51 protein-coding genes and 1 other RNA gene (1 of these 52 running past the window's edge) are annotated in these 57,671 nt (G+C 53.1%); 28 read left to right on the top strand and 24 right to left on the bottom strand.

The genetic code is table 11. The features are described 5' to 3' along the window. Nucleotides 1-83: 83 nt before the first annotated feature. Complete coding sequence (locus tag CG67_RS09775) at nucleotides 84-518, top strand: hypothetical protein (RefSeq protein WP_051170921.1); 435 nt, start codon at nucleotides 84-86, stop codon at nucleotides 516-518. Nucleotides 519-792: 274 nt separating this feature from the next. On the opposite strand, the gene CG67_RS09770 is transcribed toward CG67_RS09775, so the two are convergent. Continuing rightward, entirely contained in the window at nucleotides 793-1,698 is a 906-nt protein-coding gene (locus CG67_RS09770; protein ID WP_025902766.1) for a pyridoxal-phosphate dependent enzyme, read from the bottom strand. Between the two features lie 1,834 nt (nucleotides 1,699-3,532). Continuing rightward, nucleotides 3,533-5,167: an alpha,alpha-trehalase TreF gene (treF, locus tag CG67_RS09755; RefSeq protein WP_029991476.1), complete on the bottom strand. Its 1,635-nt coding sequence runs from the start codon at nucleotides 5,165-5,167 to the stop codon at nucleotides 3,533-3,535. 477 nt (nucleotides 5,168-5,644) lie between these two features. Between treF and CG67_RS09750 the strand changes: the two genes are divergently transcribed. Both CG67_RS09750 and CG67_RS09745 read left to right on the top strand, forming a co-directional pair. Then, the gene (locus CG67_RS09750) at nucleotides 5,645-6,439 is read left to right on the top strand and encodes a siderophore-interacting protein (RefSeq protein WP_038024768.1); all 795 of its coding nucleotides are present in this window, start codon (nucleotides 5,645-5,647) and stop codon (nucleotides 6,437-6,439) included. Nucleotides 6,440-6,487: 48 nt separating this feature from the next. Continuing rightward, nucleotides 6,488-6,988: a PadR family transcriptional regulator gene (locus CG67_RS09745; RefSeq protein ID WP_025902761.1), complete on the top strand. Its 501-nt coding sequence runs from the start codon at nucleotides 6,488-6,490 to the stop codon at nucleotides 6,986-6,988. A gap of 13 nt (nucleotides 6,989-7,001) precedes the next feature. On the opposite strand, the gene CG67_RS09740 is transcribed toward CG67_RS09745, so the two are convergent. The 3 genes from CG67_RS09740 to CG67_RS17480 all read right to left on the bottom strand — a co-directional run bounded on the left by CG67_RS09740 (nucleotide 7,002) and on the right by CG67_RS17480 (nucleotide 8,722). Beyond that, nucleotides 7,002-7,298 carry a SelT/SelW/SelH family protein gene (locus tag CG67_RS09740; RefSeq protein ID WP_025902760.1) on the bottom strand — a complete coding sequence of 99 codons (297 nt, stop codon included), beginning with the start codon at nucleotides 7,296-7,298 and terminating at the stop codon, nucleotides 7,002-7,004. Between the two features lie 31 nt (nucleotides 7,299-7,329). Beyond that, complete coding sequence (locus tag CG67_RS09735) at nucleotides 7,330-8,334, bottom strand: MDR family oxidoreductase (protein WP_025902759.1); 1,005 nt, start codon at nucleotides 8,332-8,334, stop codon at nucleotides 7,330-7,332. A 223-nt stretch (nucleotides 8,335-8,557) separates the two neighbouring features. Further along, nucleotides 8,558-8,722, bottom strand: a complete 165-nt coding sequence (locus CG67_RS17480; RefSeq protein WP_071780150.1) for a DUF1127 domain-containing protein — start codon at nucleotides 8,720-8,722, stop codon at nucleotides 8,558-8,560. A 178-nt stretch (nucleotides 8,723-8,900) separates the two neighbouring features. Between CG67_RS17480 and CG67_RS09730 the strand changes: the two genes are divergently transcribed. Further along, a complete protein-coding gene (locus CG67_RS09730) occupies nucleotides 8,901-10,313 on the top strand; it encodes a PLP-dependent aminotransferase family protein (RefSeq protein WP_025902758.1) in 1,413 nt (470 codons plus the stop codon). 577 nt (nucleotides 10,314-10,890) lie between these two features. Then, nucleotides 10,891-13,041, top strand: coding sequence for an ornithine decarboxylase (locus CG67_RS09725; RefSeq protein ID WP_025902757.1), 2,151 nt, complete (start codon nucleotides 10,891-10,893; stop codon nucleotides 13,039-13,041). Between the two features lie 48 nt (nucleotides 13,042-13,089). Here CG67_RS09725 and mltC read toward each other — a convergent pair whose 3' ends face one another. The 3 genes from mltC to mutY are packed head-to-tail and all read right to left on the bottom strand — an operon-like array spanning nucleotide 13,090 to nucleotide 15,576. Then, a complete protein-coding gene (gene mltC, locus CG67_RS09720) occupies nucleotides 13,090-14,166 on the bottom strand; it encodes a membrane-bound lytic murein transglycosylase MltC (RefSeq protein WP_025902756.1) in 1,077 nt (358 codons plus the stop codon). A 52-nt stretch (nucleotides 14,167-14,218) separates the two neighbouring features. Continuing rightward, the gene (locus tag CG67_RS09715; RefSeq protein ID WP_025902755.1) at nucleotides 14,219-14,491 is read right to left on the bottom strand and encodes an oxidative damage protection protein; all 273 of its coding nucleotides are present in this window, start codon (nucleotides 14,489-14,491) and stop codon (nucleotides 14,219-14,221) included. Beyond that, nucleotides 14,488-15,576: an A/G-specific adenine glycosylase gene (mutY, locus tag CG67_RS09710; RefSeq protein WP_025902754.1), complete on the bottom strand. Its 1,089-nt coding sequence runs from the start codon at nucleotides 15,574-15,576 to the stop codon at nucleotides 14,488-14,490. The genes CG67_RS09715 and mutY overlap by 4 nt, the downstream gene beginning before the upstream one ends. Before the next feature lie 159 nt (nucleotides 15,577-15,735). Here mutY and trmB point away from each other — a divergent pair, with 159 nt between their 5' ends. The 3 genes from trmB (at nucleotide 15,736) to CG67_RS09695 (ending at nucleotide 17,594) form a co-directional block, all read left to right on the top strand. After that, nucleotides 15,736-16,455 carry a tRNA (guanosine(46)-N7)-methyltransferase TrmB gene (gene trmB / locus CG67_RS09705; RefSeq protein ID WP_025902753.1) on the top strand — a complete coding sequence of 240 codons (720 nt, stop codon included), beginning with the start codon at nucleotides 15,736-15,738 and terminating at the stop codon, nucleotides 16,453-16,455. After that, nucleotides 16,455-16,799, top strand: a complete 345-nt coding sequence (locus tag CG67_RS09700; RefSeq protein ID WP_025902752.1) for a YggL family protein — start codon at nucleotides 16,455-16,457, stop codon at nucleotides 16,797-16,799. The genes trmB and CG67_RS09700 overlap by 1 nt, the downstream gene beginning before the upstream one ends. 69 nt (nucleotides 16,800-16,868) lie before the next feature. Then, nucleotides 16,869-17,594 (top strand): DUF2884 family protein, encoded by a 726-nt coding sequence (locus CG67_RS09695; protein ID WP_025902751.1) that lies wholly within the window; start codon nucleotides 16,869-16,871, stop codon nucleotides 17,592-17,594. 51 nt (nucleotides 17,595-17,645) lie between these two features. Here the strand turns inward: CG67_RS09695 and hemW are convergent, their stop codons facing one another. Genes hemW through CG67_RS09675 form a run of 4 tightly spaced genes read right to left on the bottom strand, consistent with a single transcriptional unit; the run spans nucleotide 17,646 to nucleotide 20,664 of the window. Beyond that, entirely contained in the window at nucleotides 17,646-18,785 is a 1,140-nt protein-coding gene (gene hemW, locus CG67_RS09690; protein WP_025902750.1) for a radical SAM family heme chaperone HemW, read from the bottom strand. Beyond that, on the bottom strand, nucleotides 18,778-19,371 hold the full coding sequence (gene rdgB, locus CG67_RS09685; protein ID WP_025902749.1) for an RdgB/HAM1 family non-canonical purine NTP pyrophosphatase: 594 nt from the start codon (nucleotides 19,369-19,371) through the stop codon (nucleotides 18,778-18,780). The genes hemW and rdgB overlap by 8 nt, the downstream gene beginning before the upstream one ends. A 21-nt stretch (nucleotides 19,372-19,392) precedes the next feature. Continuing rightward, the gene (locus CG67_RS09680; RefSeq protein ID WP_025902748.1) at nucleotides 19,393-19,947 is read right to left on the bottom strand and encodes a YggT family protein; all 555 of its coding nucleotides are present in this window, start codon (nucleotides 19,945-19,947) and stop codon (nucleotides 19,393-19,395) included. A 12-nt stretch (nucleotides 19,948-19,959) separates the two neighbouring features. After that, the gene (locus CG67_RS09675; protein WP_025902747.1) at nucleotides 19,960-20,664 is read right to left on the bottom strand and encodes a YggS family pyridoxal phosphate-dependent enzyme; all 705 of its coding nucleotides are present in this window, start codon (nucleotides 20,662-20,664) and stop codon (nucleotides 19,960-19,962) included. 13 nt (nucleotides 20,665-20,677) lie between these two features. Between CG67_RS09675 and CG67_RS09670 the strand changes: the two genes are divergently transcribed. Next, nucleotides 20,678-21,676, top strand: coding sequence for a type IV pilus twitching motility protein PilT (locus CG67_RS09670; protein WP_025902746.1), 999 nt, complete (start codon nucleotides 20,678-20,680; stop codon nucleotides 21,674-21,676). 53 nt (nucleotides 21,677-21,729) lie between these two features. On the opposite strand, the gene CG67_RS09665 is transcribed toward CG67_RS09670, so the two are convergent. The 8 genes from CG67_RS09665 to metK form a co-directional block, all read right to left on the bottom strand. Beyond that, on the bottom strand, nucleotides 21,730-22,113 hold the full coding sequence (locus tag CG67_RS09665; RefSeq protein WP_051170918.1) for a protease inhibitor I42 family protein: 384 nt from the start codon (nucleotides 22,111-22,113) through the stop codon (nucleotides 21,730-21,732). A gap of 124 nt (nucleotides 22,114-22,237) precedes the next feature. Then, nucleotides 22,238-22,657, bottom strand: a complete 420-nt coding sequence (gene ruvX / locus CG67_RS09660; protein WP_025902744.1) for a Holliday junction resolvase RuvX — start codon at nucleotides 22,655-22,657, stop codon at nucleotides 22,238-22,240. Continuing rightward, nucleotides 22,657-23,220, bottom strand: coding sequence for a YqgE/AlgH family protein (locus tag CG67_RS09655; RefSeq protein WP_025902743.1), 564 nt, complete (start codon nucleotides 23,218-23,220; stop codon nucleotides 22,657-22,659). The genes ruvX and CG67_RS09655 overlap by 1 nt, the downstream gene beginning before the upstream one ends. Nucleotides 23,221-23,291: 71 nt before the next feature. Further along, a complete protein-coding gene (gshB, locus tag CG67_RS09650; RefSeq protein WP_025902742.1) occupies nucleotides 23,292-24,239 on the bottom strand; it encodes a glutathione synthase in 948 nt (315 codons plus the stop codon). A 101-nt stretch (nucleotides 24,240-24,340) separates the two neighbouring features. Then, a complete protein-coding gene (gene rsmE, locus CG67_RS09645) occupies nucleotides 24,341-25,072 on the bottom strand; it encodes a 16S rRNA (uracil(1498)-N(3))-methyltransferase (protein ID WP_025902741.1) in 732 nt (243 codons plus the stop codon). A 181-nt stretch (nucleotides 25,073-25,253) separates the two neighbouring features. After that, complete coding sequence (locus CG67_RS09640; protein WP_025902740.1) at nucleotides 25,254-25,760, bottom strand: SprT family zinc-dependent metalloprotease; 507 nt, start codon at nucleotides 25,758-25,760, stop codon at nucleotides 25,254-25,256. A gap of 103 nt (nucleotides 25,761-25,863) precedes the next feature. Further along, nucleotides 25,864-27,261 (bottom strand): sugar porter family MFS transporter, encoded by a 1,398-nt coding sequence (locus CG67_RS09635; RefSeq protein ID WP_025902739.1) that lies wholly within the window; start codon nucleotides 27,259-27,261, stop codon nucleotides 25,864-25,866. Between the two features lie 437 nt (nucleotides 27,262-27,698). Further along, nucleotides 27,699-28,850: a methionine adenosyltransferase gene (metK, locus tag CG67_RS09630; RefSeq protein ID WP_025902738.1), complete on the bottom strand. Its 1,152-nt coding sequence runs from the start codon at nucleotides 28,848-28,850 to the stop codon at nucleotides 27,699-27,701. Between the two features lie 822 nt (nucleotides 28,851-29,672). Between metK and speA the strand changes: the two genes are divergently transcribed. From speA to CG67_RS09580, 10 genes are all read left to right on the top strand, one after another. After that, nucleotides 29,673-31,649 carry a biosynthetic arginine decarboxylase gene (gene speA / locus CG67_RS09625; RefSeq protein WP_038011803.1) on the top strand — a complete coding sequence of 659 codons (1,977 nt, stop codon included), beginning with the start codon at nucleotides 29,673-29,675 and terminating at the stop codon, nucleotides 31,647-31,649. A gap of 196 nt (nucleotides 31,650-31,845) precedes the next feature. Then, entirely contained in the window at nucleotides 31,846-32,766 is a 921-nt protein-coding gene (speB, locus tag CG67_RS09620) for an agmatinase (RefSeq protein WP_025902736.1), read from the top strand. Between the two features lie 63 nt (nucleotides 32,767-32,829). Continuing rightward, nucleotides 32,830-33,237, top strand: a complete 408-nt coding sequence (locus CG67_RS09615) for a YidB family protein (RefSeq protein ID WP_025902735.1) — start codon at nucleotides 32,830-32,832, stop codon at nucleotides 33,235-33,237. 362 nt (nucleotides 33,238-33,599) lie between these two features. Beyond that, on the top strand, nucleotides 33,600-35,591 hold the full coding sequence (gene tkt / locus CG67_RS09610) for a transketolase (RefSeq protein ID WP_025902734.1): 1,992 nt from the start codon (nucleotides 33,600-33,602) through the stop codon (nucleotides 35,589-35,591). 323 nt (nucleotides 35,592-35,914) lie between these two features. After that, entirely contained in the window at nucleotides 35,915-36,934 is a 1,020-nt protein-coding gene (epd, locus tag CG67_RS09605) for an erythrose-4-phosphate dehydrogenase (RefSeq protein WP_025902733.1), read from the top strand. A gap of 49 nt (nucleotides 36,935-36,983) precedes the next feature. Further along, nucleotides 36,984-38,147 carry a phosphoglycerate kinase gene (gene pgk, locus CG67_RS09600; RefSeq protein ID WP_025902732.1) on the top strand — a complete coding sequence of 388 codons (1,164 nt, stop codon included), beginning with the start codon at nucleotides 36,984-36,986 and terminating at the stop codon, nucleotides 38,145-38,147. Nucleotides 38,148-38,239: 92 nt separating this feature from the next. Continuing rightward, nucleotides 38,240-39,319: a class II fructose-bisphosphate aldolase gene (gene fbaA, locus CG67_RS09595; RefSeq protein ID WP_025902731.1), complete on the top strand. Its 1,080-nt coding sequence runs from the start codon at nucleotides 38,240-38,242 to the stop codon at nucleotides 39,317-39,319. A gap of 1,647 nt (nucleotides 39,320-40,966) precedes the next feature. After that, nucleotides 40,967-41,836 carry a small-conductance mechanosensitive channel MscS gene (gene mscS / locus CG67_RS09590; protein WP_025902730.1) on the top strand — a complete coding sequence of 290 codons (870 nt, stop codon included), beginning with the start codon at nucleotides 40,967-40,969 and terminating at the stop codon, nucleotides 41,834-41,836. A 148-nt stretch (nucleotides 41,837-41,984) separates the two neighbouring features. After that, a complete protein-coding gene (locus CG67_RS09585; RefSeq protein ID WP_025902729.1) occupies nucleotides 41,985-42,614 on the top strand; it encodes a LysE family transporter in 630 nt (209 codons plus the stop codon). Between the two features lie 93 nt (nucleotides 42,615-42,707). Beyond that, the gene (locus tag CG67_RS09580; protein WP_025902728.1) at nucleotides 42,708-43,475 is read left to right on the top strand and encodes an oxidative stress defense protein; all 768 of its coding nucleotides are present in this window, start codon (nucleotides 42,708-42,710) and stop codon (nucleotides 43,473-43,475) included. A gap of 13 nt (nucleotides 43,476-43,488) precedes the next feature. Here CG67_RS09580 and CG67_RS09575 read toward each other — a convergent pair whose 3' ends face one another. After that, nucleotides 43,489-44,409, bottom strand: a complete 921-nt coding sequence (locus CG67_RS09575) for a LysR family transcriptional regulator ArgP (protein WP_025902727.1) — start codon at nucleotides 44,407-44,409, stop codon at nucleotides 43,489-43,491. Between the two features lie 188 nt (nucleotides 44,410-44,597). On the opposite strand from CG67_RS09575, the gene rpiA reads away from it, so the two are divergent. After that, on the top strand, nucleotides 44,598-45,263 hold the full coding sequence (rpiA, locus tag CG67_RS09570; RefSeq protein WP_025902726.1) for a ribose-5-phosphate isomerase RpiA: 666 nt from the start codon (nucleotides 44,598-44,600) through the stop codon (nucleotides 45,261-45,263). Between the two features lie 236 nt (nucleotides 45,264-45,499). Continuing rightward, a complete protein-coding gene (gene serA, locus CG67_RS09565) occupies nucleotides 45,500-46,738 on the top strand; it encodes a phosphoglycerate dehydrogenase (RefSeq protein WP_025902725.1) in 1,239 nt (412 codons plus the stop codon). Between the two features lie 2,541 nt (nucleotides 46,739-49,279). Here serA and CG67_RS09560 read toward each other — a convergent pair. From CG67_RS09560 to zapA, 3 genes are all read right to left on the bottom strand, one after another. Continuing rightward, a complete protein-coding gene (locus CG67_RS09560; RefSeq protein WP_025902724.1) occupies nucleotides 49,280-49,867 on the bottom strand; it encodes a 5-formyltetrahydrofolate cyclo-ligase in 588 nt (195 codons plus the stop codon). A gap of 119 nt (nucleotides 49,868-49,986) precedes the next feature. Continuing rightward, a non-coding RNA gene (gene ssrS / locus CG67_RS17475) (6S RNA) lies at nucleotides 49,987-50,170 on the bottom strand. Nucleotides 50,171-50,209: 39 nt separating this feature from the next. Then, the gene (gene zapA, locus CG67_RS09550) at nucleotides 50,210-50,539 is read right to left on the bottom strand and encodes a cell division protein ZapA (protein WP_025902723.1); all 330 of its coding nucleotides are present in this window, start codon (nucleotides 50,537-50,539) and stop codon (nucleotides 50,210-50,212) included. Nucleotides 50,540-50,703: 164 nt separating this feature from the next. Between zapA and CG67_RS09545 the strand changes: the two genes are divergently transcribed. The 7 genes from CG67_RS09545 to gcvT all read left to right on the top strand — a co-directional run. Next, entirely contained in the window at nucleotides 50,704-51,282 is a 579-nt protein-coding gene (locus CG67_RS09545) for a YecA family protein (protein WP_025902722.1), read from the top strand. Between the two features lie 52 nt (nucleotides 51,283-51,334). Next, a complete protein-coding gene (gene pepP / locus CG67_RS09540; protein ID WP_025902721.1) occupies nucleotides 51,335-52,663 on the top strand; it encodes a Xaa-Pro aminopeptidase in 1,329 nt (442 codons plus the stop codon). 18 nt (nucleotides 52,664-52,681) lie between these two features. Continuing rightward, the gene (ubiH, locus tag CG67_RS09535) at nucleotides 52,682-53,860 is read left to right on the top strand and encodes a 2-octaprenyl-6-methoxyphenyl hydroxylase (protein ID WP_025902720.1); all 1,179 of its coding nucleotides are present in this window, start codon (nucleotides 52,682-52,684) and stop codon (nucleotides 53,858-53,860) included. A 13-nt stretch (nucleotides 53,861-53,873) separates the two neighbouring features. After that, nucleotides 53,874-55,082 carry an FAD-dependent 2-octaprenylphenol hydroxylase gene (ubiI, locus tag CG67_RS09530; protein WP_025902719.1) on the top strand — a complete coding sequence of 403 codons (1,209 nt, stop codon included), beginning with the start codon at nucleotides 53,874-53,876 and terminating at the stop codon, nucleotides 55,080-55,082. Nucleotides 55,083-55,326: 244 nt separating this feature from the next. After that, entirely contained in the window at nucleotides 55,327-55,983 is a 657-nt protein-coding gene (pncA, locus tag CG67_RS09525; protein ID WP_025902718.1) for a bifunctional nicotinamidase/pyrazinamidase, read from the top strand. Between the two features lie 128 nt (nucleotides 55,984-56,111). Next, nucleotides 56,112-56,552 (top strand): GNAT family N-acetyltransferase, encoded by a 441-nt coding sequence (locus CG67_RS09520; RefSeq protein WP_025902717.1) that lies wholly within the window; start codon nucleotides 56,112-56,114, stop codon nucleotides 56,550-56,552. A gap of 610 nt (nucleotides 56,553-57,162) precedes the next feature. Further along, nucleotides 57,163-57,671 carry the beginning of a glycine cleavage system aminomethyltransferase GcvT gene (gene gcvT / locus CG67_RS09515; RefSeq protein ID WP_025902716.1) on the top strand. Its footprint extends 586 nt past the window's final position, so only the first 509 of its 1,095 coding nucleotides appear in the window; its start codon is at nucleotides 57,163-57,165; its stop codon lies off the right edge, out of view.

Genomic DNA, 57,671 nt, shown 5'->3' with positions numbered 1-57,671 from the left:
ATTCTGTATTCTCAGGGCATTACTTGTAAGAATAAAGATTGGCTGCTAGGTTTTTTACATAGCCTAAAAAAAGGGAAATGAAGATGAAAAAGACATTAACTGCTGTTGCTATTTCTATGACGTTCTTTACTGCGCATGTTTTTGCAGAAACGACTTCACAGCAGATTCAGGAACAGACTCAGCAGCTTAAAAATAGTGCATCAGAGACGACTGAGCAGGCTAAAGACCGCAGCGCGGAAATTGCTAACAAAACCAAACACCGTCTGCAGGAAAAAAATGAGCAGACAGTCAACAAGCTGAAAAACGGTGGTCACACCACTACTACTGACGCAGCGAAAGAGAAATCACAGAAAGCCTGGAACCGTACTAAAGAAGGTACTGAGAAAGGCTGGAACAAGACGAAAGAAACCACCCACAAAGCGGTGAATGGTACTCAGGAAGGTGCAACCAAACTTTGGAATAAAACCAAAGATGCGGCATCCGATACTAAAAGTGCTATCTCTGAAAAAGTAAACTGATAATCCGGGCCGTCAGGCACCCAAATCAGATTTTCAGCTAAAGGCCCTCTGCAGTTGCAGGGGGCTTTTTTATTGCCGGAGAAGAGTTATTGCACGGTGGAGTCCCGAGTCCCGGGGTATCCGTCGGAAGGCCGGTAAACGTTTAGCCACCACGAATGCGCGCAGTTCTTAATGCTTCCCGGAGAGATGATTCCGGATCTGTACCGGGGGTTGTGGAAGCCATGTCTGACGCCACCATCAACACACCGGTATCAGCGTTTATCAGATGACGTGACTATTCAGCAAGTATTGCGCTGGCAGTCACCGATGCACCGCCGCAGACGATCACCAGTACATTATCATCGGCGGAAAACTGAATTTTCCGGTCATACAACAGTGACAGCGAAACACCGCAGGCAGGTTCTGTCAGTACGCGGTGGTCATCAAGAAAAGTCCGGCAGGCACTCACCGCTTCTTCATCGGAGACCAGCATACTGTGAACGTTGTGACGGGTTGCAACATCGAATGCATTTCTGCACACCTGGCTTGCGGCGAGTGTTGTGGCTATGCCACTGACAACCGGTAATCTGACGAGTTCGCCGGCATTCACCGAGGCATTCAGTGATGCCGTACCATAAGTTTCGCCGGCATAAACAGGGATATGCCCTAACTGGTGCCTGAGCAGTCCCTGAACGACACCTGAAAGTAAACTGCCCCCTCCGACAGACAGAACAACCGCATCAGGGGTTACTCCTTCTTCTATGACTTCATCAATGATTGAGCTGATCCCCTCCCACAGATGCGGGTCATCGAATGGATGAATATAAACCGTGTTACCGCTGGTGAGCGATAATGCGTGATCGTTAGCCTCGCTCCAGACTTTTCCGTGAACAATCAGTTGTGCACCTTCGCGGAGAATAAGTTGCCTTGCCATTAACGAGGTGGTTTCCGGTACTACGACCGTTACCGGCAGTCCCAGCTTTCTGCCACTGTGTGCCACAGAGATCCCGGCGTTCCCCCCGGAGGAACTGACAAAGCCGGTGGCTCCTTGCTCTGCATAATACCGGCATGCATTGGCTGCGCTGCGGAGTTTAAATGAACCGGTGGGCTGAGCCGATTCCATTTTTAGCCAGACATTGGTTTCTAAGCATTCACTCAGAGGAAGCGAATTTATAAGCGGGGTTTTGATACTTATTCTCATTCGTGGGTGCCTGTATTAGTAAATAAGGAAATTTATACGAAGAAAAAGGGGTGATAATATTTCAGAAAGTCTGCTTCTCTAACTTGTCACACCAGGGCAGTGACGGTAAAGAGATATTATTCCGGCACTGCGCCCTTTGCCCGGTCGCCCACGGCGGGATGCAGGCAGCAAGCCTTAATGCAAGGCGAACGGAATATTCACCGGTCTGACATAAAGAATGCATCCGTTTTCCCGCGTATCCGCTCTGAGCAGGTTCCGTCCGTTATACGTGAAGTAGTTTCAGTTGCCGCATGGCGGCGGCCGGGTTAAGGCCCGAAGGCGCGGGCCTTAACAATCCCCGCCCGGCGCAGGTCCTCGCTGTCCCCTCACTTATCGCTCCGGCCTGACGGCCCGCACGGATTCGCCGTCCTGGCTCAGCCGTGCTTTCGCCGGCGTCCATGCCGGCTCTGCCTGGCCGTCACTCTGCGCTCGGCGCTGCGGATAGCGCCCCAAAACCTGCTCTCCGGGCAGTAGTCCCCGTGTTTAGTCTTTTAAAATACGGAAAATGTCTTCTTGTCTGATGCTTGCACCGTGGGTCGGGCGAGAGGTCATGCTGAGCAGGAGCGAATCATGACCGGTCCGTAAAGAATATATGAGTGAGTGAAGGTACCGCGCAGCGGCGGGCAGGCTTGTCGCAAGGCAGGGAGTGCAGAGGGCGCGGCCATGCGCCCTTTGCCCGGTCGCCCGCAGCGGGGTGCAGGCAGCAAGCCTTAATGCAAGGCGAACGGAATATTCACCGGTCTGACATAAAGAATGCATCCGTTTTCCCGCGTATCCGCTCTGAGCAGGTTCCGCCCGTCATACGTGCAGTAGTTTCAGTTGCCGCGTGGCGGCGGCCGGGTTAAGGCCCGAAGGCGCGGGCCTTAACAATCCGCGCCTGGCGCAGGTCCTCGCTGTCCCCTCACTTATCGCTCCGGCCTGACGGTCCGCCCGGATTCGCCGTCCTGGCTCAACCGTGCTTTCGCCGGCGTCCATGCCGGCTCTGCCTGGCCGTCACTCTGCGCTCGGCGCTGCGGATAGCGCCCCAAAACCTGCTCTCCGGGCAGTGGTCCCCGTGTTTAGTCTTTTAAAATACGAAAAATGTCTTCTTATCTGATGTCTGCACTGTTGGTCGGGCGACATCGCACCGCTGAGCGAGGGAATGTGTCCAGGGCGAGCCGCAGGGACGCGGCGAGAGGTCATGCTGAGCAGGAGCGAATCATGACCGGTCCGTAAAGGACACATGAATGAGTGAAGGCACCGCGGAGCGGCGGGCAGGCCTGTCGCAAGGCCGGGAGTGCAGAGGGCGCGGCCATGCGCCCTTTGCCCGGTCGCCCGCAGCGGGGTGCAGGCAGCAAGCCTTAATGCAAGGCGAACGGAATATTCACCGGCCTGAGATAAAAATAACAGATGAGTTTAAAACCTGAAGACCGGCTAACGAAAAATCCCCAGGTTTTCCCGGGCTACCCACCCAGCGTATTACCGCGACATCGCACCGCTGAGCGAGTGAATGTGGCCAGGACGAGCCGCAGGGACGCGGCGAGAGGTCATGCTGAGCAGGAGCGAATCATGACCGGTCCGTAAAGGACACATGAATGAGTGAAGGCACCGCGGAGCGGCGGGCAGGCCTGTCGCAAGGCCGGGAGTGCAGAGGGCGCGGGCATGCGCCCTTTGCCCGGTCGCCCGCAGCGGGGCCCGGGCAGCATGCCTTATTACAAAGCGAACGGAATATTCACCGGTCTGAGATAAAAATAACAGATGAGTTTAAAACCTGAAGACCGGCTAACGAAAACTCTCCCGATTGCCCCCGCCCCCCTTACCCCTTTGGCAGAAAACGCCCATACATCGTCATCAGTTTACGTGTTACACCGTTCGTCCAGCCAAAACCATCCTGCAACGGATATTCACCACCCCCTCCGGGCTGTGAATGCTCACTGCTGATATCATATTTTTCAACCAGCTTATGATGCAGCGAATAGAAACGGGTAACGGTTTTCAGCCAGTTCACCGCAATTTCGCGGGCGAGTGCAGTTTCACCATAAGCATTCAGTCCTTCAATCGCCATCCATTGCAGCGGTGCCCAGCCATTGGGTTTATCCCATTGCTCGCCGCTATTTACCATCGATGAAACCAGTCCTCCCTCAGTCAGCAATAATCTGCGTAGCTCAGCCGACACCCGTTTCGCCTGAACCGGACTGGCTATACCCGTGAACAACGGTACAACAGCCGCGGCTGAAAAGGAGCCAAACGTACTCCGCCGCCAGTCATAGTCGCGATAAACCCCATCCACGTCATCCCACAGATAGTGATCCATCGCTTTACGTCGGGCATCGGCTTTTAACTGCCATGTCCGTGAGGTGAGTGTTTCGCCTTCATTTTCCGCCAGACGGACGATTGTCGTTTCGAGTTTATACAGTAATGCATTCAAATCGACGGGAATAAACTGTGTGGTACGGATACTTGCCAGCCGGTCAGGGTCTCTGAGCCAGCGTGATGAGTAATCCCAGCCGGAAGCCGCACCGGCTCGTAAATCCCGGTACACCTCACCAGGCGGACGACCTGAATATTTTGCTGTGGCTATATCTTCCCGCCAGGCCTCATCCCGAGGTGTATCCCTGTCGTCCCAGTAACGGTTCAGTAGCGAACCGTCGGGCATCCGTACCACATGCCGGTAAGCCTGCTGTGGCAGAAGGGAGCCGGCACCGTCCATCCAGTATTCATGCTCGCGAATTAAATGCTGCAGATAGTGACTACTGCCGGGCAGTCCTGCTTCTTCAAATAATTCGACCATTAGCGAAAATACCGGCGGATGTGAGCGGCTCAGATAATAAGTCCGGTTCCCGTTAGGGATATGACCATAATGCTCAATCAGCCAGGCGAAGTTATCGGCCATATCCCTGAGCAGATCGGTTCTGCCGCTTTCGGGTAAACCCAGCATTGTAAAATAGGAATCCCAGTAATAAACCTCACCAAAACGTCCGCCGGGAACAAGATAAGGTTTGGGTAAAGGCAGTAACGATGAAAATGGCTGATGCTGACGGGGTTCCCTGACCAGTACCGGCCAGAGGTCGTCTATATGCTGACAGATAGGCTTATCCGCCTGCTGGTGGTGATAAACACCATGGTCGGGGGGAGGGGTAAAATGCTTTGCAACAAAATCCGCAAGTTCAAACTTTTTCCCGCTCCGGCGCAGCTTGCGATACAGGATGAGAATATCCAGCGGGTCACCTTTCGGAGAGCAGTCGGCAAAGGTCTTACTGTCCGGAAATATATGTGCATTTTGCACATGCTCAAATAGCTCCAGATAACGATCTGAAGGTGTCAGGGCATCGGCGGCAGGCAGACCTTCGATGATCCCGGGTTCGGGTTCATAATCATCCATCCCCTCCAGCCACAGCTCATAAGGATCGCCATGAATTCCGATGTCCCCGTCTTCCGGGAGTTCCGCCATCGTTTGCTGATGTTTATTTAATGAAGTGATAATTGCCTCCTCGCCAGCACCCGGGAAAACTGGTCAATTCATAAACACTAAGTATAGACAATCCTGCGAAGGCACAGCCCGGGGTGCGGAAAAGTACGAAAATAATGATGGAAGGCAGGCAGTCAGCGATTCAGTAATAGTTCGCGCGTAAGGGGGGGCTAAGTGTTTGACTATTGTCATAGCACCGCCTGCCCGGCTGCAGCCATACTCAGCGAGACAGACAAAAAATGCTACCGTTATTGCGGGTGTTGTTTTAATTAACTTATTGATTTTTAATTTTTTAATTACAGTTCTGGCACCAGGGAGGTGCATTTTTCCTGGCAGAAACCCTGTTTTCCTCTTGAAGTAAAGATATATCATAGATAGATTGCAATCTGGTAAATGAGAATCATTCCATGATAAAACCCTTCCTGAAGGGAAGGCTGAAGACTAATGCGGGAGAATTTTATGTCAGATACATTATCCTCGGGACGTGCGTTGCCTGAACGGGTAAAAAATGAATTACGTTTTCGTCAGATTACCGTCAGCAATAAACAATTGATTGCCGGAAAATTCTGGCGGATTGAATTTACCGGCGAAGAGCTTGCGGGTTATCACTCTCCGGGGTTTGATGACCATAGTAAGATTTTCTTCCCTGACCCGCAGACCGGCCGGTTGCGTTTGCCGGAAATCACGGAAGAAGGGATAGTCTGGCCAGGCGGAGAGCGTCCGGCAGCCAGAGACTACACCCCATTGTTTTTCGACGGGAAATCGCGGCTGACACTGGATTTTTATCGCCATGAAAAAGGCGTTGCCAGCGACTGGGCAGAAAACGCGAAAGCGGGGGATAGGCTGGCGGTCGGCGGGCCTCGTGGCTCACTGATTGTGCCGGCAGATTACCGGGTCCAATTGTTCGTCTTTGACGAAACCGGTCTGCCCGCTTTGCAACGCAGGCTGGCAGAAACCCACGCTGAGAAGCTGATCCTGCTGGCTTTTACCGATGAATCCCTGGTAAAAAATTATCTGCCGTCGCTACCGGACAATGCTGAGCTGACGTGCTACGGAGCGGGCTCGATGAATACCGATGGGGTCCGGCACAGCCTGCAACAACTGGCTTCACTGGAGTTACCGCAGGATGACTATTTCATCTGGCTGACCGGGGAAGGGGAATCTGTCAAAATGTTAAGTGATTACTTTACCGGCCAGCGTGACTGCCATCCCGCCCTGGTGCGGGGCGTAGCTTACTGGCACCGAAAAGGATAATAACTCTGCCCGCCGGGGGGTTCCGGCACAGAGAAAAGGAACGAGATTATGAATATTTCCCAACCCGGATCACATCAACGCCGTCGTCGTGAGAAAATGCTGGATGCTGCAGAAATCAGGTTACTGATCTTAAGCTTTCTGCAGCAGCAACCCGCGCATGGTTATGAGCTGATTAAGTCGATAGAAACCCTGGCACAGGGAGAGTACAGCCCAAGCCCGGGGATTATTTATCCTGCGCTGATGCTGCTGGAAGAGATGGATGCTATTGTGCCGCAAAACCCGGGGTCCGGGCGCAAGAGCTACCAGCTGACGGGGTACGGGGAACAATTTCTGAAAGATGGTGAGCAGCAATTACAGGAAATTACGGCCCGGCTGAAGACGCTGGCCGTGGCCGGGAAAAATCGCCGTATCCCGCAGATTGAAAGGGCGGTACATAACCTGAGGACGGCACTGAATACCCGTCTGGCGGAACCGGAAATCTCGCAGGAAACGCTGTACGCCATTATCGATGCATTGGACGACGCTGCAAAGCGGATTGAACGGGGCTAAGGGTAAGGGCGGCTCAGTTGCCGGGTTTCCCCGGATTATCAATATGCCCCAGCGCTTTTTCCGGGAAACAATAGTCCCTGACCCGTTTTTTCAGACTGACCGCATCCGGAAAACCACCGTCACGTTTTCTTTCCCATAACAGATGGTCGTCGGCATGAATTTCAAAGATCCCGCCGCGACCGGGTTTCAGTGTAACGGCGGCCAGATCATCGGCAAAGGTACTTAATAATTCCTGGGCCATCCAGGAAGAACGAAGCAGCCACTGGCACTGGCTGCAATAATGTATGGTGATCACCGGGCGAGTCTTCATCTTTTTTCCTGAGCAATGGCTCTGCGGATCGTCAGACCGACGGTTCCGCAGAAGAGTAACAATCCACCACCAGTCTGCCACGAACCTGCCCGCGAAGTAAGTCATCAGCATGACTGATGGCGGATGCCAGCGGTATCGTTTTGGTCATTCTTCTCAGATGTTCACTGTCGCAGAGTGAAGCCAGCCTTTCCCAGGCTTGCTGGCGGCGGTGCATCGGGCACATCACACTGTCGACCCCGGCCAGAGTCACGGCACGTAAGATAAAGGGTGCCACACTGGCGGGCAGGTCCAGTCCCTGAGCCATGCCACAGGCAGCGACCACGCCATAACGGGCAGTGCCTGCCAGTACATTACTCAGCGTATGGCCGCCGACAGTATCTATGGCAGCAGCCCATTGTTCTTTCGCCAGCGGTTTCGCAGGCTTATTCAGCGTTTCACGCGGAATAATACGTGATGCGCCAAGGGTATTCAGCAGATACTCACTGTCATCGGGCCTTCCTGTGCTGGCAATGACGCGGTAACCCGCTTTTGCCAGCAGCCAGACGGCAAAGCTCCCGACGCCTCCGCTGGCACCGGTCACCAGAACCTCCCCCTGCTGCGGGGTGATCCCTTGCTTTTCCAGGGTCATCAGGCACAGCATTGCGGTCAGCCCGGCAGTCCCGATGGCCATTGCGTCCGCAGGCGTTAGCGCTTCAGGAAGCGCGACCAGCCAGTCGCCGTCTGCGGAGGCTTTTCCTGCCAGACCGCCCCAGTGACTTTCACCGACCCCGTAACCGGTCAGAATAGCCAGGTCGCCGGGACGCCATCGTGGATGGCGGCTCGAGGTAACCCGGCCGACAAAATCGATCCCCGGTACCATCGGAAACTGACGGATAATCGGTGCCTTATTCTCTATTGCCAGCGCATCTTTATAATTCAGCCCGGAAAACAACACATCGAGTGATACCGATGCCGGAGGTAACTGCGCATCGTCTATCCGGCTTAATGTGGTTCTGTAACCCTGTTTGTCATTTTCAATCAATATGGCCTGAAACATGAATAACTCCCGGATAAATAATGCGCGTTACAAGGCGGTGCGGTTATACACAGCAATTCAGCATATCAGGGCGGATATCTAAAATAAAACAGCGTAATAACGTAAAGGAGTTGCAGGTATCCCGACAGAAGACGATCGGCGATACCCACGGTTGTGGCAGTATAAACTCCCGCACATCCGAAATGCCTCGCAGTGCCTGGCGAGCCAGGGGGATCTGCTGCGGTTAATCCGAATCATTCTGTCGCTTTCCAGCCGTTTTCGGTGGCTCATTATTCACCTGCTGAAGATCCCGCCGGTTTCTTCTGTGCAGCCATACTCGTTTCAGTGATCTGGCCAGTAAGACGTAGCCAATAAATGGCTGATTTGCTCTGTTTTCATGAAATTCCATTCTGCTACCCCCGCGTGTTATCAGAGGCTTTATCTTCACCGATCCCTGCATAAACAATACAGACACAAAAAATACTTTTATTCAGCATACAGATTAGCTAAAAATGTGACTGTTTCGCAGGTTATTCACTTATCTGTACTGGTTAATTAATCTGTATGGTGAAAATTAAGGATACAGCATGACGCGTTACCAGCATCTGGCTAATCTTCTGGCGCAGCGTATTGAGCAGGGATTCTACCGGGAAGGCGAAAAACTACCTTCAGTACGCCGCCTGAGCCAGGAACATGGTGTCAGCATCAGTACCGTTCAGCAAAGCTATCAGTTGCTTGAACAACAACGACTGATCACTGCACAACCCCGCTCCGGATACTTTGTGGCTCCGCAACAGCTACAGGCTCCGGTTCCCCAGATGTCTCGTCCGATCCAACGCCCGGTGGAGATTACCCAATGGGAACAGGTGCTGAGCATGCTGAATGTGCGTGATGATAAAGACGTCATTACCTTTGGCGGCGGTTCACCGGATATGGAGCAGCCCGGTCTGAAACCGCTGTGGCGTGAGTTCAGCAAAGTGATCCGCCATGATAGCGGAGATATTCTGAAATATGATGCTCTGACCGGGCAGAGGGAGTTGCGGGAGCAGATCGCACGCCTGATGCTGGGTGCCGGTTCGAGGGTCACAGCGGATGACGTGGTGATCACCAGTGGTTGTCATAATGCATTATCGCTGGCTTTGCTGGCCGTGTGCGAGCCCGGGGATATTATCGCGGTTGAATCACCAACCTATTACGGCACAATGCAGTTATTGCGCGGCTTAGGCTTTAAAGCTATTGAGATCCCAACCGATCCTGTTAACGGGATAAGTGTTGAAGCACTGGAACTGGCTCTGGAACAGTGGCCGGTCAAAGGGGTGATCCTGGTACCGAACTGCAATAACCCGCTAGGGTTTATCATGCCCGATAAGCGTAAACGAGCGGTACTGGCACTGGCCCAGAGTCATGACATTGTGATTTTCGAAGATGATATTTATGGTGATCTGGCCACCGATTATCCACGGCCACAGACCATCCATTCCATGGATATTGACGGTCGGGTGATGCTGTGCAGCTCATTTACTAAAACCATCGCTCCCGGCCTGCGTATTGGCTGGATTATCCCCGGGCGGAATTACGATCGTCTGTTGCAGAAAAAATATGCTGTCAGCGGCACTAATGTCCCGTCAACCCAGATGGCGGTTTCTGCTTTCATTCGTGAAGGGTATTATCACCGCCATGTGCGCCGTATGCGGCAAATTTATCAGCGCAATATGGAAATTTACACCGGTTGGCTGCGGGAATACTTTCCCTGTGGCATCTGCGTGACCCGGCCGAAAGGGGGCTTTATGTTGTGGGTTGAGTTGCCAGCGCAGGTCGATATGGTTTGTGTTTCCCGCCAGTTATGTCGTCTGAAAATTCACGTCGCACCTGGCTCATTATTTTCAGCTTCCGGTAAATACAGAAATTGCCTGAGGATCAATTGTGCTCTGCCACCGATTGAAAAACACCGGCAGGTGATGGTGAAGCTGGGTGAGGCCGTCAAAATGGCGATGGAATAATGGGGTGGTTGCACAGGATCCGATGCTCAACCGGGGGGCAGGCAGGATAGTGTTTTCACAACAATGAGCAGGGACGGGCTGTGTTACGTTTCGTAATGAATATAAAATCAGTAAATACGTTTATTCATTCCTGATGTTTTTTATTTCTCATTAATAAACAATAAGTTAATTTGATTTTTGGCGTAAATGGTTTGATTAATTATTGCTTGCCTGTCCCTGTCAAAGGTGACATTATGAGCGCCGTTTATTTTCTGACGTTATTCACTGCCCTGAGAGGTTATTACGGTGCAAAAGATGCGTTGCTCTGCTCGTAATGTTTTACCCCGGCTGCGGATCCTTAACCTGCGGTTGACGGGCACCTGCCGGAAAATCCACTCAGTCACCATGCGGTGAAGCCAGCCATTGGCTCATTGTTGGGCATGAGTAAAAACAGAAACTGTTCTGATTTTACTGATGTCTATCATCCTGAACCCTGATCCGGTTCACAGCCAGATATCTGACATTATTCGCCGGGGAACTATCCTCATTGCCGTGCCTATGTGCACCCACTCATCCTTGACCTTTGGGGATTTGTGTCATGACACCATTAAAAATTGCGGCCAGTGCCGCACTGATCCCGCAGATCACTTCACCGCGAGCGCTGGTATCACTGGAACATACCGATTTTACCGATATTGCTGCCGTCGTACTGACCCATGCGGATGCATCGATGGGGATGCTGTCTCTGCTGAACCACAGTGGCTTCAATTTACCGGTATTTGTTGCCGGTGGCCCGTTGTCCCCGGATCTTCAGCAGAAGGGTGTTCGCGGCATTTATCAGCCGGATGATGCCGGCCATCAGGCACTGGAAGAGGCTGCCTGTGAATATCAGCAAACATTGCTCCCCCCGTTTTTCGATACGCTGACCCGCTATGTGTCGATGAAAAACAGCACCTTCGCCTGTCCGGGTCATCAGGGAGGAGAGTTCTTCCGTAAGCATCCGGCCGGCCGGCAGTTTTATGACTTTTATGGTGAGAATGTTTTCCGTTCTGACATGTGTAATGCAGATGTCCGGCTGGGGGATCTGCTTATCCATGAAGGTTCGGCCAAAGATGCCCAGAAATTTGCTGCCCGTGTCTTCAACGCAGATAAAACCTACTTTGTCCTTAACGGCACCTCCAGCGCGAATAAAGTTGTGACCAATGCCCTGCTGACCCCGGGCGATCTGGTATTATTTGACCGTAATAACCACAAGTCTAACCACCATGGCGCCTTAATTCAGGCCGGCGCCACACCGGTGTATCTGGAAGCGGCGCGGAATCCGTTCGGGTTTATCGGCGGCATTGATGCTCATTGTTTTGAAGAAGAGTATCTGCGGGGGCAGCTGCAAAAAGTTGCTCCCCACCGCGCTGAGGATAAACGCCCGTTCCGGTTGGCTATCATACAACTCGGTACTTATGATGGTACGGTTTACAATGCCCGGCAGGTCGTGGATAAAATCGGTCACCTCTGTGACTATATTCTTTTCGACTCCGCCTGGCTCGGGTATGAACAGTTTATTCCTATGATGGCAGACTGTTCGCCTCTGTTACTGGAACTGACCCCGGAAGATCCCGGCATATTTGTCACTCAGTCGGTCCATAAGCAGCTGGCAGGTTTTTCCCAGACTTCTCAGATCCATAAAAAGGATAATCATATCCGCGGGCAGCGGCGGTTCTGTCCGCATAAGCGCCTGAACAATGCGTTTATGCTGCATGCTTCCACCAGCCCGTTTTACCCGCTGTTTGCCGCACTGGATGTGAACGCAAAAATTCACCAGGGGCAGGCCGGACGGAAGATGTGGCAGGACTGTGTCATCCTGGGGATTGAAGCGCGTAAAGCTATCCTGTCCCGATGCCAAATGATCCGGCCGTTCCTGCCGGAAACGGTGGGCGGGCAGCGCTGGGAGGATATTCCTACCGGCATACTGGCCAGCAATCGCCGCTATTTCAGTTTTGAACCGGAGGCGCGGTGGCACGGATTTTCCGGTTATGCCCGCGGACAATATCTGGTGGATCCTTGCAAATTACTGCTGACCACACCCGGTATTGATGCAGCCACCGGTGAGTACAGCGACTTCGGGATCCCGGCGACGATCCTCGCACATTACCTGCGGGAAAACGGTATTGTGCCGGAAAAATGCGACCTGAACTCGATTTTGTTCCTGCTTACCCCGGCAGAAAGTGCAGATAAAATGGCTCATCTGGTCGCGATGCTGGCACAGTTTGAAGAACATGTGCAACAGGATGCATTGCTGGAAGATGTACTGCCTACGATCTACCGCAAGTATGAGCAGCGTTATCAGGGGTACACTTTGCGCCGCTTATGCCAGGAAATGCATAATCTTTATGTCAGCTATCGGGTCAAAGATCTGCAAAAAGCCATGTTCCGGGAAAAAAGTCTGCCTGTGGTGGCGATGGATGCGCAGAAGGCTCATCATCTTTATCTGCGTGGTGAAGTTGAGCTGGTCCCGCTGGCGGAAGCCAGTGGCCGGATAGCGGCCGAAGGAGCTTTGCCTTATCCGCCGGGTGTGCTTTGCGTCGTTCCTGGTGAAATCTGGGGCGGGGCGGTGCGGGATTACTTTCTGGCACTGGAAGAAGGCATCAATCAGTTACCGGGCTTCTCTCCGGAACTGCAGGGCGTCTATATCCGCGAAGATGAACAACAGAATGAACGGCTGTATGGCTGGGTTGTTCTTCCCGGGGCGTAAGCGGCCTGAACGACAGACCCCGGAGCCATTCAGGCTCCGGGGTTCCGGTCAATAACGATAATAGCTGCGCTCAGCGTTGTTCACTTTATACAGGTAACGGCGTGATTCCATTGACGGATGGTTGTTAACCAGTGTCTGGTACACTTCATCCGGAGACATGGCATTAATCATATCAAGAGCCTGGTCTTTGTTACCGGAGAATACCCTCAGTACACTCCCGGCACCGCCATTATAAGCGGTGATCACCGCATAACGTCGCGATAGCGGGTTAGTGATCCCTGCGAGATAACTTTTCTGCAGCAATGAGAGATACGCGGTACCGGCATCAATATTATTTTCCGGGTCCAGCAGATAACTCCGGCTGGGTTTACCCCACTTACCTTTCATACGGAAAACATCCACACCGGCGGTATGCTGTACCACCTGCATCAGTCCCAGTGCATCAGAATTGCTGACGGCGTAGGGGTTAAAGCTGGACTCTATCTGCATAATTGCCAGGATCAGTGAGGCATCAACACCATACTGTTCCGAAGCCTGACGAACCAACGGCAAATACTTGTGAGCACGTTTATTCAGATGGTTAGGCACCATCGGGATAGTCACGGACCAAATGACATGCAGCCCTGACATACGGCGCTGCAGGCGGTGTTTCAGTAAGTAGTCGGCAAAACTGGCGGCCCGGCCCTCCCAGCGAATGGAATGACCGGTATTATCCAGCACTTCACCATACAGCAAGGGTTCCTGGCTGAGTTTGATATCATTCGCATCGGAGTACAGATCGACGTTACCCGGGTTTTCGCCAACCAGTAACGTGGTGATGATTGCCTGCCGCAGGCTTGCCATCGGATCCGTCCCGGCGATGGTCTCGACGGTTATTTTACCGCTGTCGAAGTTAATGTGACTACGGGTATAATAATTGTCACTGTACTTCACATAGTCTTTCGGACCGGCAATCAGAACCTCATTGATCCCCCAGATATTCTCGATGTTATGGGCAAACTGGCCCATCAGAATATCGAAACCATTGGTGTCCTTCACCCAGTCTTCATTAAACGCCGGGGGCTTATGACTGGAGCAGGAAACCAGTAATGGGGCAATCACCAGAAACGGGTACAGTTTTTTCATTTTTTTGTTTGGCTGATTGTAGGATGTAAGGTTTCGGATGAGGACCGGCCGGTTACTGTGCCGGTGGAGTATAGCCTTCAATATGAACGTCTTTCCCCTCAAACAGGAAGTTGATCATTTCCTGTTCCAGCACTTTTCTGTCTTCAGGGTTCATCATGCTGAGTTTTTTTTCATTGATCAGCATCGTCTGTTTTGTCATCCATTCCTGCCAGGCCGGTTTTGAAATTTCCCGGAAAATGCGGGCGCCCAGTTCTCCCGGATACAGCTGAAAATCCTGGCCTTCGGCTTCGCGTTGCAGATAGGTACAAAAAATAGTGCGGCTCATAATTCTTCCTCATTAGGCTTACGCGAATGTAATGCCATCTGTTGCGGGTGTTTCAGTTCATGTAACAGTCGCTCAACCGGGGCTGCCAGTCCGACCGCGGGAGCTCGGGCTAAGTTATACCAGAGACTGCCACTTTCATCCATTAACGCGCCAAATTCCGGTGATGTCAGTAACCAGGGCACAATTTCCAGATGGAAATGGCTGAAAGTATGACGGAATGCCGTCATCGGTTGGGGCTCACCGCCGATATTGTGCGCGCTTAACCAGCTGAACATTGCCTGTTCGCTGTCGAATTGCGGAAAACAGTATAACCCGCCCCAGATGCCAACCGGGGGCCGTTGCTGCAACAGCACATTGTCACCCTGTCTGACTAATAAAAACCAGGCTGTTTTCACCGGCAGCGTCTTTTTCGGTTTTTTCCCGGGATATTTCTCCCAGGTATGATGAGCAAAGGCAATGCACCCCGATTGCAGCGGGCAGATCTCGCACTTAGGCCGGGAGCGGGTACAGACCATGGCCCCCAAATCCATCATCGCCTGGTTAAACTGGCTGACGCCGCGGGCCGGTGTCACTTCCTCGCTGAGTTTCCAGAGTCGTTTTTCCACATCGCTTTTTCCGGGCCATCCCTCAATGGCATAACAACGGGCCAATACCCGTTTCACATTCCCGTCGAGGATGGGATAATGCTGGCCCAGAGATAATGAAAGAATTGCGCCGGCGGTAGAGCGTCCGACGCCCGGCAGGGCCGCGACATCGTCAAAGTTTTGTGGGAAAATCCCCCCATGCTTTTCTGTTATCTGGCAGGCGGCTTTGTGCAGGTTACGGGCCCTGGCGTAGTAACCCAGTCCGGTCCACAGATGCAAAACCTCATCAAGAGGTGCCGCCGCCAGGTCACTTACGGTCGGAAAGCGTGACATAAACCGCTGGAAGTAAGGGATCACCGTCGCTACCTGGGTCTGCTGCAGCATGACTTCAGACAGCCAGACTTTGTAGGGAGTTTTTTCCTGCTGCCATGGCAGGGTCTTACGCCCGTACTGTTGGTACCAGTCCAGGGTTTGTTGCGCAAAAAGCGACGATTGCATCATAACAGCAAATATTTCCACAGAAGCTAAGCTAAGATCAGGACAGGAATTCCAGCACAGACCTGCCTGACTGTAAACATGAAGATTGCAAAGGCTTGCTTCCGTGGCCGAACTTTGCATAATTCCCGTTTTTCCCGAAAAGGTAAACCAACAGGCACTCCTATGATCAATGATGTCATCACGCCGGAATTTGACGAAGACGGCCGTCCGCTGCGACGTATTCGCAGCTTTGTCCGCCGTCAGGGACGGCTGACAAAAGGACAGCAACACGCGCTGGATCACTACTGGCCACAGATGGGTGTCGAGTTTACTCCGCAGCCGGTTAATTTTGCAGAGCTGTTCGGCCGGGAATCACCGGTCGTGCTGGAAATCGGCTTCGGTATGGGGGCATCGCTGGTCACCATGGCTGAGCAAAACCCGCACCAGGACTTCTTCGGTATCGAAGTTCATGCGCCGGGTGTCGGAGCCTGTCTGGGATCGGCCCACGAAGCGGGTGTCAGCAATCTGCGCGTCATGTGTCATGATGCGATGGAAGTGCTGGAAACGATGATCCCGGATAATTCATTACGCATGGTACAGCTGTTTTTCCCTGACCCGTGGCATAAAGCGCGTCATAATAAACGCCGTATTGTACAGGTACCTTTTGCTGAACTGATATTACGCAAGCTGAAGCTGGGCGGCGTGTTCCACATGGCCACCGACTGGGAAAACTATGCGGAGCACATGCTGGAAGTCATGCAAAGCATCCCCGGGTTTCAGAACCAGTCTGCGGACGGAACCTTTGTACCGCGCCCGGCATCGCGCCCGGTCACTAAATTTGAACAACGTGGTCAGCGTCTTGGCCATGGAGTTTGGGACTTAATGTTTGAGAGGATCAAATAATGACAGTACAACGCAGTCGTCGTTTACGTAAAAAAATGCACCTGGCGGAATTCCAGGAACTGGGCTTTTCTGTCAGCTGGACGTTCGCTGCCGGCACCTCTGAAACCGATATTGATGCCACCCTGGATGCTTTTGTGGATGAGGTTATCGAGCCGAATGGCCTGGCCTACGATGGCAGTGGATATCTGCAGTGGGAAGGGCTGGTCTGCCTGCAGCAGACCGGTAAATGTACCGAAGAACATCGTAAAGCGGTACGTGAGTGGCTGGAAGCTCGTCAGCTGTCCGACATTAAAGTCACTGAACTGTTTGATGTCTGGTGGGATGAAGACGCTGCTGAACTCTGATAGCGGTATTTCGCTCTCAGCGCGCTAATGCGCTATCAGTATCCGATGTTCAGACAGATAGGAGTGTGCATGCTACGTAAAGTGATCGCTGCCGGAATATTGCTGGCAACCGCCCAGGTTGCCCGGGCCGATTATCAATGTTCTGTGAAGCCGCAGGATGATATTACTGTCACGGCACAGCAGGTTGCTGTCAGTGGCAGTAATGGCAATCTGACCATCACTCCTCAGGGAGAGATGACGTTTAACGGTAAAGCGGTAACGCCGGACCAAACACTGCGTCAGCAGGCCATTGCTTATCAGGCGGCTGTGCGGCGTGATTTACCCTGGATAGACCAGGGGGCTCGTCAGCGTCTGGAAACCAGCCGTGTTGCACTGGATAAAATCATCGTCGAAAAGCTGGGCAGCGGCAGTCATGTCCGGACCCGGCTGACAACGCTGGATACTCAACTGAAAGCGCAGATGAACCGGATCATTGAACACCGCAGCGACGGACTAATGTTCCATCACGCCGCTATCGATCAGGTACGTGCTGAGGGTGATAAGCTGGTACAGAGCACCATGGGTGGCATTTTGCAGGATAGTCTCAATGAACTGGGCAGCAGCTCCGGTAACGGAGGGAATGGCAGTAATCCGCTACAGGCCCTGATGGGGAACCTGGGGGGACTGCAACAAGCGGTGCGCAGTGAAGTGAATAAGCAGGAAGCTGACTTTCAGCAGTTTGGTCATGAGGTTTGTCAAAAAGCCGGATCGCTGGAAAAACAACGGACTGCCATCTATCAGCAACTGGATCAGTAACCGTTCAGAACTGCCCGCCGCAATTCACTGTGGCGGGCGGTAAAGCAGGCGTTATTCCTGTTCCAGAAAAATCTCCAGCAGGCTGTTCAGAAACAGTCTGCCTTTTTCAGTGACCTGCCAGGCATTTTCAGATTCATTCAGATATCCCGCAGCAATCGCTTTATCCAGCGCAGGCCGGATGTGCTGCTCGCTAAGCCCGGTATACCGGACGAATTCCTCACGCGGGCAAGGCTCCGACAGCCGGAAACGATTCATGAAATATTCAAACGGTTTTTCATTATCGGTAACGGTATAACGCTTATCCAGATATTCGCCCCGCATAAAGCCACGAGGATGACGGGTCTTCACGCTACGGATGATTTCACCGTCCGGCTGCGTTAATTTACCGTGTGAACCACATCCGATGCCCAGGTAATCACCAAAACGCCAGTAGTTGAGGTTATGCTGACATTGCAGGCCGGGTTTAGCATAGGCGGAGGTTTCATACTGCTGATAGCCCGCCGCGGTCAGTAGCTGATGGCCCTGCTCGAAAATATCCCACAGGTCATCATCATCCGGCAGTACCGGTGGCCGTGAGGCAAACAGGGTATTAGGCTCGATAGTCAGCTGATACCATGACAGGTGCGGCGGTGCCAGGGCAATCGCCTGACGTAAATCGTCCAGCGCTTCGTCCAGTGATTGATCCGGCAAGCCGTGCATCAGGTCGAGATTAAAACTCCGCAGGCCCAGCCCCGCGGCTAAATTCGCTGCCCGTTTAGCTTCTTCCGGCCCGTGGATACGCCCAAGGCGTTCCAGCTTTTGCTGACTGAAACTCTGCACACCAATCGAAATCCGGTTAACACCGGCCCGCTGATAGCCGCTGAAACGGTCGGCTTCCACCGTCCCCGGATTCGCCTCCATGGTGATCTCGGCACCGGCGGCGACAGGCACACGCTGGCGTACGCCATCAAGCAGAGCCTGCATCGCCTCGCTGCTTAACAGACTGGGGGTGCCTCCGCCAATAAAAATGGTGGAGACCTCACGGCCGGAAGTGAGGGCGATGTCATTATCCAGGTCAGCCAGCAGATGGCCGACGTATTCCATATGCGGAACATCACCCTTCAGCGCATGTGAGTTGAAGTCGCAGTAGGGACATTTCTGCACACACCATGGAATATGGATATACAGACTCAGCGGTGGCAGATTACCCATGACCCAGCGCATCCAGTAATTGTTTTAGTGCCTGACCGCGATGAGAGACTGCCAGCTTTTCTGCTTTGGTCATCTCTGCTGCTGTCTTACCTGACTCCGGCAGCAAAAACACCGGGTCATAACCGAATCCGCCTTCGCCATGGGCTTCACGGATGATCACTCCAGGCCAGCGCCCGTGGAAGACCAGCGGTGTCGGGTCATTTGCATGACGAAGATAGACCAGGACGCAATGGAATGCGGCATGGCGCTTATCTTTCGGCACGTCTTTCATCGCCGCCAGTAATTTATCCAGGTTCTGTCTGTCGCTGGCATCTTCGCCGGCATAGCGGGCAGACCAGATGCCCGGGGCACCGTTCAATGCCTCTACCGCCAGTCCGGAATCGTCGGCTATGGCCGGCAGGCCGGTGACCTGTGCAGCATGGCGTGCTTTCAACAGCGCGTTTTCGATAAAGGTCAGACCGGTTTCTTCCGGCGCATCCACGCCGAGGTCGGTCTGAGCGACGATGTCCAGGCCGAAAGCCGCCAGCGGTTCGGCCAGCTCACGTACTTTTCCGGCATTACCGGTCGCCAGAACTACTTTTTGCATAATTTTTCCAATAATTCAGGATTACAGCAGGTACCAGAGCCCGGGGAAGATATCCATCCCAAGGAAATTCAGCGCATAAAGGATCAGCACGACCACCATGGCCGAGAAGTCGATGCCGCCCATAGCCGGCAGAAAACGGCGGATTGGGGACATCAGCGGTTCGGTCAGTTGCAGCAGAACATAATCCATCGGGCCGCGTCCCTGACTGACCCAGCTCATTAATGAACGTACCAGGATGACCCAGAAGACCAGGTTACCGGCCGCTTTCAGCAATGACAGGACACCTATCAGAATATTGTAAGGGCCGATAGCAAACCCGCCGGACTGGATAAGCATCAGCACCGGGAATTTTATAATCGTCAGCACCAGCGCCAGCACCAGCGAGGCTGTATCGATAGGTCCGATAGCAGGAATAACCCGACGCAGGGGGCGGATCACCGGCTGGGTGATTTTGACGATAAACTGAGCCAGTGGATTATAGAAATCACAGCGAGCCCATTGCATCCAGATGCGTAATAGCAGCACCATGACGTAAAGATCGATAATTGTTTTGACCAGAAAAGTCAGAGTGTACATGAGTGTCCTCAGTTATTGTGAAGATGGCGGATAGTGACGGGCACCGAAAATGGCTGAACCGACACGTACCATCGTGCTGCCGGCTTCAATGGCAGCTTCCATATCATCGCTCATTCCCAGCGATAGCGTATCAATATTGCTGTATGACGTACTAAGTGTACGGAATTCCTCCGCCATCCGACGGCAGACCGCGAGCTGTGCCTGATATTCTGTCTCCGGAGCAGGAATAGCCATCAGACCACGGAGCTTCAGTTGCGGCAACAGTGCAATCTGCTGAGCCAGCGCCGGTATTTCATGCGGAGAAATGCCGGATTTACTCTGCTCATCACTGATATTGACCTGTATCAGTACATTGAGTGGCGGCAGATGTGACGGACGCTGGTCATTCAGACGCTGCGCCAGTTTCAGCCGGTCAATGGTATGACACCAGGAAAAATTCTCAGCCACCAGACGGCTCTTATTGGATTGCAACGGGCCGATAAAGTGCCATTCAGCTTCCGGCAAATCCCGGGTTTGAGCAATTTTTTCGACCCCTTCCTGGACGTAATTCTCGCCGAAACACCGCTGGCCTGCCTGCCATGCTTCCCGGATAGCACTCACAGGTTTGGTTTTACTGACGGCCAGCAACGTAATTTGCTGTGGATCCCGACCGCAGTTTTCGGCAGCAGCACCGAGACGCTGCCGGACTTGCTGTAAATTATGCTGGATGAAAGTCATAACGGACTATTTTATGGAGTTGGATGAAATTATTGCCCTTAGTGTAAAGCATAATGCCTCCGATCTGCATCTCTGCTGTGGACATTTCCCCTGGTGGCGATGTCACGGACAACTCGAAGCCCTGAATAATACGGCTCCGGTGACCGGACAACAGATCAGTAATTTCTGTGAACGATGGCTGGGCCGCCTGCAGCAGCAACAGCTCTCCCGACAGGGGCACTGTGATCTGGCGATAACAGCAACAGACGGAACGCGGTTACGCGCCTCCCTGTTCCGGCAACAATGCGGTTTATCACTGTCACTGCGTATTCTGCGTGCAGAAATCCCGGCGATGGAGGCACTGGGATTACCCGCGATCAGCTATCGGTTACTGGAACGAAACAATGGCCTGCTGCTGGTGGCCGGTGCGACAGGCTGCGGAAAATCGACCTCTCTGGCGGCCATGATTGGCCGGGTGAACACCAGTGCGGCACGCCACATTATTACGCTGGAAGACCCGATTGAATATCTTCACCACAGCCAGCGCTCTCTTATTCAGCAACGGGAGGCAGGAGCCCATTTTTCGACGTTCAGTGAAGGCCTGACGGCAGCGCTACGCCAGGACCCGGATATTATTATGCTGGGTGAATTACGGGACAACCGGACTTTGCGCCTCGCGCTGACGGCAGCAGAAACCGGCCATCTGGTGCTGGCGACATTGCATACGGTGAATGCCGCACAATCGGTGGAAAGACTTCTGGAAAGTGCACCGGCCGATGATAAAGCACTGGTCAGAACCCAGCTGGCTCAAAGCCTGGCGGCAGTGATCAGTCAGCGATTGCTCAGCACGGGGACGCCAGGGGCAGAGCAGCGGGCGATTTTTGAAGTGCTGGTGAATACTCCTGCGGTGGCTAATGTGATCCGTGAGGGTAAAACGCACCAACTGCCGGGAATGATTGAGACCGGTATGCAGTCGGGAATGCAAAGTTTTTCACAAGCCCTGAGGCAGAGCCCTCCGCTGCCACTGTCCTGAACCCTGAGAATAATTTTATCGCAAAGCGGATAATAGCGGAGGAGGGGCCTGTATTACTTTTTCACCGGAGCAGCGCTGATCTCCACCCGGATACTCTTTTCCTGCCAACTGGTTTTATCAAACGTACGGCCGTAGATCAGTTTCAGAGTGGAAATGCCGGGTTTTTCTGCCAGCAGATAAAACGTCTGTTGTCCGCCACAGCCGACCATGCCTGGTTTACAGTCAGAAGACTGGGTGTAATCGCCGGGAATTAACAGTAAACCCTGGGGTAACCTGCTGACCATCCATTGATACCCGGTGGTTGGGTTCGCATCCAGCGTCAGAGCCACCGGTTTGCCGGTAACACCTTGCAGGCTTGACGGATGTGGTGCCGCTACGGCAGATAGCGTCAAACAGCAGAGTGCGCTGCACAGCAGACCTTTGATACTTTGTTTCATCGATAACTCCCCGTTTATGCTGATGTAAAATTCAATTCTGGCATGGATGATCACTTAGCCGTATAGATAGTAAAGCGTATTGCCGGAAGTATTGCTGACGCTGATCAGTACGGGATCATTTTCATCAGGCGTGGTGATCGAACCAGCTTTCCAGAATGATCACCGCGGAGCCTGAATCCACATTACCTTTACTCAACGCTTTATATCCGCCATGTTCAAACAGATCCGCACGGGCTTCCACCGTACTTAGCCGTTCGTCCTGTAATTCCACGGCGACGCCAAAGCGGCCATGCAGGCGGTTGGCAAATTTACGGGCACGGGCAGTCAGTGGCTGCTCAGTACCGTCCATATTCAGTGGTAAACCGACGACGACTAAATCCGGTTGCCATTCTTTCAGCAGCTTTTCAATTTTTGACCAGTCAGGAATGCCGTCCTGAGCCTTAATCGCGGTCAGGGGGCGGGCTGTTCCGGTCAGTTGCTGACCGATAGCGATCCCGATACTTTTTGTTCCGAAATCGAAACCGAGCAATGTTTTGACCGACATCAGGCATGCCCCGCTTCGCTGGCAATCTGGCAAATATCCACACCAATCAGCCTGGCCGCACTGCGCCAGCGCTCAGACGCCGGGGTATGGAACAGGATCTCCGGGGTCGCCGGGACCGTCAGCCACGAGTTTTCCAGAATTTCACTCTCCAGTTGCTGTTGATCCCATGTGCAGTAACCCAGCGCGACAATCACATTTTCGGGTTGCTGTTCACGGCCCAGAGATTCAAGGACATCTTTTGATGTGGTCAGTACGGTATCTTCAGAAATGGAAATACTGGAAGAAAAATTGTGCGAAGGGGTATGCAATATGAACCCGCGATCTTCGGCCATCGGGCCGCCATTGTAGACCGGATAGTCCAGTACTCTGCTGCCGTGGGTGGGTGTCGGCGTAATCTCTAATTTTTTCAGGATACCTTCAATCGTCAGGTTTTCCATTGGCTTATTAACGATTAAGCCCATAGCGCCTTCATCATTATGCTCACAGATATAGACGACGGAACGTTTAAACAACGTGTCCTGTAACGAAGGCATCGCGATAAGGAAATGGTGTTCTAAATTCATACGGGCCTGATCAGTTTATTTTTAATAAGTCTCCGGCAGCCCCGGGCTGCCGGTAAGCGTGTGGCGACAGGTTAGCGTGCCAGACGTTTTTCAATAGCATCCATCAGCATGCCGGTGACAGAAATGGGGAATGCAGCCTCAATTTCACGTACACAGGTCGGACTGGTGACATTAATTTCAGTGAGACGATCACCGATAATGTCCAGGCCGACAAAAATCAGACCTTTCTCTTTCAGTACCGGAGCCACTTTTCGGGCAATCGCCCAGTCGCTTTCACTTAATGGCCGTGCTTCGCCACGTCCACCGGCTGCCAGATTACCGCGGGTTTCACCGGATTTCGGAATGCGGGCCAGACAGTAAGGTACCGGCTCACCATCAACGACCAGCACACGCTTATCCCCTTCTTTAATGGCAGGTAAATAGTTCTGAGCCATACAGAAGGTGGTGGCATTATGCGTTAGCGCCTCACAGATCACTGAAAAGTTAGGATCATCCTGTTTCACACGGAAAATGGAGGTCCCGCCCATGCCATCCAGAGGTTTCATGATGATATCGCCATGTTCCTGCCAGAATTCGCGCAGTTTTTCCTGGCTGCGGGTGACCAGCGTATCCGGGGTCAGTTCGGCAAACCAGGCGGTGAACAGCTTTTCGTTACAGTCACGCAGGCTGCCGGGTTTATTGACCACCAGGGTCCCGAGCTCTTCCGCTCTTTCCAGAATATAAGTGGCATAGATAAATTCGGTATCGAACGGTGGATCCTTACGCATCAGGATCACATCCAGATCCGCCAGCGGGACTTCCTGCTCACTGCCAAACTGATACCAGCCGTCAAAGTTCTGCTCAACCGTTAACAGGCGGGTTCGTGCAGAAGCAACGCCACCGCGCAGGTGCAGGTCATTCATCTCCATATAATGAATTTCGTAACCCCGGCGCTGCGCTTCCAGCAGCATTGCGAAGCTGGTATCTTTTTTAATATTGATGTCCGCAATAGGGTCCATCACTATGCCAAGCTTAATCATTCTTCTCTCCTCGGAAGGCAGCAGTGACTACCTTATCATTAACGGATATTACCGGTTCAGGCTCCCGGAGGTTTTACCGCAGGTGCCGGTAAATCTTTGTCTCAGCCCAGGTCACCAAACCGGACCTGTAGTGCAGTGATAACGCTTAATGCGGCGGTCTCTGTTCTCAGCACTCGCGGGCCAAGCAGTATATCGGTGAATCCCTGATCCGCGGCCATTGCTATCTCATCCGTACTCAGACCTCCCTCAGGTCCAATCAGCAGGCGTACGTGGCTCACCGGCAAGGGGAGGGTATTAATACTTTGGGTAGCTCGCGGATGAAGATTCAGCTTCAGTCCGTCTTCCTGTTCTGCACACCAGTCACTCAGTGACATGACCGGACGAATTTCCGGTATCCGGTTTCTGCCCGATTGTTCACAGGCAGCAATGGCAATTTTCTGCCACTGCTGACGTTTTTTCTCCAGACGTTCCGCATCCAGCCGGACACCGCAACGTTCGGAGAGCAGCGGAGTAATGCAGTTCACCCCCAGTTCAATGGATTTCTGGATAGTAAACTCCATTTTCTCACCGCGGGAAATTACCTGCCCGAGATGCAGAGAAAGTGGTGATTCACGGTTATCGGTGACACCTTCAGCCAGTTGTACTCTGACTCTTTTCTTATCCGCATGCGTAATGGTGGCACTGAAGACCTGATTACTGCCGTCGAAAATATCCAGTAACTGACCGGAGGTCATCCGCAGCACACGACCGACATGGTTTGCGGCTTCTTCGCTTAACTCTATTTCGCTATGACTTACTACATGTTCAGGGTGATAGATGCGGGGTACGCGCATGAAAAATCTGCCAGTTCAGGGCTGTCGCCGGGCGGACAGCCAGTAATAAAAAATAATAGTCAGTGTCTCTGCCTGTGAAGATAACGTCAACTGCTGTCCGCTATTTTTTAGTGCAGTAACAGCTCAGCAGAGACCCGCAGGATTATGTCATAGCCTCCCTGCTCAGGGGAGAAAAGTGTGATCAGTCACGCTGCGGTACCGCACGTAAGTCATTGCCACAATGGGTACACCGGTAACGTGTTTCTCCACGCAGCACCCGGTTATGCCGGCGTACGGTCAGCTGGTGCTGGCGGCATGGGCAGGTATAGGCAAAGGTTTTCTGAAGCGAACCGGTATTAAACTGATGTGTCCGCCGGGCGCTGACACCCAGTACCGTTTCCATCATCCACTTCCATTCTTTACCATGAGGCGCCACCCGGCCAAACTCTTTCCAGACCAGCAGATGGGCCAGTTCATGAGGAACGACATCATCGATAAAAGCCTGCTGATTTTCCAGCAACAGCACCGGATTTAAACGAATTTCCCACTGCTGCAGCCAGGCCGTTCCGGCAATAGTACCCCGTTGCTGATAGAGGAGAGCGGGCTCAGCATAGTTTTTCTCAAGCGTGCGGTTTGCAAGCGCCAGATTTTCACGTAAAGAGCGCATAACAGCTTGCTGAAGAGCAATAGGCAGACGGGGAGTTTTCATAGCGGCAGCATAATCGCTGTGCGGGGAGATTTCAATCGGCGGGACGGGAAGGGGGAAAACCTCCCGGGTAACGGTAACGTTGCCCGGGAGGGAGCGGTGCAGATTAGTCTTTCTGACCGATGGTACGCAGCTTTTTGCCCTGCATCAGATTGCGTTCGATGTGTTCCAGAGAAACGTTCTTCGTTTCCGGGATAAGCCACAGTGTGAGCACAATGAAGAACAGGTTCAGTAAGGCGTACAAGCCAAAGGTCGGTGCATTACCCAGCGAGTTAAGCAGGGTCAGGAAGGTGGCACCGACAATCATATTGGCAATCCAGTTAGTGGTGGTCGAGACGGTGATCCCGAAATCGCGGCCTTTCAGCGGCTGAATTTCAGAACACAGTACCCAAATCAACGGACCGGCGCTCATTGCAAAACCAATGATAAACATCAGCAGCATAGCAATCGCGAAGTACTGCGCCCCGACAGAATGAATACCGAAGTGCAGCATACCGCCAAGGATACCCATACCGGCAGCCATCACGATAAAGCCAAGGATCAGCGTCGGTTTACGACCCCAGCGGTCAACCAGGCCGATGGCAATAAAGGTCGACAGAACGTTAATCAGGCCAACAATTACAGTGCCCCACATCTGTTGATTAGTGTCGGTAAACCCGGCAATTTCAAAGATTTTAGGTGCGTAGTACATGATAACGTTCATACCGGTGAACTGCTGCATGACCTGTAACAGAACGCCAAGATACACCGCACGACGGAAGTTACTGTTGGTTTTGAACAGCGCCCAGCCAGTCTGCTTAACTTTCAGACTTTCACGGATCTCATCCAGCTCACGCTTCGCCTGTTCACTGGTGTCACGCAGACGATCCAGCACCCGTTTGGCATCATGGAAATTCCCTTTGGCCGCCAGCCAGCGGGGGCTGTTCGGCAGGAACATCACACCGACCAGCAGCAATAATGCAGGGATAGTAATGACACCCAGCATCCAGCGCCATGCGCCGCTGTAACTCAGCGCAGTATCGGACAGATAAGCCCCGAGAATACCGATGGTGATCATCAGCTGATACAGTGAAATCATGCTGCCCCTGATTTTCTCAGGTGCGATTTCCGACAAATAAAGTGGTGCGGTATAAGAGGCAATCCCCACCGCCAGACCCAGCAGTACACGGGCTGCAATCAGGATTTCCGGGTTGGCAGCAAACGCAGAGCACAGAGAACCGGCAACAAATAAAATTGCACCGGCCATCAGACTTTTTTTACGGCCCAGTTGTGAAGACATCCAGCCGCTACCGATGGCTCCGATGGCGGCACCAAACATCATGGAGCTGACAATCCACTCCTGCTGATGAGGGGTGACATTGAAATCTTTCGCGATGAAAGGCAGGGCACCGGCAATAACACCGATATCCAGCCCGAACAATAATCCTGCAAGTGCAGCAAGAAAGCAGACGAAGAATGTCATCATCTTGTTTGACGTTCTGCGTTTGTGTGTGTTGCCAGGCATGTTTAGCCTCCGCTGTTAACTATCATTATTGTAGTAATGTTAAAAAAAACTTCCGGATCTGTCAGTGAGCAAGATCACAGTGATGTAATCGATTACATAACATAACCTGCTGAAAGAAATATTTAATTCAGATAACTCACTTTCTGTACCAGGGCTGATGTAAACCCGGACAGAAAAAAATTTCCGGATTATAATCCCGCTGCCGGAACCCAAAGCAACCTATTTTTCACGATGAATATAAATTGTTATAGCCTGAAAAATCCGGGATTGATAGTCGCTTTCAAATGTAACCGTTACCACAAAAGATTTTTAACAAATATTTTGCTGAGATGCGTGGATGAGGGGTAACCATAAATTCCGCAATAGCGATGAGTTCAGGGGGGGAGTGTGTGCAGAACTGAGAAGAGACAGGGCAGAACTCTGCCCTGTCAAAAGCATTACAGACCGGCAGCTTCGCGCAGGGCTTCAGCTTTGTCGGTTTTTTCCCATGGGAAGTGCTCACGGCCAAAGTGACCATAGGCCGCAGTCTCACGGTAAATCGGGTGCAGCAGATCCAGCATCTGAATCAGACCGTATGGACGCAGGTCGAAGAATTCACGTACCAGCAGGGTCAGTTGCTCGGTAGGCACTTTACCGGTACCGAAGGTTTCTACCATGATAGAGGTCGGCTCAGCCACACCGATAGCATAAGAGACCTGGATTTCACAACGGTCAGCCAGGCCGGCGGCGACGATGTTTTTCGCCACATAGCGGGCAGCATAGGCCGCAGAACGGTCAACTTTTGACGGATCTTTACCTGAGAACGCCCCACCACCGTGACGCGCCATACCGCCGTAGGTATCGACGATAATTTTACGACCGGTTAAACCACAGTCACCCATAGGACCGCCGATAACAAAACGACCGGTCGGGTTGATAAAGTATTTGGTTGCGCTGGTCAGCCACTCTTCCGGCAGCACAGGTTTGATGATGGTTTCCATCACCGCTTCCTGCAGCTCTTTTTGACCAATGTCTTCAGCGTGCTGAGTGGACAGAACCACGGCATCGATACCGACAATTTTTCCATCGTCGTACTGGAAAGTGACCTGGCTTTTTGCATCCGGGCGTAACCATGGCAGCGTGCCATCTTTACGGACTTCGGACTGACGCTGCACCAGACGGTGTGCGTAGGTCACCGGAGCTGGCATCAGCACATCGGTTTCGTTGGTGGCATAACCGAACATCAGGCCCTGGTCACCGGCACCCTGTTCCAGCGGGTCGGCACGGTCAACACCCTGGTTGATATCCGGAGACTGTTTACCGATTGCACTCAGTACTGCACAGGAGTTCGCATCGAAGCCCATATCTGAATGAACATAACCGATATCACGGACGGTCTGACGGGTGATATCTTCGATATCGACCCATGCACTGGTAGTCACTTCACCGCCGACCAGCACCATGCCTGTTTTGACATAGGTTTCGCAAGCTACGCGAGCTTTAGGATCTTGTTCAAGGATGGCATCCAGCACTGCATCAGAGATCTGATCAGCAATTTTATCGGGATGCCCTTCTGATACGGACTCGGATGTAAATAAGTGTTTTGCCATTTGTTCTTTACCTTACTCTATGGTTTCAATTCTACAGCATAGCGAACATCAGCAGTGCTCAGTTTCGCTTCTTCAGACAAAGCCGTGAGCGGTACAGGGTGTGCCTTTCGACACAGGCTGGTATGACACTGCCTGGTGACTAATGAGTGCAGATGGAGATTTATTAGACGGAAAACCATCCGGACGTCTATTTTAGGTCACACCTCCGTGTAAATTCCAGCCCTTTTTTATTATTAACGCTTTCAGGCTTGTAAACTTATGCGGACAGCGTACTGATTTTGAGATAATTTCTTTGCTTTTTAGGGCGGTGGGCGGTATAAACAGCGGCTGCTGTTCCCCCGGGGAACACCGCCCTGTGGCGGCGCGTATTGATGCGGCAATAGTGTCAGGAATACCCGTTTCTGACCTTCACCCTCTGACCGTTTTCCGTATGCAGACAGCATATGTGGAGGTGACAAGACTAATGAACCAGGCCTATACAATTTTTGATGGTTCTTCGCTCTGTTCTGATGCGCTGAGTTCTTACTCTTTTTTTTCTGCGATTTATGCAGTGACCTTCATACTGTCCCGACGACGTTATCCTTTTTGCCCTGTTGATCCTGACTCCTGTGCTGGCTGAATGCCGTACGCAGGCCGGGCCTGTTCTCTGTGTTACCGGAGATTTTCTCTCCCTCGTAACTCAGGCCAGTGATCCTATTAATGCCATCGTTCATCCTGACTCTGTGCTATACCTGATGGATGAAATTGCCAATCCGATCAGGAGACGTTTCTCCATGCGGGAAATCAGCCGTTTCACTTTTCAATCTAAAATAGAGGTTCGCAATGTCTGACGACATGAAGACTATTAAGGGTTCGTCAGCAGGCGAACATGGGGAATTGCGCTCAATGCAGGAAGTCGCAATCACTAATTCTGACGCCAGCCGGATGTTAAAAACCTATAACATCGCCTGGTGGGGCAACAACTATTATGACGTCAATGAACTGGGTCATATCAGTGTGTGCCCGAATCCGGATAAGCCGGAGGTCAGGGTTGATCTGGCAAAACTGGTCAAAGAGCGTGAAGCTCAGGGGCAGCGTCTGCCGGCGCTGTTTTGTTTTCCGCAGATCCTGCAACATCGCCTGCGCTCAATCAACGAAGCGTTCCGCCGTGCCCGTGAATCGTTTGGCTACCGTGGCGATTATTTCCTGGTGTATCCCATCAAGGTCAATCAGCACAAGCGCGTTATCGAGTCACTGATCAATTCCGGCGAGCCGCTGGGGCTGGAAGCCGGCTCCAAGGCCGAACTGATGGCAGTACTGGCTCACGCGGGTCAGACACGTTCGGTGATTGTCTGTAACGGTTATAAAGACCGTGAATACATTCGTCTGGCGTTAATCGGCGAAAAACTGGGCCATAAGGTGTATCTGGTTATTGAGAAAATGACCGAAGTTCGTCTGGTTCTCGAAGAAGCTGAGCGCCTGAACGTAACACCGCGTTTGGGGATCCGTGCGCGTCTGGCGTCTCAGGGATCAGGTAAATGGCAGTCGAGCGGCGGCGAAAAATCGAAGTTTGGTCTGTCGGCAACTCAGGTACTGCAGCTGGTGGATATCATGCGTAATGCCGGTCGTCTGGACAGCCTGCAACTGCTGCATTTCCATCTTGGCTCCCAGATGGCCAATATCCGGGATATCTCTACCGGGGTTCGCGAGTCAGCACGTTTTTATGTAGAGCTGGCGAAACTCGGCGTAAACATCAAATGTTTTGATGTCGGCGGCGGCCTCGGCGTTGATTACGAAGGTACCCGTTCCCAGTCAGATTGTTCGGTTAACTACGGCCTGAATGAATACGCCAATAATGTTATCTGGGCGATCGGTGATGCCTGTGACGAACATGGGCTGGAGCATCCGACCGTGATCACGGAATCAGGGCGTGCGGTAACAGCACACCATACGGTTCTGGTGTCTAACATCATCGGTGTGGAGCGCAATGAATTTACTACTCCTCAGGCCCCGGCGGAAGACTCACCTCGTCCGATTATCAGCCTGTGGGAAACCTGGCAGGAGATGCATGAACCGAATGTTCGCCGCTCCCTGCGTGAATGGTTGCATGACAGTCAGATGGACCTGTCTGATATCCACACCGGATATTCGGCCGGCACCTACAGCCTGACCCAGCGTGCCTGGGCTGAGCAGTTGTACCTGAGCATCTGCCATTATACCCGCCAGCACCTGGACCCGAGCAACCGTGCACATCGTCCGATCATTGACGAATTACAGGAGCGGATGGCAGATAAGATCTACGTCAACTTCTCACTGTTCCAGTCCATGCCGGATGCCTGGGGGATCGACCAGTTGTTCCCGGTACTGCCGCTGGAAGGGCTGAATAAGTCTCCGGAACGTCGTGCCGTCCTGCTGGATATTACCTGTGACTCTGATGGCACCATCGATCACTATGTCGACGGTGATGGTATTGCCACCACCATGCCTATGCCGGAATATGATCCGCAAAATCCGCCGATGCTGGGCTTCTTTATGGTCGGTGCGTATCAGGAAATTCTGGGCAATATGCATAACCTGTTCGGTGATACTGAAGCGGTTAACGTGTATGCCTTTGATGACGGTTCAGTGGATGTGGAACTGTCCGATACAGGCGATACCGTGGCTGATATGCTGGAATACGTACAGCTGAATCCGCGTGAATTGCTGGAACTGTTCCAGAAACAGGTGAAAGCCAGCGATATCGAAGAAGAATTACGTGATCAGTTCCTGTCGGAATTTGAAAGTGGTCTTTACGGGTATACCTACCTGGAAGACGAGTAACAACGTCTGCCCTGTCTGACGGTTATCACTACGCACGGATAATCATTGCAGAGGTGGCAGCGAAATATCATAATCCGCAAATACCCTTGTGCGTCGGGTTTAACGACACACAAGGGTTTTTTTTCGTCTATACCTGAGCGGATAGCTGAATATCTGATGCCGGTGATCCGTTCACCGGAATGAAAGAGGAAGAGATATGTACCATACCCTGGGTAATCAGTATGACAACTCCCTGGTGTCAAATGCCTTTGGCTTTATGCGGTTCCCGCTGAACTTTCAGCCGTATGACAGCGATGCTGAGTGGGTGATCACTGGCGTTCCTTTCGATGCGGCGACATCCGGTCGTCCCGGCAGCCGTTTAGGCCCCGGAGCCATTCGCCAGGTCTCGACCAACCTGGCCTGGGAAGGGTGTCGCTGGCCGTGGGATTTTGACCTGCGTGAGCGTCTGAACGTCGTTGATTGCGGTGACCTGGTCTATGCATTTGGTGATTCCCAGGACATGTCGACCCGCTTACAGGAACATGCCGAAAAATTACTGGCTAACGGCAAACGTATGCTGACCTTCGGCGGCGACCACTACATCTCCCTGCCGCTGCTGCGCGCCCATGCGAAGCATTTCGGTAAGATGGCTCTGGTACATTTTGATGCGCATACCGATACCTATTCAAACGGGCCGACCTTTGACCACGGTACCATGTTCTACCATGCCCCGAATGAAGGGCTGATTGACCCGGATCACTCGGTACAGATTGGTATCCGTACCGAATATGACAAAAATCTGGGCTTCAATGTGTTGGATGCGGCATGGGTCAATGATCAGTCTGTGGGATCCATCCTGGCGGAAATCAAAAAAACTGTCGGTGATCTGCCGGTTTATCTGACCTTTGATATCGATTGCCTGGATCCGGCGCACGCACCGGGCACCGGAACGCCGGTGATTGGCGGGCTGACGTCTGACAAGGCGACGAAGCTGATCCGTGGTCTGCAGGGTATGAATATCGTGGGCATGGATCTGGTGGAAGTCGCGCCAGGCTATGATCATGCGGACCTGACTTCGCTGGCGGCGGCGACGCTGGCTTTAGATATGTTACATGTTCAGGCCGCCAACAAAGCGTAATTACTTGTATCGGAGACCGTATCAGGGGTAAGTTACCTGATACGGATTTAAGAGGAGAATATCATGGGTTTACTGGATGATCTGGTCGGTTCCCTGACCGGCGGGCAGCAAAATAATCTGGGGCAGTTACAGGCTGTCTGGAACTGGGTACAGGAGCAGGGCGGTGTGGAAGTTCTGATCCAGAAATTCCAGCAGGGCGGACTGGGCGAAATCCTGTCGACCTGGCTGAGCAATGGCGCGAATCAGTCTGTCAGCAGTGATGACATTAAGTCAGCACTCAGCAGCCAGGACTTAGAGTCTCTGGCCGGCAAACTGGGGACCGACGTTGACGGTGCCTCCGGCGTTCTGTCTAAAATCCTGCCGGAACTGATGGATAAAATTTCTCCGCAAGGTGAAGTTCATCCGGAAGCCACAGGCACTAACAGTTCGCCTGACCTGGGCTCTCTGGTCGCCAGCATCTTCAAAAGCTAATTCCTGACATTCGCTCAGGTACACCGGCAGAACCGTCAGGACTGCCGGTTTTTTTATCCTTTCTGTTCAAAAAGCACCCACCCCTGTTCCCCACTAAAAAACGGTGCTTACGGACAAGGAAAATTGTCTTTCCCCGCAAGGGGGTAGCATAATCTTTTGCGATCACCGCTTCCGGTAAACACTCTGAGGGTTTATCCCAGCCAGCCAGCCCTCCGGGTCGCACAATTCGCCCGTCATAGCATATACTTTTGCCCCGTTTTTCATGTACATTGAAGGACGACTGTTTTTCCGCCTTGCCTGTTAATTGTTGATTTTCAATGCATTGGTAAAGGGAAGGCCATTATCCGATCTGGAGTTTAAGCATGCCCTCTCATAAAGAACTCGCGAATGCCATTCGTGCCCTCAGTATGGATGCCGTACAAAAAGCCAAATCCGGTCACCCGGGTGCCCCGATGGGCATGGCTGATATTGCCGAAGTGTTATGGCGTGATTTCCTGAACCATAACCCGCAGAACCCGTCCTGGGCCGATCGTGACCGTTTTGTCCTGTCTAACGGCCACGGTTCCATGCTGATTTACAGCCTGCTGCACCTCACCGGGTATGATCTGCCGATTCAGGAACTGGAAAACTTCCGCCAGCTCCATTCCCGTACCCCGGGCCACCCGGAATACGGTTACACCCCGGGCGTGGAAACCACCACCGGGCCGCTGGGACAGGGCATTGCCAATGCGGTCGGTTTTGCCATTGCTGAGCGCACACTGGCTGCCCAGTTTAACCGTCCGGGCCACGATATCGTCGACCACTACACCTACGCGTTTATGGGTGATGGCTGCATGATGGAAGGGATCTCTCACGAGGCCTGTTCACTGGCCGGTACCCTGAAACTGGGTAAACTGATCGCTTTCTATGACGACAACGGCATTTCCATCGATGGTCACACCGATGGCTGGTTTACCGACGACACCGGTATGCGTTTCGAAGCCTATAACTGGCATGTGATCCGCGGTATCGACGGCCACGACCATGACGCTATCCGCCGTGCGGTGGAAGAAGCACGCAGCGTGACCGACAAACCGTCACTGCTGATTTGCAAAACCGTGATCGGTTTCGGTTCGCCGAACAAAGCCGGCACCCACGATTCTCACGGCGCCCCGCTGGGTGACGAGGAAATTGCACTGACCCGTAAACAACTGGGCTGGAACTACGCACCGTTTGAAATCCCTGACGATATTTATGCGGCCTGGGATGCCAAAAATGCCGGTTCTGAGAAAGAGCAGGCGTGGGATAAGAAATTTGCTGCCTACCAGCAGGCTTTCCCGGCGCTGGCTCAGGAATTTGTTCGTCGTACCCGTGACAAACTGCCGCAAAACTGGCAGGAAGAGTCACTGAAATATATCGAACAACTGCAGGCAAACCCGGCGAACATCGCCAGCCGTAAAGCCTCACAGAATGCCATTGAAGCGTTCGGTAAACTGCTGCCGGAATACCTGGGCGGTTCAGCGGACCTGGCCCCGAGCAACCTGACAATGTGGTCCGGCTCTAAACCGATTAACGAGGATGCCGCAGGTAACTATATCCATTACGGTGTGCGTGAATTCGGTATGACCGCGGTGGCGAACGGTATCTCCCTGCATGGTGGCTTCCTGCCTTACACCGCAACCTTCCTGATGTTTGTGGAATATGCACGTAATGCTGCGCGTATGGCAGCCCTGATGAAAATCCGTCAGGTGCTGGTCTATACCCATGACTCTATCGGTCTGGGTGAAGACGGTCCGACTCACCAGCCGGTCGAGCAGCTGGCCAGCCTGCGTACGACTCCGAACATGAGCACCTGGCGTCCGTGTGACCAGGTGGAATCTGCGGTGGCCTGGAAATACGCTATCGAACGTCAGGACGGCCCGACCGCACTGATCTTCTCCCGTCAGAACCTGGCGCAGCAACCACGCAGTGCAGAGCAGCTGGCGAACGTGGCCCGCGGCGGATATGTACTGAAAGACTGTGACGGCCAGCCGGAACTGATCCTGATTGCCACCGGTTCGGAAGTCTCTCTGGCCGTCGCGGCGGCAGAGCAGCTGAGCGGACAGGGCCGTAAAGTCCGTGTTGTTTCGATGCCGTCAACGGATGCCTTTGATAAGCAGGATGCGGCTTACCGTGAATCGGTACTGCCGGCGGCAGTCACCGCCCGTGTGGCTATCGAGGCAGCTATCGCTGACTTCTGGTACAAATATACCGGCCTGAACGGTGCAATTGTCGGTATGACCAGCTTCGGTGAGTCAGCGCCGGCGGATCTGCTGTTTAAAGAGTTCGGCTTCACCGTAGAGAATGTAGTGGCGAAAGCTAACGCTCTGCTGTAATCCGGTCCTTTGACAGGTCTGTAAGTGAACAGCATGGCGGGAAACTGCCATGCTTTTTTTTCAGGTTACGGAACGGGAAAGATGAACTGAGATGTGCTTTTTATGCACAGCTGACAGTTAAAAATGTGAGTTTGATCGAATAATTAGAATTGCAGTTGATCTCAGTCATTCCCGTGTGACATCGCATGATTTATTCTCAGCTGAAGCGTTTCAGTTGGGGTTCTGTAGCGGCAATAGTGTTCGGTCTGTCGTTGCGCTAACGCGTTGAGGTGACAGGGATCGCTGTATTCCGTAACCACCGGCACAGAAATAATGGTAGTGACATGACCCTGAGAATTGCGATTAATGGTTTTGGACGTATTGGCCGTAGCGTATTGCGCGCACTGTACGAAAGCGGCCGGCATACGGATATTTCAGTCGTAGCCATTAATGAACTGGCCGACAATGAAGGGATTGCCCATCTTCTGAAATATGACACCACGCATGGTCGCTTTGCTTATGAGGTACGGCTGGAAGAGGATGTGCTACGGGTAGGGCGTGATCCTATCCGCCTGTTACATCAGCCTCAGATAGCCTCTCTTCCCTGGCGGGAACTGGACGTTGATATTGTACTGGACTGCACCGGGCACTATGGCAGCCGAGCGGATGGCGAGGCACACCTTGCAGCCGGTGCTAAAAAAGTGCTGTTTTCACACCCGGGCGGGAATTCTCTGGATGCGACCGTGGTGTATGGTGTGAACCACCATGAACTGAAAGAAAGCGACCGGATAGTCTCAAATGCGTCCTGTACCACAAATTGTATCATCCCGGTGATTAAACTACTGGATGATGCCTTCAGGATTGTATCGGGTACCGTCACGACTATCCATTCATCCATGCATGATCAACAGGTTCTGGATGCCTATCATACCGATTTGCGCCGGACCCGGGCAGCCAGCCAGTCGATCATACCGGTAGACACCAAACTGGCGGCCGGGATCACGCGGATATTTCCTCAGTTTGCGGATCGGTTTGAGGCTATTGCCGTGAGGGTGCCGGTGATCAATGTGACGGCTATCGACCTCAGTGTTACCCTGGAAATACCGGTGACTGCGGCCAAAGTTAACGAGGTTTTGCAAAACGGAGCACAGGGAATATTTCGTGGTATAGTCGACTATACCGAACTACCCTTGGTTTCTGTTGATTTTAACCACGATCCGCACAGTGCCATCGTCGATGGTACTCAGACACGGGTCAGTGGTCAGCACCTGGTGAAAACCCTGGTGTGGTGCGATAACGAATGGGGCTTTGCTAACCGGATGCTGGACACCACCTTAGCAATGTCTGCAGGTAATTTCAGGTAAGGCGTGATAGCGCCTGACAAACTTACGAGAATCAATAAGAGGATTCACCATGTCTGTAATTAAAATGACCGATCTGGATCTTGCAGGTAAACGTGTACTGATTCGTGCTGACTTGAACGTACCGGTGAAAGACGGAAAAGTTACGTCAGATGCCCGTATCCGTGCATCATTACCGACCATTGAATCTGCACTGAAGCAAGGTGCTAAAGTCATGGTGACCTCTCACCTCGGTCGCCCGGTAGAAGGCGAATATAACGAAGAGTTTTCTTTGCTGCCGGTGGTGAATTACCTGAAAGATAAACTGAACGGTACCAATGTCACGTTGGCAAAAGACTATCTGGACGGCGTATCTGTGGAAAGCGGCGAACTGGTTGTGCTGGAAAACGTCCGTTTCAACAAAGGCGAGAAAAAAGATGACGAAGTGCTGGCGAAGAAATATGCCGCACTGTGTGATGTTTTTGTGATGGATGCTTTTGGTACCGCGCACCGTGCTCAGGCCTCTACCCACGGTGTAGGCAAATTCGCCCCTATCGCGTGTGCCGGCCCGCTGTTATCCGCAGAGCTGGAAGCATTAGGTAAAGCGATGAGCAACCCGGCACGTCCGATGGTTGCTGTGGTGGGTGGGTCTAAAGTTTCAACGAAGTTTGATGTCCTGCAGTCACTGGTGGGCATTGCGGATACCGTGATTGTCGGCGGGGGTATCGCAAATACTTTTGTGGCTATTGACAACAATGTCGGTAAATCACTGTATGAGCCGGACTTCGTGGAAGCGGCGAAAAAACTGCGTGATCAACATGGGATCCCGGTACCGACGGACTCCCGCGTAGGTACTGAATTCTCTGAAACGGCACCTGCAACCGTGAAAAAAGTTAACGAAATTCGTGATGATGAAGAGATCATGGACTTTGGCGACGAAACGGCACAGGCAATGGCCGCTATCCTGAAAGGCGCGAAGACGATCTTGTGGAATGGTCCGGTAGGGGTATTTGAATTCCCTAACTTCCGTAAAGGCACCGAAATCGTTGCTAATGCCATTGCAGACAGCGAAGCATTCTCTGTTGCAGGTGGCGGTGATACGCTGGCGGCCATCGATTTGTTCGGTATCGAAGATAAAATTTCTTATATCTCTACCGGCGGTGGTGCTTTCCTCGAATTTGTTGAAGGTAAAAAATTACCGGCAGTTGCCATGCTTGAAGAGCGTGCAAAACAGTAATTCTGCGACGGTGTACCCGGCAGGGGCCGGGCGCATCGAGTTTAGCCCGGCTAACGGGCATCCGTTTACGGCCAACGAAACAGGACAATGTCATGTCTAAAATTTTTGATTTCGTAAAACCTGGTGTAGTTACTGGCGAAGATGTTCAGAAAATCTTCCAGGTCGCTAAAGAGAATCATTTTGCACTGCCTGCAGTAAACTGTGTCGGCAGCGACTCCATCAATGCGGTACTGGAAACTGCGGCGAAAGTGAAAGCGCCGGTAATTGTTCAGTTCTCTAACGGTGGTGCTGCATTTATTGCCGGTAAAGGCTATAAGTCTGACAAACCGCAGGCTGCGGCTATCATGGGTGCTATCGCGGGTGCACACCATGTGCATCTGATGGCTGAAGCGTACGGTGTACCGGTTATTCTGCACACTGACCACTGTGCCAAAAAACTGCTGCCATGGATCGACGGTCTGCTGGATGCCGGTGAAGCGCATTTCGCCAAAACCGGTAAGCCTCTGTTCTCTTCTCACATGATCGACCTGTCAGAACAGTCACTGGAAGAAAACATCGAAATCAGCAGCAAATACCTGGCTCGCATGGCGAAAATGGGTATGACTCTGGAAATCGAACTGGGTTGTACCGGCGGTGAAGAAGACGGCGTTGATAACTCGCACCTCGATAACTCAGCTCTGTATACCCAGCCTGAAGATGTTGATTACGCATACCGTAAACTGAACGAGATCAGCCCTAATTTCACTATCGCAGCTTCTTTCGGTAACGTGCATGGGGTGTACAAACCTGGTAATGTTCAGCTGACGCCAAAAATTCTGCGTAATTCACAGGATTATGTCAGCGAAAAACATGGCCTGCCGCACAACGCGCTGAACTTTGTTTTCCACGGAGGCTCCGGTTCTTCTGCTGAAGAGATCAAAGAAGCTATCGGCTATGGCGTGATCAAAATGAATATCGATACCGATACCCAATGGGCGACCTGGGACGGTATTCTGCAGTACTACAAAAAGAACGAAGGTTATCTGCAGTCTCAGTTGGGCAACCCTGAGGGTGACGATAAACCGAACAAAAAATACTATGATCCACGTGCCTGGCTGCGTGCAGCGCAGAGCTCAATGGTAGTTCGCCTGGAACAGGCATTCCATGAGCTGAATGCGATTGATCGTCTGTAAGCCCCACTGAGGGGAAAGAGGCCCGCATCATAGCGGGCCTTTTTTATTGCCATCGTGTCAGGCTGAGTGCCTTGCAGCAAGGCGAACGGAATATTCACCGAGCTGACACAAACAAATTATCCTGTTTCCCGTGTATCCGCTCTGAGCAGGTTCCGCCCGTCATACGTGAAGTAGTTTCAGTTGCCGCATGGCGGCGGCCGGGTTAAGGCCCGAAGGCGCGGGCCTTAACAATCCGCGCCTGGCGCAGGTCCTCGCTGTCCCCTCACTTATCGCTCCGGCCTGACGGCCCGCCCGGATCCGCCGTCCTGGCTCAGCCGTGCTTTCGCCGGCGTCCCTGCCGGCTCAGCCTGGCCGTCACTCTGCGTTCGGCGCTGCGGATAGCGCCCCAAAACCTGCTATCCAGGCATCGCCACTGTTTTCCGGTTTTAATACAAAACCACAATCCGCTTAATACAAGATTTAGCACTGTTGGTCGGGCGACATCGCACCGCTGAGCGAGTGAATGTGGCCAGGACGAGCCGCAGGGACGCGGCGAGAGGTCATGCTGAGCAGGAGCGAATCATGACCGGTCCGTAAAGGACACATGAATGAGTGAAAGTACCGCGAAGCGGCGGGCAGGCCTGTCGCAGGGCAGGGAGTGCAGAGGGCGCGGCCATGCGCCCTTTGCCCGGTCGCCTGCGGCGGATTACAGGCAGCATGCCTGACACAAAAGCGAACGGAATATTCACCGTGCTGATAATAAAAAACGCATCCGGTTTCCCCGGTTATCCACTCTGAGCTGGTTCCGCCCGTCATATGCACAGTAGTTTCAGTTGCCGCATGGCGGCGGCCGGGTTAAGGCCCGAAGGCGCGGGCCTTAACAATCCGCGCCTGGCGCAGGTCCTCGCTGTACCCTCACTTATCGCTCCGGCCTGACGGCCCGCCCGGATCCGCCGTCCTGGCTCAGCCGTGCTTTCGCCGGCGTCCATGCCGGCTCTGCCTGGCCGTCACTCTGCGCTCGGCGCTGCGGATAGCGCCCCAAAACCTGCTCTCCGGGCAGTAGTCCCCGTGTTTAGTCTTTTAAAATACGGAAAATGTCTTCTTGTCTGATGCTTGCACCGTGGGTCGGGCGACATCGCACCGCTGAGCGAGTGAATGTGGCCAGGACGAGCCGCAGGGACGCGGCGAGAGGTCATGCTGAGCAGGAGCGAATCATGACCGGTCCGTAAAGGACACATGAGTGAGTGAAGGCACCGCGAAGCGGCGGGCAGGCCTGTCGCAAGGCCGGGAGTGCAGAGGGCGCGGCCATGCGCCCTTTGCCCGGTCGCCCGCAGCGGGGTGCAGGCAGCAAGCCTTAATGCAAGGCGAACGGAATATTCACCGTGCTGAGATGAAAAACAACGGACAAACTTATTACCCACAAACCTGAGACAAAAATTCCCCGGTCGCCCGCAGCGGGATGCAGGCAGCAAGCCTTATTACAAAGCGAACGGAATATTCACCGTGCTGATTAAAAAACGACAGATGAACCGAACACTCACCACCCTGATAAAAAATCCCCCAATACGAATTTGGCATTCTGCCATTTATTGTTTACCCTTGTGCGGAGCTGTCGGAGTGGCAGGCTCTGTTCGTTTCACTCAGGAATTTTTATTACAGGATTATTAAATGCAAGACTTAAATGTTGTGGGAAGCCTCCACAATGCCGGCAGTTGGCTGGCACGCAATCAGGACCTATTGCTGAGTTATGCGGTAAATGTTGCAGCAGCAATTGCCATTCTCTTTGTCGGTTTCATTGTCGCCCGTGTGGTGTCTAATGGTTTAAACAAAGTGCTGCGCGCCCGTAGCATTGATCAGACCGTTGCTGACTTTCTGTCGGTCCTTTTACGTTATGTCATTATCGCATTTACCGTCATCGCTGCACTGAGCCGTGTCGGCGTACAAACCGCCTCGGTGATCGCCGTGTTGGGTGCCGTAGGTCTGGCCGTGGGCCTGGCTCTGCAAGGTTCACTGTCGAACTTTGCTGCTGGTGTACTGCTGGTAACCTTACGCCCTTTCCGTGTCGGTGAATTTGTGGATATCGGGGGGGCATCGGGCACCGTACTGAGTGTCCAGATTTTCTCTACCACGCTGAGAACCAGTGATGGCAATATGGTTGTCGTCCCTAACGGCAGCATTATCTCCGGTAAAATCACTAACTACAGCCGCGAGCCATTAAGCCGCAGCCAGTTTATCATTGGTGTCTCTTATGACTCTGATATCGATGAGGTTTTTTCTGTTCTGCGTAAAGTGGTTGAAGCTGAATCCCGTGTCGTTAAAGATAAGCCTGTCGTTGTTGCATTGAACGAAATGGGCGCTTCGAGCCTGAATGTCGTTGTTCGTTGCTGGACAACGTACAATGATCAGACCCAGACTTATTGGGATCTGATGGCAGCCTTTAAACGCGCATTGGATGCCAATAAAATTGGTCTGCCATATCCGCAAATGGATGTGCATCTGTACAACCAGGCGCCAGTCAAAGCAGACGCTGCAGAGTAATTCCCCGGCCTGTCTGTGTTCCGCACAGACAGGCCGCTTCCGCTATCCCTCCCCGCATAAGTTTTACTAATTGCTGATAAGTTCTTTCCATTTCATTTTCCGGTGGAAACTCGCCAGACTCTGCACTTAAATTTGCGGAGGAATACTTATGTTGTTCTATTTACAAGGAATTACCCTTGGTGCGGCGCTTATTCTGCCGCTAGGTCCCCAGAATACATTAATACTTAATCAGGGAATATTGCGTCAGTATGCGTTGATGGCAGCCAGCTTCTGTATGCTCAGTGATGTTGTACTGATCGGATCAGGTATTTTTGGCGGCAGTGCTTTGTTACAGCATTCTGCGCTGGCATTACAGTGCATCACCTGGGCGGGTTGTGCATTTTTACTCTGGTACGGCTGGGGCACTTTTCGTCAGGTATTCAGACCGGTACCGGCAGAAAGTGAACGGCAACCCGCGGGTCGTCAGCGTATGAAATTACTGATGACGTTATTCGCGGTCACCTGGCTGAACCCGCATGTCTACCTGGATACCTTTGTTGTGCTGGGAAGCCTGGGGAGTCAGGTGCCGGGAGAAGAGCGTGTCTGGTTTGCTGCCGGAGCCATTACCGCATCTGTCGTCTGGTTTTATGCACTGGCACTGCTTGCCGGGACATTATCTCCCTGGTTACGGCGTCCACGTACACGACAGGTCATCAATTTACTGGTCGCGCTAATGATGTTCTTTCTGGCATTCCGGCTATTTGAAGACGGGGTTTATATGCTCAGAGACTCTGTGTAAAGCTTTGTCGGATAGCGAACTTTTCCCTGCCACCTGAATCCAATTGGCTATAGTTCGGCCACATCTTATAGTTAACTTTCCGGGAGAGACGCTGTGAAACTTTACCCAATGGTGATATCTGTTGCACTGGCAGGCAGTCTGTCGGCACTGCCTGTTATGGCGGCTGATGTACCCGACCAGCCACATATCAGTACCTCCGGCCATGCCTCGGTTGAGGTAAAGCCGGATATGGCGACTCTGACGATTGTTGTTGAGCAGACAGCCAGGCAGGCGGCGGAAGCGAAAAAACGTGTTGATGATCGGGTAGCACAATACTTTGATTATCTGCAGCAGCAGGGAGTAGTGAAAAAAGACATTGATGCAGCCAATATCAGTACGCAGCCTCAATATGATTACAGTAAACAGGGCAAACCCCAGCTGACCGGCTATCAGGCATTGCGCCAGGTGACGGTTACGGTCCGGCAGATAGACAAACTGAATACCTTGCTGGACGGTGCATTAAAAGCAGGGCTGAATGAAATTCGTTCGGTCAGTCCGGGAGTCAGTCAGCCGCAGCGCTATCAGCAGCAGGCCCGGGATGAAGCGATTAAAGATGCAATCTCACAGGCGAGTGCACTGGCGAAAGGGTTTAATACCCGACTGGGGCCGGTATGGAGTATTCAGTACCATACCGAAGATACCTCTGCCCGTCCGGTGATGCGGATGTACAGTCTGGCGAAGGCCAATGCCGATACCACACCGCAGCAAACCTACGAGCAGCAAAGCATCAGCTTTGATGACAATGTGAATGTCGTCTTTGAACTGTTCCCGCCATCAAAGCCTGCCGTTACGCCGGTTGCAGAGCCGGAAAACCAGCCCTGAACAGGTAAGGCCTTCAGAACGCACCGGCATCAGCCGGATACTCTCCCTGTCGTAATACCCGGTGCCCGTGTTCCAGCAGGGCATCGGTGACACGACGCATTAAACGACTCTCCGGCGCAAACCGGTGCCAGTACAGCATCCGCCGCTGGTACAGGCCGGGAGTCAGGTCGACCAGTTCCCCTCTCGCCAGTTCGTTGCCAATCTGCAGATGCGGGATCATACAGCAGACAGAACTTTGTCTGGCTAGCTGAACAAAGGCTTCGGAAGAGTTGACGATATGGCAGGGTACACTGCCCGGCGGCAGATCAAAATACTGCTGCAGAAAGGCCTGATGCATATCATCCAGATGGTCAAAGGCGACCGCAGGGGCTTTCAGTAATGCATTCCGTGTCACCCCGTTCGGGAAATAGCGGCTGGCAAATTCGGGGGAGGCGACAAACAGATAATCCAGAGCCCCTAATTGGTCCACGAGGCAACTCGGTAATGCCTGAGGCTGAATACTCACCGCTCCTACAACCTCACCGCGGCGCAGACGTTCCTGTGTCCTGCTTTCATCTTCTACCTGCAGGTTAAGTCGTACCGGTGAGTCGGCCAGCACATCTTTCAGAGCCGGCAGTAACCAGGTTGCCAGGCTGTCGGCGTTAACTGCGATAGACAGCAGTAGCGGTGTACTGCCGCCCGATTCGTCCGCCAGCCACTGCTCTTCCAGCATCTCTACCTGATGCAGTAACGCCAGTAACTTCTGACCCTGCTCGGTGGGGCGGGGAGGAACAGTACGGACCAGCAGGGGCTGACCAAAAAGATTCTCCAGCTGTTTAATACGCTGTGAAACAGCTGACTGGGTAATGCATAACTTTTGTGCAGCGCGTTCAAAACCCCGCTCTCGTATCACTGCATCCAGGGCCTGAAGGGTTCGGTAATCCGGGCGTTTCATGGGTGTTTTCTCTCGGCTGCAGGGAAAACATATCCCCGGTTAAGTTCACTGACGCGCACTAAGATAGTATCTCCGTAATTTTGCTGACGGTTTTATAAAACATGGGAACTTGCCAGCAAGAGTAGGTTTTTTTTCTTTTGCTTGTTTTATACTACGCTGACGAACAGAGCGTACAGGTTTAACATATCATGAGCCGTGATGAATTAAAAAAAGCAGTGGGTCAGGCAGCACTGAAGTATGTCCGTCCCGGAGCGGTAGTAGGTGTGGGTACCGGCAGTACCGTTGCTCATTTTATTGATGCACTAGCCACCATGAAGCATGACATTGAAGGGGCTGTATCCAGTTCTGAAGATTCGACGGCAAAATTGCTGGCCTGCGGTATCCCGGTCATCGACCTGAATAATGTCGATCAGTTATCGGTGTATGTAGATGGTGCAGATGAAATCAACCCGCAAATGCAGATGATTAAAGGTGGCGGCGCTGCGCTCACCCGCGAGAAAATCATCGCCGCGGTGGCAGAGCAGTTTATCTGCATCGCCGATGCCAGCAAACAGGTGGATGTTCTGGGGCATTTCCCATTACCGGTCGAGGTTATTCCGATGGCCAGGGCGTATGTTGCCAGGGAACTGGTGAAAATGGGTGGGTTACCGGAATATCGACAGCATGTGGTAACAGATAACGGGAATATTATTCTTGACGTTTACAACCTCAGCATTGTCAATCCGGCGGAGCTTGAGCGTAAAATCAATGCATTACCGGGTGTAGTGACGGTCGGGCTATTTGCGGCCAGAGGGGCTGATGTTGCGCTGATTGGTACAGAAGATGGTGTGATCACATTGAAGAAAGGCGTCTGAGAGACGTCTTTTTTTTGAGTTTATTTTAGTGATTTATATCACATTTAAAACAGCAGTTGATAAATTCTGCTTTCCTGCAGACGTAATCGTTTTCTTTTTATCGAAATCTGCTGAAACCGTCGTGCGGGCAGCCTGAAACCGGGAGCGGTTTTCTGTTGCCCGTAGCGGAAATTTTGTTATGTTGACAGAAGAAATACTTATATTCGTCTCAATATCGTCAACCATAAGGTCGGGCAATGGCAAAGGTATCACTGGAAAAAGACAAAATTAAGTTTCTGCTGGTGGAAGGTGTTCATCAGACAGCGCTGGATAATCTTCGTGCAGCGGGCTATACCAATATTGAATTTCATAAAGGTGCACTGGATACCGAATCCCTGAAAGAGTCGATTCGCGATGCACACTTTGTCGGGATCCGCTCCCGTACCCACCTGACCGAAGAAGTGTTTGCGGCCGCAGAAAAATTAGTGGCGGTAGGGTGCTTCTGCATCGGGACTAATCAGGTTGACCTTGATGCGGCGGCAAAACGCGGTATCCCGGTCTTCAATGCGCCGTTCTCTAACACCCGCTCTGTTGCTGAACTGGTGATTGGTGAATTGCTGCTGTTGTTACGCGGTATTCCGGAAGCGAATGCCAAGGCACACCGTGGGATCTGGAACAAAAATGCCAAGGGTTCGTTTGAAGCCCGTGGTAAAAAACTGGGTATCATTGGTTACGGCCATATCGGCATGCAGCTGGGTGTGCTGGCTGAAAGCCTGGGGATGCATGTTTTCTTCTACGATGTGGAAGATAAGCTCCCGTTAGGTAATGCGACGCAGGTAAAACATCTGAATGATTTGCTGGGGATGAGCGATGTGGTCACCCTGCATGTGCCGGAAACCCCGAACACACAAAATATGATCGGGGTTGAACAACTGGCGGCAATGAAAAAAGGCGGTCTGCTGATCAATGCCTCCCGCGGAACGGTGATTGATATTCCGGCGCTGTGTGACGCGCTGGCAAGCAAGCATCTGAGTGGTGCTGCTATCGATGTTTATCCGCAGGAACCGGCCAGCAACAGTGATCCTTTTGTCTCGCCACTGTGTGAGTTCGACAATGTTATCCTGACGCCGCATATCGGTGGTTCCACCGAAGAAGCGCAGGAGAATATTGGCGTAGAAGTGTCCGGTAAGCTGATTAAATACTCTGATAACGGTTCAACGTTGTCAGCGGTAAACTTCCCTGAGGTTTCTCTGCCAGGCCATGCCGCCAGCGCCAGCCGTTTGCTGCATATCCATGAGAACCGTCCGGGCGTACTGACGGCCATCAACCAGATTTTTGCCGAGCAGGGCATCAATATTATGGGCCAGTATCTGCAGACCACGCCGTACATGGGTTATGTGGTTATCGATATCGATGCCCCGCAGGACGTCGCCGATAAAGCGCTGCAACTGATGAAAGGTATTCAGGGCACGCTGCGTGCCCGCCTGCTGTACTAAGTTCATCACCAGAGTCTGAAAAGGCGGGGAAACCCGCCTTTTTTGTCGCTGTTGACCCGATATCAGGTGCTGTCATCCGGTATTAACAGATAAATACCGGTAACCGGATTACAGGGGGCAGGGCGATAGTCGGGATATTTTATTATCAGTACGGTGAGTGTTCCGTTTGCTTTGTAATAAGGCTTGCTGCCTGTAATCCGCTGCGGGCGACCGGGCAAAGGGCGCCTGGTCACATTCACTCGTTCAGTGGTGCGATGTCGCGGTAAGACACCGGGTGGGTGGCCCGGAGAAAAACGGGGGATCTTTGTCTCTGGTTTGTGGGTAATAAGTTCGTCCGTTGTTTTTCATCCCAGCACGGTGAATATTCCGTTCGCTTTATAATAAGGCATACTGCCTGTAATCCGCCGTGGGCGACCGGGCAAAGGGCGCATGGCCGCGCCCTCTGCACTCCCGGCCTTGCGACAGGCCTGCCCGCCGCTTCGCGGTGCCTTCACTCATTCATGTGTCCTTTACGGACTGGTCATGATTCGCTCCTGCTCAGCATGACCTCTCGCCGCGTCCCTGCGGCTCGCCCTGGACACATTCCCTCGCTCAGCGGTGCGATGTCGCGGTAAGTCACCGGGTGGGTGGCACGGAGAAAAACGAGAGACTTTTCGTTAGCCGGTTTTCGGGGTTTAAACTCATCTGTTATTTTTATCTCCGTACGGTGAATATTCCGTTCGCTTTGTAATAAGGCTGCTGCCTGCACCCCGCCGTGGGCGACCGGGCAAAGGGCGCATGGCCGCGCCCTCTGCACTCCCGGCCTTGCGACAAGCCTGCCCGCCGCTGCGCGGTACCTTCACTCATTCATGTGTCCTTTACGGACCGGTCATGATTCGCTCCTGCTCAGCATGACCTCTCGCCGCGTCCCTGCGGCTCGTCCTGGACGCATTCATTTGCTCAGCGGTGCGATGTCGCCCGACCACCGGTGCAGACATCACCGGAAAAGCGAATTATGGTTTTGTTTTAAAACCGAAAGACAGTGCCGATGCCCGGATAGAAGGTGTTGAGGCGCTATCCGCAGCGCCGAACGCAGAGTGACGGCCAGGCAGAGCCGGCATGGACGCCGGCGAAAGCACGGCTGAGCCAGGACGGCGAATCCGTGCGGGCCGTCAGGCCGGAGCGATAAGTGAGGGTACAGCGAGGACCTGCGCCGGGCGGGGATTGTTAAGGCCCGCGCCTTCGGGCCTTAACCCGGCCGCTGCCACGCGGCAACTGAAACTACTGTACGTATGACGGGCGGAATCTGCTCAGAGCGGATAACCGGGGAAACCGGATGCGTTTTTTATTATCAGCACGGTGAATATTCCGTTCGCTTTGTAATAAGGCTTGCTGCCTGCATCCCGCTGCGGGCGACCGTGCAAAGGGCGCATGGCCGCGCCCTCTGCACTCCCGGCCTTGCTACAAGCCTGCCCGCCGCTTCGCGGTGCCTTCACTCATTCATGTGTCCTTTACGGACCGGTCATGATTCGCTCCTGCTCAGCATGACCTCTCGCCGCGTCCCTGCGGCTCGTCCTGGCCACATTCACTCGCTCAGCGGTGCGATGTCGCCCGACCACCGGTGCAGACATCACCGGAAAAGCGAATTATGGTTTTGTTTTAAAACCGAAAGACAGTGCCGATGCCCGGATAGAAGGTGTTGAGGCGCTATCCGCAGCGCCGAACGCAGAGTGACGGCCAGGCAGAGCCGGCATGGACGCCGGCGAAAGCACGGCTGAGCCAGGACGGCGAATCCGTGCGGGCCGTCAGGCCGGAGCGATAAGTGAGGGGACAGCGAGGACCTGCGCCGGGCGGGGATTGTTAAGGCCCGCGCCTTCGGGCCTTAACCCGGCCGCTGCCACGCGGCAACTGAAACTACTGTACGTATGACGGGCGGAATCTGCTCAGAGCGGATAACCGGGGAAACCGGATGCGTTTTTTATTATCAGCACGGTGAATATTCCGTTCGCTTTGTAATAAGGCTTGCTGCCTGCATCCCGCTGCGGGCGACCGGGCAAAGGGCGCATGGCCGCGCCCTCTGCACTCCCTGCCTTGCGACAAGCCTGCCCGCCGCTCCGCGGTACCTTCACTCACTCATGTGTCCTTTACGGACCGGTCATGATTCGCTCCTGCTCAGCATGACCTCTCGCCGCGTCCCTGCGGCTCGTCCTGGCCACATTCACTCGCTCAGCGGTGCGATGTCGCCCGACCAACGGTGCAAACATCCGCGGAAAAGCGGATTGTGGTTTTGTTTTAAAACTGAAAGACAGTGGCGAAATCACGGCTGAGCCAGGACGGCGGATCCGGGCGGGCCGTCAGGCCGGAGTGATAAGTGAGGGTGCAGCGAGGACCTGTGCCAGGCGGGGATTGTTAAGGTCCGCGCCTTCGGGTCTTAACCCGGCTGCCACGCGGCAACTGAAACTACTGTGCATATGACGGGCGGAACCGGCGCAGAGCGCAGAGCGGATACACGGGAAACGGATGCATTCTTTATGTCAGCACGGTGAATATTCCGTTCGTGACTTACCACTGCCAGACCTTTTCCGGAGTAATGATCACCGGCAACGGAATATCCCACTGTTCCGTGGGCAGGGCAGGGACCTGCTGGCAGCAATGCGCCAGGCCAGCCGGTAGCACACCATGTTGTTGCCAGTGCTGCAACGTCCGGTCGTAGAAGCCGCCGCCCATCCCCAGCCGTTGTCCCCGGGCATCAAAGGCCACCAGTGGCACCAGAATAATGTCCAGTGTATCCAGCGGGGCCAGTTCCGTCAGGTTCAGTGACGGTTCAGGGATACCGTAGCGATTAGGGTTCAGTGGCGTATCCGGAAGATAACGGATAAACAGCAGCTGCCCTGTCGAAAAAGGATGCAACACCGGCAGATAAACCTGCTGTCCGCGTTGCCATAACCGGGAGATCAGGGGCCGGGTGTCCAGCTCACCGTCGAAAGAAAGAAACAGAGCAACATTCCTCGCCTGTGCTAATAAAGGCAAGGAAAGGGCGCGTTCCGCCACCTGCTGTGCAGCCTGTTGCTGTTGCTGCGGGCTGAGAGCCTGTCGCTGGCGGCGTATCTGTGCACGGATCTGTTGTCGTTCAGACTGAGAATAAGTCACGGCATTTCCGTAAAAAGTAAGGATAACGGATATTCTGACACAGAAGAGGATAATACCGGAAGGCAGAAACGGGATGACTCAGGGAAGAAATGTCCGGAAGGACAGAAACGTACTAAAGGGAGATCTCCGGGATGCCGCTGCAGGCTGTAACCCTTGAACCCTTGGTTCAAGGTGAACATGCCGTCATTATTATCAGGCTTCCCGGACGGACCGGGCATGCACACAAAAAATGAAGCGCCACATTCTGTTGGTATGAAATATCGGCTCAGGGGACTGGCCCGCTCGCAAACATCCCAGAGAAAATTTACTTCATGGAAATTGTAGCACAGGATCCATAAAGTGTTATTCGAATTTCGGTCCCTGATGGTCGGTGATCCGACCCTGCTCAACTAATGCCTGTTCAATAGTCTGTTGCAGCATGCGAATACGTTGTTCCATATTCGATGCATAATCACGGGTTTTGCTTTTTTCCTGCGCCAGTTCATGACAGATGTTTAATGCTGCTATGAACACAAGCTGCTCGGTATTGTTCACCCGGGTGCGGACTTTTAAGTCCTGCAACCGTTGGTCCAGGTCAGCTGCGGCCGCATTCAGCGCTTCCTGCTGTTCCGGCGGACAGTTAACTCTTAATGAACGACCAAAAATTTGTATATCTACTGGTTGCGCAGACATGCCACCTTCCTGACTGATTACATTGCCCGCATCCGAGACGCTTATCGGGGAACGGGGGCCACTATATAGACCTGAATAATAACTTACAACCCCTTTTCTGGAATCCTTCAGGCTGCTAGTGGTAGCATACCATGAACTTAACTTTCCAACATTGATGAATAACTATGTCCTTACAGAACGCACTACCTTCCTATGATGCATTGTCTGCCACACTCTCTTCGCAGGGGGTAGGAATGACCGCGGCAGAAATGCACGGTTTGATCAGTGGTATCATCTGTGGTGGCAATCAGGATCACAGCTGGAAAACCTTAGTCCATGACCTGGCCAATGATGGCCTGGCCTTCTCACAGACGCTCTCTCAGCCGCTGCAGGAAGTGCGCGATGCGGTGTTGCAGACACTGGAAGACGATGGCTTTATGTTCCGCTTACTGATGCCGGAAGACAGCCAGAGTACTGTTTTTGAGCGTGCAGACGCGCTGGCAGGCTGGGTAAACCACTTCCTGCTCGGCCTGGGAGTTACCCAACCGAAACTGGATAAAGTGACCGGTGAAGCCGGCGAAGCTATCGACGACCTGCGAACTATCGCTCAGTTAGGCTACGATGAAGACGAAGACCAGGAAGAACTGGAACAGTCCCTGGAAGAAGTGCTCGAATATGTCCGTGTCGCGGCGGTACTGTGCTATGAAACGTTTAATCGCCCGCAGCCGACGGCGGTAGAAGTTAAGAAACCAACATTGCATTAATTTATCTTTATCTCCCGGCCGTAACGGGCCGGGCTAACAGGGAGCACTGATGATGATCACTCTGGAAAATTACCAACGGCGCCGCCAGGCACTCCTGGCTAAAATGGTCCCGGGCAGTGCTGCATTATTCTTTGCCGCCCCGGAAGTCACCCGCAGCCGTGACACCGAATATCCTTTTCGCCAGAACAGCGATTTCTGGTATTTCACCGGTTTTAATGAGCCTCAGGCGCTCCTGTTACTGATAAAAAGTGATGAAAAACATAATCACAGCGTTTTGTTTAACCGGGTGCGGGATGTTACCGCAGAGATCTGGTCGGGCCGCCGTCTGGGCCAGGACGCGGCTCCGCAAAAACTCGGTGTGGACAAAGCGCTGCCCTGGGAGGACCTGGACGATCAGCTCTATCAGCTGCTCAATGGGCTGGATGTGGTTTACTTTGCGCAGGGCGATGATGACGTTGCCGACAGCAAAGTGTTTGCTGCTCTCAATAAACTGCGTCAGGGGAGTCGCCAGAATCTTCGTGCGCCAGCTACACTGACCGACTGGCGTCCTCTGGTGCATGAAATGCGTCTGTTCAAAGATGACGAAGAGATAGCGATCCTGCGCCAGACCGGGAAAATCAGTGCGCTGGCCCATCAGCGTGCGATGGAAGTCTGCCGCCCCGGAATGTACGAATATCAGCTGGAAGGTGAGATCCATCATGAATTCAGCCGTCATGGTTCGCGGTTTCCTTCTTATGGCACCATCGTAGGTGGCGGGGAAAACGGCTGCATTCTGCATTACACCGAAAATGAATGTGAATTACGCGACGGTGATCTGGTTCTGATTGATGCCGGTTGTGAGCTTTACGGCTATGCCGGCGACATTACGCGCACTTTTCCTGTGAACGGACGCTTTACTCCGGCTCAGCGTGAAATCTATGACATCGTGCTGGAGTCACTGGAAAAAGCATTATCCCTCTACCGTCCCGGTGTCAGTATCCGTGAGGTGAATGACGAAGTGGTCCGTATTATGGTGACCGGGCTGGTACGGGTTGGGGTAATGAAGGGAGACATCGAGACCCTTATCGCTGAAAATGCTCACCGACAGTTCTATATGCATGGTCTGGGTCACTGGATGGGACTGGATGTGCATGATGTGGGCGATTACGGGTCTCCGGCACGGGAACGTCTGCTGGAGCCGGGCATGGTATTAACCGTGGAGCCGGGGCTGTATATTGCGCCTGATGCGGATGTCCCGCCACAATACCGCGGGATAGGTATCCGTATTGAAGACGATATCCTGATCACTGAGCAAGGTCATGAAAATCTGACCGATACTGTAGTAAAAAATGCAGATGATATTGAAGCACTGATGGCAGAAGCCAGACAGTCACGCCGCTAACAGGTGAAACAGCGCAGCATGAGCATGATTATCGCAGGGGGAGGGATGGCTGGCGCAACGCTTGCGCTGGCGGTCTCGCACCTCACGCAGGGAAAACTCCCTGTGACTCTGATTGAAGCAACCACGCCCGGCGAACGCGGGCATCCCGGTTTTGATGGCAGGGCGATTGCTCTGGCAGCGGGAACCTGCCAGCAACTTGAACAGATTGGGATCTGGTCACATCTTGCCGGCTGTGCAACGCCGATCACCGACATCCATGTCAGTGATCGTGGTTTTCCGGGCCATGTCGGCATCCGTCATGATGAATACGGGCTGCCGGCGCTGGGCAATGTGGTCGAACTGCATGATGCCGGACAGCAGCTGTTTTCACGGCTTAAGCATGCGCCCGGTGTGACCGTAATTTGTCCTGCACGGGCAGAGAGTGTGTCACGGACTGCAGAGCAGGTCACGGTTACGCTGGATAATGGCGAACAACACCAGGCGAAGTTGCTGGTGGTGGCCAATGGCTCCGGGTCTTCACTGGCGGCGGGATGTGGAGTGCGCTGGCAGCAGGAGGATTATCAGCAGATGGCTGTGATAGCCAATGTCAGAACCAGCGAGTTGCCCGCCGGCAGAGCCTATGAGCGGTTTACGCCTCACGGTCCGCTGGCACTGTTACCGATGTCCGGCGATCGCTACTCTCTGGTCTGGTGTCATCCGGCAGAGATGCGCGCACAGGTGGAGGCCTGGAGTGAACAGCAATTCCTGGATGAACTGCAAAAGGCATTTGGCTGGCGGCAGGGGCGTTTTATACGCTGCGGTAAACGTGACTATTATCCGCTGGTATTGCAGCAGGCGCAGGAGGTCACCCGCCATCGTCTGGTCGTTGCCGGAAATGCGGCCCAGACCCTGCATCCTATTGCGGGGCAGGGATTTAATCTCGGCTTGCGGGACGTGATGACACTGGCCGAAACGGTCGCCCGGGCCAGTGCCGCCGGGGAGGATATCGGTGATTATGCGACGCTGCAGCGCTATCGGGAGCGGCGTGAACCCGACCGGCAGAAAACCATCGCTATCACCGATGGTCTGGTACGGCTTTTTTCTAACCGGAATCTGCCATTAGTTGCGGGTCGTAATATTGGCTTAACTGTCATGGATAAAATGCCGTGGCTTAAACATCAGCTGGCCGGGCGTACCCTGGGCTGGGTGAAACGTTAATGAGAGAGTACTGATGCAGAGCTTTGATGTTGTCATCGCCGGTGGCGGAATGGTTGGTCTGGCGGTTGCCTGCGGTTTGGAAGGCAGTGGCCTGAAAGTTGCGGTACTGGAAAAGTCCCCGCATACCCCGCCGGATCTGCAGGCAGCCCCGTCGGTTCGTGTATCGGCGATTAATCGTGCCAGCGAACGTCTGCTCAGCCACCTCGGTGTCTGGCAGGATATTCTGGCGATGCGCGCCAGTGCTTATCACGGTATGGAAGTCTGGGAAAAAGACAGTTTTGGTCATATCCGCTTTGACGATCAGCATCAGGGGATGACCAGTCTGGGCTATATTGTTGAAAATCAGGTACTGCGCGAAGCCTTATGGCAGCGGGCCAGCCGCTGCAGTGATGTGACACTGATTGCTCCGGCACAGCTTCAACAGGTTGCTTTTGGTGATAACGAAGCTTTCGTCACCCTGGAAGACGGCTCTATGCTGACGGCACGGTTGCTGGTCGCGGCGGACGGGGCGGATTCCTGGCTGCGAAAAAAAGCGGATATTCCGCTGATGTTCAGGGATTACCAGCACCACGCTCTGGTGGCCAATATCCGTACGGAGCAGCCTCATGATGCTGTCGCACGACAGATTTTTTATGGTGAAGGCATTCTGGCTTTTCTGCCGCTTTCTGACCCGCATCTGAGTTCCATTGTCTGGTCCTGCGAACCGCAACAGGCTGAGCGACTGAGCGGGATGTCTGAAGACCAGTTTAATCAGCAACTGTCTGTCGCTTTTGATATGAAACTCGGGTTATGCCGTGCTGAAAGTGAACGTAAAACCTTCCCGCTGATGGCCCGTTATGCCCGGCAGTTTGCTGCACACCGGCTGGCGCTGGTCGGCGATGCTGCCCATACTATCCATCCGCTGGCAGGGCAGGGGGTGAACCTCGGCTTTATGGATGCTGCAGAGCTTATCGGTGAAATCTGTCGCCTGCAGCAGCAGGGGAAAGATATTGGTCAGTATCTCTACCTTCGTCGTTATGAGCGCAGTCGCAAGCACAGTGCGGCGATGATGCTGGCTTCGATGCAGGGCTTTCGTGAACTGTTTGCCGGCAGCAACCCCGCGCTCAAATTAATGCGCGATATCGGGCTGAAAATGGCTGATACCTTACCGGGGGTTAAGCCAAAATTGCTGCAGCAGGCAATGGGCCTGCATGACTTACCGGAGTGGTTAAAAAACAGCTAAACAGGCTGTCATGGCCCGCCGCCAGGCGGGCCTGAGCGCAACCCTTCCTTCCGGCCCCCTCTTTAAATGTCTGTCCTGCGCGAAAATCAGCTAAACAGCGGGCTTTCTGCCACAGTGATCGGATGGACGCGTATTACGCCGGTTATGGCTGTCGCGTTCGGGCAAGGACTCTGTTTATACTGGCTTTCTGACACTGGTCCTGACGTGGCCAGCAGCCTTGCAGTGAATTGACGGAGATAACGTTATGCCTTTATCAGAACCCTCAGTGCCTGACCGGCACAGGGCGTTAATTGTCGTAGATGTGCAGAATTGTTTTGTGACCGGCGGGAGTCTGGCGGTTCCCGGCGGCGAAATGATTATTCCGCGGGTCAACCAGCTGGCCCGGTGTTTCAGTAACGTTGTGCTGACCCAGGACTGGCATCCTCATAACCATCTGTCGTTTGCCGAAAATCATCCCGGTAAACAGCCCGGCGATATCATCGAAACCCGTTACGGTCCTCAGCATCTGTGGCCGGTGCATGCGGTATGGGAAAGTGAAGGGGCCATGCTTCACCGCCAGCTGGACATTCCGCACGCACAACTGATTATCCGCAAAGGTTACCATCAGGATATCGACAGTTACTCAGCCTTTACCGAAGCCGACCGGCAGACAACGACCGGACTGGCCGCCTGGCTGCAGGCCCGTGAGATCAGTCACGTTTATATTGTTGGTCTGGCGACCGACTTCTGTGTGGCAATGACCGCCATTGATGCACGGCTGGCAGGGTTCACTACCACGGTTATCGAAGATGCCTGCAAGGGGATTAATTTTCAGGGCTCCCTGGCTGCCGCAAAGGCCGATATGCTGGACCATGGCGTCATACTGACGGATTCGTCTGAACTACTGGCCGCAGCCTTATAAACGGCAGTCTTTATTTACTTGTCCAATGATCTGCATAAAGCGGAAGTATATTTACCGCCCGGAAGCCGATATAAAAGTGGCAGTCCGGTGATTATCCTGACTCATTACAGGAAGAAAGAGGGAGCAGAATGACGGTTCATGTACGCGAGGTTCAGGCTGAGGATCACGAAGCCTGGATGACACTGTGGAAGCAATATCTGGCATTCGCCGGAAGTGACCTTGATATGTCGGTGACGTTATCGACCTGGAAAAGAGCGCTGTCGTCAGACTCGCCCCTGATGTGCAGGGTGGCGGAGACAGATAAAAAGATTATCGGGTTCGCTATCTTTGTTTTGCATGAAGGGGCCTGGTATACGCAGCCCTTGTGTTATCTGGAAGATCTCTTTGTGGACGATACCATGCGGGGGCTGGGTGCGGGTAAAGCGCTGATCGAAGCTATCCGTGACGAAGCGAAAGAGAAATCCTGGGCGAAAGTTTACTGGATAACCCGTGGGTCGAATCCGGCGAGAAAGCTCTACGACAGGCTGGCTAATCTGGAAGATTTTGTTCGTTACAGTATCAGGCCGTGAACTGCACATTGCAAAGCGGCGTGCTGACCAGGGCCGTTTTCTGACAGAAGCACTCCGGACAGTTAACTGTCCGGCCTGTGACGCCCTTGCTCCTCTGGTCAGGCTAAGCCCTTATAAAGGGAAAGTGAGGGCTCATTGATAGCCGAAGTACCGTTTCAAAATATTTTCTGCGCTTCACCGCAGCTTATTCCCTGCGATTAAGCGCCCTGCCGGTCAGGTGCCAGGCCATAGGTCGCGCTGCACCACTTTAGAACGTCATTTGATTTATTCTAATTTGACGACTCTCTTTGCCATACTTTTTCTAATCCGTAAGAGAAATGCAGTCATTAATTTGTCACCCGTATTCGCCGGTAAGTTACCTTTAAATTCTGCCCGAAGGAGCAGTTACCGGTGAAATGTTCATATTTCCGTCTGTTAACTGGTGTTTTTTACTGCAGTCCGCTATGCACTATCAGGGTGCATGGCGGTTTTTTGCCATTATTTTGCTTATGGTGAAGTGCCGCATTCAATGGTAAGTTTTTGGCAGGGTAACGTTTGCGCCCGGGTTTTTAAGCCTTAAAGGCGTAAACCACCACCGGTAAACCTCTCACTTTTCGACAGGACGACGGTTATGACTCAGCACACCCCCTTATATGAACAGCATCAGGCTTGTGGTGCCAGGATGGTTGATTTCCATGGCTGGATGATGCCCCTGCATTATGGCTCGCAGATTGATGAACATCTGGCGGTGCGGAATGATGCCGGAATGTTTGATGTCTCTCATATGACCATTGTGGACCTGCACGGTGCACGTACCCGCGAGTTTCTTCGCTATCTGCTGGCCAATGATGTCGCACGACTGACACAGCCCGGAAAAGCACTCTATACCGCCATGCTGAATGCCTCCGGCGGCGTGATTGATGATTTGATCGTTTACTTTATGACAGAGGATCACTTCCGGCTGGTGGTCAATTCCGCGACCCGCGAAAAAGATCTTGCCTGGATAAGCTCCCATGCCACGCCTTTTGGTGTCACCTTGCAGGAACGCAGTGAACTGGCATTACTTGCCATTCAGGGCCCCCATGCTCAGCAGAAAGTACAAAGCCTGCTGACAGAGCGCCAGCGGCAGGACGCGAGAGG

Source organism: Tatumella sp. UCD-D_suzukii (assembly GCF_000611875.2).
In the GTDB taxonomy this organism is placed as follows: domain Bacteria; phylum Pseudomonadota; class Gammaproteobacteria; order Enterobacterales; family Enterobacteriaceae; genus Tatumella; species Tatumella ptyseos.
This window is presented reverse-complemented; position numbering and strand designations above follow the sequence as displayed.

What these genes read in the sequence shown, in the direction of transcription:
- CG67_RS09770 (WP_025902766.1), bottom strand. Translation starts at nt 1,698, where the DNA reads ATGAGAATAAGTATCAAAACCCCGCTTATAAATTCGCTTCCTCTGAGT.
- hemW (WP_025902750.1), bottom strand. Translation starts at nt 18,785, where the DNA reads ATGGGTAATCTGCCACCGCTGAGTCTGTATATCCATATTCCATGGTGT.
- speA (WP_038011803.1), top strand. Translation starts at nt 29,673, where the DNA reads ATGTCTGACGACATGAAGACTATTAAGGGTTCGTCAGCAGGCGAACAT.
- treF (WP_029991476.1), bottom strand. Translation starts at nt 5,167, where the DNA reads ATGGCGGAACTCCCGGAAGACGGGGACATCGGAATTCATGGCGATCCT.
- CG67_RS09740 (WP_025902760.1), bottom strand. Translation starts at nt 7,298, where the DNA reads ATGAAGACTCGCCCGGTGATCACCATACATTATTGCAGCCAGTGCCAG.
- mutY (WP_025902754.1), bottom strand. Translation starts at nt 15,576, where the DNA reads ATGATGCAATCGTCGCTTTTTGCGCAACAAACCCTGGACTGGTACCAA.
- metK (WP_025902738.1), bottom strand. Translation starts at nt 28,850, where the DNA reads ATGGCAAAACACTTATTTACATCCGAGTCCGTATCAGAAGGGCATCCC.
- CG67_RS09775 (WP_051170921.1), top strand. Translation starts at nt 84, where the DNA reads ATGAAAAAGACATTAACTGCTGTTGCTATTTCTATGACGTTCTTTACT.
- CG67_RS09715 (WP_025902755.1), bottom strand. Translation starts at nt 14,491, where the DNA reads ATGAGCCGCACTATTTTTTGTACCTATCTGCAACGCGAAGCCGAAGGC.
- CG67_RS09655 (WP_025902743.1), bottom strand. Translation starts at nt 23,220, where the DNA reads ATGAATTTAGAACACCATTTCCTTATCGCGATGCCTTCGTTACAGGAC.
- CG67_RS09545 (WP_025902722.1), top strand. Translation starts at nt 50,704, where the DNA reads ATGTCCTTACAGAACGCACTACCTTCCTATGATGCATTGTCTGCCACA.
- rpiA (WP_025902726.1), top strand. Translation starts at nt 44,598, where the DNA reads ATGAGCCGTGATGAATTAAAAAAAGCAGTGGGTCAGGCAGCACTGAAG.
- pncA (WP_025902718.1), top strand. Translation starts at nt 55,327, where the DNA reads ATGCCTTTATCAGAACCCTCAGTGCCTGACCGGCACAGGGCGTTAATT.
- CG67_RS09640 (WP_025902740.1), bottom strand. Translation starts at nt 25,760, where the DNA reads ATGAAAACTCCCCGTCTGCCTATTGCTCTTCAGCAAGCTGTTATGCGC.
- CG67_RS09735 (WP_025902759.1), bottom strand. Translation starts at nt 8,334, where the DNA reads ATGTTTCAGGCCATATTGATTGAAAATGACAAACAGGGTTACAGAACC.
- CG67_RS17480 (WP_071780150.1), bottom strand. Translation starts at nt 8,722, where the DNA reads ATGGAATTTCATGAAAACAGAGCAAATCAGCCATTTATTGGCTACGTC.
- CG67_RS09725 (WP_025902757.1), top strand. Translation starts at nt 10,891, where the DNA reads ATGACACCATTAAAAATTGCGGCCAGTGCCGCACTGATCCCGCAGATC.
- zapA (WP_025902723.1), bottom strand. Translation starts at nt 50,539, where the DNA reads ATGTCTGCGCAACCAGTAGATATACAAATTTTTGGTCGTTCATTAAGA.
- CG67_RS09675 (WP_025902747.1), bottom strand. Translation starts at nt 20,664, where the DNA reads ATGACTTTCATCCAGCATAATTTACAGCAAGTCCGGCAGCGTCTCGGT.
- ubiH (WP_025902720.1), top strand. Translation starts at nt 52,682, where the DNA reads ATGAGCATGATTATCGCAGGGGGAGGGATGGCTGGCGCAACGCTTGCG.
- CG67_RS09615 (WP_025902735.1), top strand. Translation starts at nt 32,830, where the DNA reads ATGGGTTTACTGGATGATCTGGTCGGTTCCCTGACCGGCGGGCAGCAA.
- pgk (WP_025902732.1), top strand. Translation starts at nt 36,984, where the DNA reads ATGTCTGTAATTAAAATGACCGATCTGGATCTTGCAGGTAAACGTGTA.
- CG67_RS09730 (WP_025902758.1), top strand. Translation starts at nt 8,901, where the DNA reads ATGACGCGTTACCAGCATCTGGCTAATCTTCTGGCGCAGCGTATTGAG.
- CG67_RS09700 (WP_025902752.1), top strand. Translation starts at nt 16,455, where the DNA reads ATGACAGTACAACGCAGTCGTCGTTTACGTAAAAAAATGCACCTGGCG.
- tkt (WP_025902734.1), top strand. Translation starts at nt 33,600, where the DNA reads ATGCCCTCTCATAAAGAACTCGCGAATGCCATTCGTGCCCTCAGTATG.
- ubiI (WP_025902719.1), top strand. Translation starts at nt 53,874, where the DNA reads ATGCAGAGCTTTGATGTTGTCATCGCCGGTGGCGGAATGGTTGGTCTG.
- gshB (WP_025902742.1), bottom strand. Translation starts at nt 24,239, where the DNA reads ATGATTAAGCTTGGCATAGTGATGGACCCTATTGCGGACATCAATATT.
- CG67_RS09670 (WP_025902746.1), top strand. Translation starts at nt 20,678, where the DNA reads ATGGAGTTGGATGAAATTATTGCCCTTAGTGTAAAGCATAATGCCTCC.
- CG67_RS09695 (WP_025902751.1), top strand. Translation starts at nt 16,869, where the DNA reads ATGCTACGTAAAGTGATCGCTGCCGGAATATTGCTGGCAACCGCCCAG.
- CG67_RS09520 (WP_025902717.1), top strand. Translation starts at nt 56,112, where the DNA reads ATGACGGTTCATGTACGCGAGGTTCAGGCTGAGGATCACGAAGCCTGG.
- fbaA (WP_025902731.1), top strand. Translation starts at nt 38,240, where the DNA reads ATGTCTAAAATTTTTGATTTCGTAAAACCTGGTGTAGTTACTGGCGAA.
- rdgB (WP_025902749.1), bottom strand. Translation starts at nt 19,371, where the DNA reads ATGCAAAAAGTAGTTCTGGCGACCGGTAATGCCGGAAAAGTACGTGAG.
- CG67_RS09680 (WP_025902748.1), bottom strand. Translation starts at nt 19,947, where the DNA reads ATGTACACTCTGACTTTTCTGGTCAAAACAATTATCGATCTTTACGTC.
- CG67_RS09665 (WP_051170918.1), bottom strand. Translation starts at nt 22,113, where the DNA reads ATGAAACAAAGTATCAAAGGTCTGCTGTGCAGCGCACTCTGCTGTTTG.
- rsmE (WP_025902741.1), bottom strand. Translation starts at nt 25,072, where the DNA reads ATGCGCGTACCCCGCATCTATCACCCTGAACATGTAGTAAGTCATAGC.
- serA (WP_025902725.1), top strand. Translation starts at nt 45,500, where the DNA reads ATGGCAAAGGTATCACTGGAAAAAGACAAAATTAAGTTTCTGCTGGTG.
- pepP (WP_025902721.1), top strand. Translation starts at nt 51,335, where the DNA reads ATGATCACTCTGGAAAATTACCAACGGCGCCGCCAGGCACTCCTGGCT.
- CG67_RS09635 (WP_025902739.1), bottom strand. Translation starts at nt 27,261, where the DNA reads ATGCCTGGCAACACACACAAACGCAGAACGTCAAACAAGATGATGACA.
- speB (WP_025902736.1), top strand. Translation starts at nt 31,846, where the DNA reads ATGTACCATACCCTGGGTAATCAGTATGACAACTCCCTGGTGTCAAAT.
- trmB (WP_025902753.1), top strand. Translation starts at nt 15,736, where the DNA reads ATGATCAATGATGTCATCACGCCGGAATTTGACGAAGACGGCCGTCCG.
- mltC (WP_025902756.1), bottom strand. Translation starts at nt 14,166, where the DNA reads ATGAAAAAACTGTACCCGTTTCTGGTGATTGCCCCATTACTGGTTTCC.
- CG67_RS09575 (WP_025902727.1), bottom strand. Translation starts at nt 44,409, where the DNA reads ATGAAACGCCCGGATTACCGAACCCTTCAGGCCCTGGATGCAGTGATA.
- CG67_RS09745 (WP_025902761.1), top strand. Translation starts at nt 6,488, where the DNA reads ATGAATATTTCCCAACCCGGATCACATCAACGCCGTCGTCGTGAGAAA.
- epd (WP_025902733.1), top strand. Translation starts at nt 35,915, where the DNA reads ATGACCCTGAGAATTGCGATTAATGGTTTTGGACGTATTGGCCGTAGC.
- CG67_RS09585 (WP_025902729.1), top strand. Translation starts at nt 41,985, where the DNA reads ATGTTGTTCTATTTACAAGGAATTACCCTTGGTGCGGCGCTTATTCTG.
- mscS (WP_025902730.1), top strand. Translation starts at nt 40,967, where the DNA reads ATGCAAGACTTAAATGTTGTGGGAAGCCTCCACAATGCCGGCAGTTGG.
- ruvX (WP_025902744.1), bottom strand. Translation starts at nt 22,657, where the DNA reads ATGTCGGTCAAAACATTGCTCGGTTTCGATTTCGGAACAAAAAGTATC.
- CG67_RS09750 (WP_038024768.1), top strand. Translation starts at nt 5,645, where the DNA reads ATGTCAGATACATTATCCTCGGGACGTGCGTTGCCTGAACGGGTAAAA.